The following is a 55,144-nucleotide window of genomic DNA, read 5'->3' as shown; positions in this document are numbered from 1 at the left end:
CTCGACCCGCCACGCGTGATCAAGGACCAGCTGGGATCAGGCCCGATCGCGGGCGCCTGGATGGGGGAGTCGCTGACCGTGATCGTGCACGAGGACGGCACAGGGCTGTGGTTCGACGCCGAGCTCGCCGTCAGGGCGGCGTTCAGGACTCCGGCGGGCACGCGGCCCGCCGGAGCCGACCGGTGGGGAAGGACGGTCGTGCTGGACTACCCGGGCGGCACGCGGGCGCTGGCCCGCGACGGGCGTGTCGTCTACACCACGGCCGCGGGAGCGCTGGCGATCTCCCCTGACGGCGAGCACCTGGCGATGACGGGGCCGCGCGGGATCACCGTCGTGCCCGTCATCGACGTGCTGCCCCAGGTTGACGTGCCGCCCGGGGAAGGGGCGTCATGAGGCGGGGCCGGGCCGAGCTCAGACAGGCGGCCGACGAGCTGGCCTGGAAGTACGACAGGGGGCTTCGGCTCAGCGACGAGGAGCTGGACGCCCTGGTGGAGGCGAGCTTCCGGCTCGGCGTGCACCCCGACACGCCTCCCGCCGAGGCGATCGCCCTGCTGCGGCGCGCCCACCACCTCGACGTGGACAACCCCAAGCACGCCTACCACCTGGGCCGGCTCTACCTGGCGCACGAGCGGTTCGAGCAGGCAGCCCTCTGGCTGGAGCTCGCCGCCAGGCTCGCGCCAGGAAGCCATCGGGTCTGGGCGCACCTGAGCGTGCTGGAAAGGTGGCTGGACCTGCGGGAGAAGGGACAGCAGGGCTACACGGGCGCGCGCAGGGAGCGGGCCGCCCACATCGCCGCCGACCTCACCTCCGAGGAGTCTAGGTGGTCGGGGATCCACGATCTGGAGGCCGAGGCGAGGCTCAGGGGCGACACGAGCGGCCGCACCAGGGACGCCCTCACCGCCGAGCTCGAACTGCTCGCCGGGATGGCCGCCCACAGGACGGGCGGCGCGGCGGCGTTCGTGGTGCTGGCCGTCCAGTGGATCGTCTACGGGTATCCGGCCGCCACCGTCAGGCGGCTGGCCGCCCATCTGGACGAGGGGGCCGCCCGCGACCTGCTGGAGCTGGTCTGCGACCTGGCCGAGTCGGACGAGGCGGAGCTGCCGGGGGCCCTGGCGGCGGCGCTGGCGGGAGGCGAGCTGCCCGGCGTGCTGGTGGCGCTCCTGCATCAGCGGCGGCTGCTGCGCCGTCCGCTGCGCTTTCCCGACCTGGGGGCGCACGCCGCGGCCAGAGGGTTCGAGGGCGGCGACCCCGACGCCGTGGTCAAGGCGCTCGACAGGGCCACCGCGAGGCTCACCGCCGACCCGCCCGCGCATCTGGGCGAGGCGGCGACGAAGCAGGCCGTCCAGCAGGAGGCGGGCGACCCCCGGCAGCGGCTCGACGACGTGCTGACGGTGGCCGAGCGGCTCGAACAGGCGCGCAACGGCGTCAAGGCGCTGATCGGCAAGCGGGCCAGGCAGAAGCCTTCGGACGCGGAGACCTACAGCCTGCTCACCGGTGACGTCGAGACGCTCACCGAGGTCCTCGGCAGGATCGAGAGCAGGGCGGAGGCCGCGCTGGCCGTTCTGCGAGGGCTCAAGCAGGCGCTGCCCGCCGCCGAGTTCGGCCAGCGCCTGCAGAACGGGGAGAACCAGCTGACGGACGTGATCGGCCCGCTGGGCGGGGTGCGCGGCACGCTGACCAAGAAGGTCGGCAAGAAGTGCGCGGCGGTGGCCGAGCAGTTCCCCGGAGCGGCGCCGATCCCCTCGGCCGAGGCCCTGGACCTGCTGGCCGTCCTTCTCTCCTGGCAGCAGCCTACGAACGTGCTCCTGCCCGAGGCCGTGGCCGCCCCCGAGCCCACCGAGACCCGCGAGACCCCTCAGCCGCCCGAGAGCCCCGTGATCTTCGCGGATGACCCGGTGCATGCGGCACTGGCCAGGGCGGACGACGCGTTGCGGGCCACCTTCGATCGGGCCGCCGCCACCCTCGACGCCTACACGGGCCCTGCCCTGCGCGCCGGACCGGTGGCGATGCTGCGCGACTACGTGGAGGGAACCAGAGCCGAGGCCCTCTACCGCACAGGACGCGGCGGGCAGGCCAGGGCCGTCTGGAACCAGATGCTGGCCAGGGACCCTCTCGACCTGGCCCTGCTGCGCAACCTCGCCGTCGCCCACACCTGCGCGGGAGACGTCGCGCACGCGACCGCGGCCTGGCGGGCCTACCTGGTGGCGCACTACCTGCTCGACCTGGCCGAGGGCGCCCCGTACGGGCACGCCGTACGGCGGGCGGAGCTGCACGAGCTGCTGACCCGCGGCTTCGGGACCGCCTGCCTGCGCAGGAAGCCCCCAGGCCCGGAGGAGGACCTCGACTCCGTGCCGCTCGTCCTGGCCAGCAGGGCCAAGGCCGTCGCCGTGGCCACCCACCTGCGACTGGAGGCGCTCAACCGGATCATCTGCCACCCCGACCCCGCGATCGTCCTCGGCCTGGACAGGTCGGCGGGGGCCGAGCAGGTGCGCGCCGCCCGCGAGCGCAGGCTGGCCTTCGTCGAGCGCGCCTGCGCCGAGCTGCCGGGTTCGGCGGGGCCGGCCTTCGCCTCGCTGTGCGCGAAAGCCGTCGAGGCGGCCGCCGACAGGGGACCGGCCCGCTCCCTCGCCGGCAACGAGGAGCTCGCCGCCCACCTGGAGTGGGTGAAGGGGCTGCTGCTGCTCAAGGTCCGCATCAGGGAGGGCGTCTACCGCGACGACGCGGACTGGCCCTGCACCGAGTACTCAGGCGACGTGATCGGCAACCTGCGCCTGCTCGACGAGGTCGGCCCCGACCCCGACGACGACTTCGTCCTGCGCGCCGCCCAGCAGGTCGCCCCCGGCATGGAGCCCCGCCTGTTCCTGCGGGCCTACGGCGCGATCGCCGACCAGGCCCGCGACCTGGCCGCGGCCAAGGTGCTCGAGCACCTGCGCACGGCCGGCGACGAGGTGCTGACCAGGCAGTTCCCGCTCATCGCCAGGTCGTGGGTGCGCAACGAGCTGCCCGCCGACTACCTGCTGCTGCTCGACTCGCCCGACGAGGTCTACAAGGAGGTGGTCTCGTCGGCGCTGCGGGTGCTGGCCAAGGCGGCGGAGGAGCTGGACGAGGCCGACAGGCTGGTGGTCGAGGCGGCCGTCGCCGCGATGGCCAGATGGGTCACCAGGCTCCCGGGCGCCACGGGCCCTGCCCGCATGCTGGCCAGGCTCCACACGGCTCTCGGGCGCTACCCCGAGGCGGGCGCGGTGCTGAGAAGGGCTCGCCAGGAGGCCTTCAGCGAGGCGGGCCGCCTCGAGGTCGACTTCGCCTTCGTCAGGCTCGCTCTCGACAGCGAGCGCTTCGCCGAGGCCGTCGAGCGGCTGAGGGCCCTGGCGGGCGGCGGGGTCGACGATCCCCGCGTCAGGGTGTGGCTGCTCGAAGGCTATGCCCGATGGATCCCGTCCGAGCCGGGCAGGGCCGGCGTGGCCGACATCACCCGCGACCTGTCGCCGTGGACGGACGAGGAGACCGTCGAGGAACGCCGCAGGCTCGTCGTCTACGCCGTCGTGCAGCCGCACAACGCGCGAGGGGGCGCGCTGACGGCGTTGGTCGAGGAGCTGCGCTCGATCAGAGCGGCCGACCCCGGCAACCTCCACGCGCTGGAGCAGGAGGCCCAGGCGCTGTTCGCCAGGGCGCAGGAGATCAGGCTGCAGATGTCGCAGGCGTCAGGCCAGCGGCGCAGGGCGCTCGGCGCCGAGCTCAAGGAGGCGGTGCGCCAGTGCCGGGAGGCGGGCACGGACTTCGTCGGCCGTTCGGCCGACGAAGCGGCCCGCGCCAGGATCGGAGAGATCCTGGCCAGGCTGAGGTGAGCGAGAGCCCGCTCAGAACAGCGTCGGGTTCTCCGGCTCGATGCCGCGCAGGGCGCCGTAGTCGAGCGTGACGCAGTCGATGCCGCGGTCGGCCGCCAGCACCCGGGCCTGCGGCTTGATCTCCTGAGCGGCGAAGACACCGCGCACGGGGGCCAGCAGCGGGTCGCGGTTGAGCAGCTCGAGGTAGCGGGTGAGCTGCTCGACGCCGTCGATCTCGCCGCGCCGCTTGATCTCCACGGCGACCGTCGCGCCCGAGGAGTCGCGGCACAGGATGTCGACGGGGCCGATGGCCGTCATGAACTCCCTGCGGATCAGCGTGTAGCCCTCGCCCAGCGTGCTGATGTGCTCGGCCAGCAGCTCCTGCAGGTGCGCCTCGACGCCGTCCTTGATCAGGCCGGGGTCGACGCCCAGCTCGTGGGAGGAGTCGTGGAGGATCTCCTCCATCGTCAGCACGAGCTTCTCGCCGGTCTTGCCGTGGGTGACGGTCCAGGTCGGGCCGTCCTCCTTGAGCTTGCACGGCGGGTTCATCCAGTTGAGCGGCTTGAACGCGCGGTCGTCAGCGTGGATGCTCACGCTGCCGTCCGCCTTGATGAGGACGAGCCTCGGCGCCATCGGCAGGTGTGCCGTGAGCCTTCCCATGTAATCCACGCTGCATCGCGCGATGACCAGCCGCATGACGGCCAACCCTACCGGCTCTGGAAAACTGGGCGCATGGTGTTCGAAACGGTGGGAGTGGTCGGTCTCGGCACGATGGGGGCCGGCATCGCGGAGGTCTTCGCCAGAGCGGGGATCAGGGTGGTCGGCGTCGAGGCCGATCAGGAGGCCCTGGACAGAGGGCTCGGGCACCTGGAGGCGTCCACGGGAAGGGCGCTGGAGAAGGGCAGGCTCTCCGCCGGCGAGCGGGAGGAGATCCTTTCCAGGGTGACGCTCACCACGTCGCGCGACGACCTGCGCGACGCCGACCTGGTGGTCGAGGCGATCCCCGAGGTCATGGAGTACAAGGTCGCGCTCTTCACCGACCTCGACAGGATCTGCAAGCCGTCCGCGGTCCTGGCGACGAACACCTCCTCGCTGCAGGTCACCGCGCTGGCCGCCGCCACGGGGCGCCCCGGCAGGGTGGTCGGCATGCACTTCTTCAACCCCGCTCCCGTCATGGGCCTGGTCGAGGTCGTCGGCACCGTGGTCACGGAGCCCGGCGTCGTCACCTCCGTCTCCGACCTTGCCGTACGGCTCGGCAAGACGCCGGTCGCGGTGGGCGACAGGGCGGGGTTCGTCGTCAACAGGCTGCTGCTGCCGTACCTGAACCACGCGGTCACCCTGCTCGACCACGGCGTGGCCGCCCGCGACGACATCGACAACGCCATGCGGCTCGGGGTCGGCCTGCCGATGGGGCCCTTCAGCCTGCTCGACCTGATCGGGCTCGACACCTCCTACGAGATCATGGGCGTGCTGTTCGAGGAGTCGCGCTCGGAACGGCACGCCCCCTCGCCGCTGCTGCGCTCCTACGTGGCCGCGGGGTGGCTCGGCCGCAAGTCGGGCAGAGGCTTCTACGGAGAGCCCGCCTCGGAGTCCACGCCCGAGAAGGCGGCGGCCAGCACCGTCCGCGTCGAGGGGTCGCAGGAGCTGGCGGCGACGCTGGCCGCGGCGGGGTTCAAGGACTCCGCGGAGCCCGACGTGGTCCTGCGGGTGGGCGAGGCCGCGCTCGAGGAGCGGGCGGTCCAGGTGCGCGTCACGGGGAAGGTCGCCGAGCTGTCGGGCTCCGTGCTGACCTCCCGCCAAGCCGTGCTCTGCGCCCGCGACCTGCTGAGGGTGGCCGGGTACACGCCGGTGCCGTGCAGGAGGTTCGTGATCGACGCGCTCCTCTACGCCCACCTGAACGACGCCGTCCACATGTACTCCTCCGGATACGCCTCCATCGCCGACATCGACGCGGCGATGCGGCTCGGCTGCGGGTATCCACAGGGGCCCTTCGAGTTGATGGAGTCCATCGGGCTGGCGAAGGTGCGCGACGGGCTGCGCGCCCTCTACGCCGAGCACCTGGCTCCCTCCTTCGCCCCCGCGCCGCTGCTCGACCAGCTCGTCACAGCCGGGCTGGACGCCTTCCCCCGCGCATGAGCCCTCGCCGAGCCCGCCGCAAGGAGTCCACCCGCCCGATCGGTTTCCCCAGTTCGACCGACAGGGTGGAGCACTGGCCCGACGGCGACTGGAAGGTCCGCATGCTCAGCGGATCCTCCTCGGCGAAGAACTACCGCTGCCCCGGCTGCGACCAGGAGATCCGCCCCGGAGCCCCGCACATCGTGAGCTGGCCCGACTGGAGCGGCGGCGACGAGGAGCGCCGCCACTGGCACACCACCTGTTGGCGCAAGCGCCTGGACCGCGGTCCAGGTCGCACCAGGTACTGAGGAGACACGTCTTGGAGATCCGCGCGGCCACCGTCCTGCCCGCCAGGCGCGAGCCGATCGAGCTGCACACCGCCGACGGGCTGACCCTGGTGGGCGAGCTGGCGCTGCCGGCCGACCGTCCTGCCGTGGCGACGTTGGTCACCCTGCACCCGCTGCCGACGCACGGCGGGTTCATGGACAGCCACGTCTACAAGAAGGCGGCCAACCGCCTGCCCGCCCTGGCCGACCTGGCCGTGCTGCGCTTCAACACCAGGGGCACCTCCTCCGAGAGGGGCACCTCCGGGGGCGCCTTCGACGGCGGCGAGGGCGAGCGGTACGACGTCGCCGCGGCCCTGGAGTACGCCGAGTTCCACGACCTGCCGAAGGTCTGGGTGGTCGGCTGGTCCTTCGGCACCGAGCTCACGCTCAAGTGGGCGCACGACCCGCTGGTGGAGGGGGCCATCCTGCTGTCACCGCCGCTGCACAGGGCCACCGACGCCGACCTGGACGCCTGGGCGGCCTTCGGGCGGCCGCTGGTGGCGCTGGTGCCCGAGTTCGACGACTACCTGCGGCCGGAGGAGGCCAGGGCCAGGTTCGCCAGGGTGCCCCAGGCGGAGGTGATCGGCGTGGAAGGCGCCAAGCACCTGTGGGTCGGCGAGCCGTACGTCAGGATCGCGCTGAACGAGATCGTCAAGCGGGTCAACCCCGACGCCTTCCCCCTGCCCACGGACGTTCCATAGAATCTTGTTCGGTCACGGGCAAGGAGGCGGCATGGGCGCGTTCGATCTTTCCGGCAGGAAGGCCTTCGTCAGCGGGGCGTCGAGGGGCATCGGGAGGGCCATCGCGCTCGCCTACGCCGACGCGGGCGCCGACCTCGCCCTGGTCTCCCGCTCGCCCGAGTCGCTGGCCGAGGTGGCCAAGGAGGTCGAGGCGCGCGGACGGCAGGCCGCGGTCATCCCCGCCGACCTCACCGACAGGGACGCCGCCGCGGCGGCCGTCCACGGTGCGATCAAGGCGCTCGGCCACCTCGACATCGTGGTGAACAACGCGGGCGGCTCCAACTTCCTCGTCGAGTTCAAGGATCTGCGGCTGTCGGGCTGGGACAAGCTCATGCGGCTCAACCTCGACTCGGCGATGACCGTCTGCCACGCCGCGGCCACGCACCTGCTGGAGCGCGGCTCGGGCTCGGTCATCAACGTCGCCTCGGTGGCCGCGCTCGGCGCGCCCTTCCTGGCCCCCTATGCCGCGGCCAAGGCGGGCCTGGTCGCCCTGACCAAGACGCTGGCCGTGGAGTGGGCGACCTCGGGGGTGCGGGTCAACGCGCTGTGCCCCGGATGGACCGCCACGGACCTGAACCGCAACCTGTGGGAGGACGAGGCGGTCAGCGCCTCCACGATCGGCGGCGTGCCGATGCGGCGCTGGGGGACGGCCGAGGAGATGGCCCACCCCGCGGTCTTCCTCGCCAGCCAGGCCTCGGCCTACATGACGGGCCAGGTGCTGTTCATCGACGGCGGCGCCACGGCCATCTGAGGGATAGCGGTCGCGCCCTAGGCCGGATATCGGTATGGGCCGCACGGTGATTGTCGGCGAGAACCGGGTTACCGTGTGGTCCGTGCAGCTCTACACGAGATCAGCCGGGACCGGCGTCCCTGTCGTCCTGCTCCACGCCTTTCCGCTCTCGTCAGCCATGTGGCTGGCCCAGCGGGAGGGCCTGTCGGCCTCCTGCCAGGTCATCACCCCCGACCTGCGCGGCTTCGGCGGCTCCAGGCTGGGCGACGACGAGCCCTCCATCGACCTCATGGCCGACGACGTGGCCGCCCTGCTCGACCACGAGGGCATCGAGCGGGCCGTGGTCGGCGGGCAGTCCATGGGCGGCTACGTGACCATGGCCTTCTGCCGCCGCCATCCCGACCGCGTGGCAGGGGTGATCCTGGCCGACACCAAGGCGAGCCAGGACACCGAGCAGGCAAGGGAGAACAGGGAGCGGATCGCGCGGCAGGTCCTGGCCGACGGCACGGGGGTGCTGGTCGAGGAGGTCCTGCCAGGACTGCTCGGGCAGACGACCAAGGAACGCAGGGCGATGGTGTTCGGCAGGGTCAGAGGGCTGGTCCAGTCGGCTCCGCCCGGCGCGGTGGCGTGGGCGCAGCGGGCCATGGCGGGAAGGCCCGACTCCTTCGACACCCTCGCCGCGCTCAAGGCGCCCGTCCTGGTGATCGTGGGCGAGGAGGACCAGCTCACCACGCGCGACGACGCCGAGGCGATGCTGCGGGCCGTACCCGACGGGCGGCTGACGGTCGTGGAGCGGGCAGGTCACCTGAGCGCGGTCGAGCAGCCCGAGGCGTTCAACGCGGCCGTGGCCTCGTTCATCAGCTCCGAGCTTGGCGAGGCAGCACGACCTCACGGATGATCAGCGCGATCGCGGCGGCGACCGGGATGGCCAGCAGGGCGCCCACGATGCCGAGCAGGGCGCCGCCGAACAGCGCCGCGATCACGGTCACGGCGGGCGCCACGTCCACCGAGCGCTTCATCACGCGCGGGTAGATGAGGTAGTTCTCCACCTGCTGGTAGATGACGAAGAAGATGGCGCAGGCGATGCCGAGCGGCACCGACTGCAGGAACGCCACGCCGCTCACCAGCACGGCCCCGATCGTCGCCCCGACCAGCGGGATCAGATCGGTGAGCGCGATCACCAGCGCCAGGGCCAGCGCGTAGCGGGCGCCCGCGATGGTCAGGAAGGCCCAGCTCAGCGCGCCCGCGATGACGGAGATGAGCACGTTGCCCGCGACGTAGCCGCCGATCCCGCTGAGGATCTCGTCGGTGATGGCCTCGGTCCTGGAACGGCGGGAGGCGGGAACGAGCTTGAGGAAGTACTCCTTGATCGTGTGCAGTGAGCCGAGGAAGTACAGCATCAGCACCAGCAGGGTCAGCCCGGTGAACACCCCGTCCAGCACCACGAGCCCCGCGCCGACGACCCCGCTGGCCAGCGAAGGGGCCAGCGTGTCGGTCACGAACGCCGCCAGCTTGGGCAGCAGCTGGTAGTCGGAGTCGAGCTGCCTGAGAGTCGGGTTGGCCGTGAGCTGGTCGAAGTAGCCGGGGACCGCGGCGATGAAGTCGGCCGACTCCTGACTCACCGGCGGCACGATGGCCAGCCCGAACAGGCCGAACATCACGATCACGCCGGCGAACACGATCGAGATCGACGTCCGGCGCTTCATGCCGCGCCGCTGCAGCGTCTCGACGGCGGGGTTGAGCCCCGCGGCCAGGAACATCGCCACCACGATCAGGATGATCACGCTGAGCGAGCTCGTGATCAGCTGGCCGATGGCGATCGCGGTCAACACCCCGAGGCCGCCCACGAGGCCGAACAGGAACGGCCCTCTGGCCAGCGGCTTGCCCGGCATGCCGTACGGCAGGGCGGCCCTCTCGCCAGGCGGCTGGTCGGGCCCCCGCGCCGGCCCTGAGCCCTCGCCGCCGGAGAGCGCGTCGCTGCCGGCCGCCGCCTCCGCCTTCGCAGGCGCCGCGGGCTCGGACTCGTCGGCCTCGCTGGAGGGAGTCTGCGCGTCGGGGCTGGCGGTCACGATGGCTCCATCGGTTGGGGGGCAATCCGGGCAAGCCGTACAAAGACAACAAGAGAGCCTAGCGACCTCCAGGTCGCCAGGCTCTCCCAGCCGTCGATCAACCCCGGATCAAGGGGGGGCTACTCCTGCCACCACTCCGAGTCGTCGTCGCCCCTGGCCTCGGCCTTGGCGGACGCGGGCGTGGGGGCGGGGGCCGGCGCGGGGACCGGCTTGTCGTTGCCGTTGGAGGCCGAAGGAGCCAGGGCCGGCTTCGGCGGGGCGGCGGTGACGGCGGGCTCCGGCTCCATGCCAGGAAGGGGCGCGCCGCCGAGCAGCTGGCGCAGCTGCGCGAGGTGGCTGGTGATGCTGTCGCGCTGCCTGGTCAGCTCGTCGACCTGGCGCTGCATGTTGGAGCGGGTGCGCTCGGCCTCGGACTTGGCCTCGCTCACGATGTGCTCGGCGCTGGCCTTGGCCTCGGCCGCGATCTGGTCGGCGTTCTTGCGGGCGTTGGCGACCAGCTGCTTGGCGTGGGTGTCGGCCTCGCGGCGGGTCTGGTCGGCCTGCTGGGTGGCCTTGGTGGCGCGGGACTCGGCGGTCGCGGCGCGCTGCTCGGCCTCGGCGACCAGCTTCTGCGTGGCGGCCTGCGCGGTGGAGTGGCGCTCGGCCTCCTGACGCTCGGCCTCTTCGCGACGGGCGGCCAGCTGGATCTCGAACTCTGCTTCGTCCTGGGCCCGCTTGGCCTCGGACTCCTCGAGCACCCGCTGGGCCTGGGCGCGCATCTCGTCGGCCTGGCGCTTGGCGGTGGTGAGGACCTCGTCACGCTCGCGCTTGGTCGAGGCGCGCAGCTGGGCGACCTCGCGCTCGGTGGTGGTGCGCAGCTTGGCGATCTCGCGCTCGGCGTCGGCGCGCTTCTCCGCCACCTCGTGGTCGGCGGTGGCGCGCAGCTTGGCGGCCTCGCGCTCGGTGGTGTTGGTGAGCTCCTCGGCCTCGCGGCGGGCGGTCGAGCGGATCTCCTCGGCCTCGCGCTCGGCGGTGGTGCGCATGTCGTCGGCCTCGCGGGTGGCCTGGGCACGCTTCTCGGCCGCTTCGCTCTCGGCGGCGGCGCGCATGTCGGCGGCTTCGACCTTGGCGTGGGCCTTGATCTCGTTGGCCTCGGACCTGGCGGCCTGGACGAGCTCGGTGGCCTGCTCCTCGGCGAGGCGCAGCAGCTGCTCGATGCGGGCGCCGAGGCCTGAGTAGGTCGGGCGCTCCTGCTCCTGGAGCTGGCGCTGGGAGTCGGTAAGGTCGCGCTGAAGACCGGTGACCTGCTCGCGAGCCTGGCGCAGCTCGTTGTCGAGCTGCTTCAGGTGGTCGTGGACCTGGTGCCGGTCGTAACCACGGAGCACCACGTCGAACTCGCGGGCTGGGGCGTCCTCGAAGAAGTTGTTGAGTTGGGCGTCGATGTCGGACTGCATGGAGGCTCGATCCTGGGTTGTCGAGACGGCTACACGGGCCGGACGGGGGGTTCGGGACATCCGAGCCAGGAGCCTGCTCCTGGCAGCAGGCTCCTTGTCCGGTGGAAGGCCAGCGTACTCCGCTGTTGCCGCCTTGGAGGCCCCGTCCAACTATCTGCGCGACTAGTTACATATGAACGTTTTTTACGTTCAGCGGCCCTCTGCGGCCTGGACCAGCTCTGTGAGCATTCCGCCCACATCCTTCGGATGCAGAAACGCTATGGACGAGCCCATGGAGCCGTGCCGGGGCCGCTCGTCGAGCAATCTGACACCCTTCGCGCCGATCTTCTCCATGGCCTGCGAGACGTCGGGGACGCCGAAGGCCACGTGGTGCACCCCCTCGCCCCGCCTGGCCAGGAACTTGCCGACGGGGGAGTCGGCCGAGAGCGGTTCGAGGAGCTGGATGTAGGAGCCGCCGCCCTCGCCGTCGGCGATGTGCAGCATCGCCTCCTTGACGCCCTGCTCCTCGTTGACCTCGCGGGCCACGACGGTCAGCTCGAAGGTCCGCTCGAACAACGCGATCTTCTCCTCCAGGTCGTGGCAGGCGATCCCGATGTGGTCGATCCGCATAAACACGTGTGTTCCGCCTCCATGGTGGTCGGCCCTGTGGTCCTGGGTATCGTGTCAAACGACCCCTCGTGTGCACAGGAGGCCCTGCCATGTCTGGTTCCGTCATCGTCGCCGGAGCTCGTACACCCATCGGACGCCTGCTCGGCGCCTTCTCCGGCCTCCAGGCCGTCGATCTCGGCGGTCTTGCCATCAAGGCCGCCCTCGACCGCGCCGGAGTCGCGCCCTCCGCCGTGGAATACGTGATCATGGGGCAGGTGCTCCAGGCCGGCGCGGGACAGATCCCCTCCCGCCAGGCCGCCGTCAAGGCGGGCATCCCGATGACCGTGCCCTCGGTGACCATCAACAAGGTCTGCCTGTCGGGCCTCGACGCCATCGCGATGGCCGACCAGCTGATCCGCGCCGGCGAGTTCGACATCGTGGTGGCGGGCGGCATGGAGTCCATGACCAACGCCCCTCACCTGCTGCCAGGCCTGCGCAAGGGCGTGAAGTACGGCGGCTCGCAGGTCGTCGACTCGATGGCGCACGACGGGCTGTTCTGCGCCTTCGACCAGTGCGCGATGGGCGAGTCGACCGAGCGCCACAACGCCCGCCTGGGCATCGGAAGGGCCGAGCAGGACGAGTTCTCCGCCCGCTCCCACCAGCTCGCCGCCGCCGCGATCAAGAACGGCGTGTTCGAGGAGGAGATCGTGCCCGTGGAGGTCGCCAAGCGCGGCCTGGTCACCGACGACGAGGGTGTCAGGCCCGACACCACCGCAGAGGCGCTGAGTAAACTGCGGCCCGCCTTCGCCGCCGACGGCACGATCACCGCGGGGTCGGCCTCGCAGATCTCCGACGGCGCGTGCGCGGTCGTCGTCATGTCCAAGGCCAAGGCGGAGGAGCTCGGGCTGACCTGGCTGGCCGAGATCGGGCGGCACGGCAACGTGGCGGGCCCCGACGCCTCGCTGCAGTCGCAGCCGGCTAACGCCATCAAGCACGCGCTCGGTAAGCAGGGGCTGTCGGTGGACGACCTCGACCTGGTGGAGATCAACGAGGCGTTCGCCAGCGTGGTGATCCAGTCGGCCAAGGAGCTCGGCCTGCCGTACGACAAGGTGAACGTCAACGGCGGCGGCATCGCGCTCGGTCACCCCATCGGGGTGTCGGGGGCGCGCATCGTGCTGACCCTCGCTTACGAGCTCAGGCGGCGCGGCGGCGGTCTGGGCGCGGCGGGCCTGTGCGGTGGCGGCGGCCAGGGCGACGCCCTGATCATCCGCGTCCCCTAGCCCTCCCTAGGGAAAGCAGAAAGCCCGGCCGCGAAGGTGTTGGCGGCCGGGCTTGCTGTGCGAGGTCATGCCGTGCGAAGGCGGGCGAAGAAGGCCCTGGTGCGGCCGGCGCGCTCGGAGACCCGCGCCCTGCGGGCCTCGGCGACCTGGCGCTGGTGCGCCGCGGCCGCGTGGAGCTCGTCGACCCTGCTCTGCATCATCTGATAGTTGAGCTCGGGGCTCATGGGGTTCTCCCGTGGTGTTCGTCGTCTTCCTGACACTCTCTAGATTCGGGCTAAGGCCCACCCCCGCACATCGGGTGGATGCCCTATCTCCGGACGTGGTCGCAGGTCCCCTGCGCCTAAGTCGGCAGGGGACATGCCTAGAGCGTCAGGTCGCGATGCCTACGGGCCCGCGGCCGCGACGATCGTCACCTTGGTGAAGCCCAGCGACTTCATGAGGCCCTCCAACATCGCCTTGGTGTTGGCGTCGGCACGGGCCCGCAGGTCGCTGGCGACGGCCGCTTCGGCGATCTTCTTCTCCGCCAGGACGTAGAGCTCCTGCTGGTTCTGCGGGGAGGAGGACAGGAAGTCGGTCACCCTGTCGAACAGGCCTCGCTGCTGGGCGAAGACGTAGGAGCGCTTGTTGTCCAGGTTCGGCTTCTCCAGCTGGGCGGCCGGCAGCCGTACGGTGACCTGGGTGCGGTCGGCCGAGACGGTGATCGCGTCCTTCGCCAGCGCGCCGAAGTCCACGTACGCGTCGACGTTGCCCGCGCCGACGAACAGGGTGCGGGTGCCCTTGATCCCGTCGGGCAGGAAGGGCGCGTCCTTCTCCAGGTCGACCACGACCTGGAAGCTGCCCGTCGCCGCCTCGAACCTGGCCAGGTCATGGATGGACTGCAGCAGCACGGGCTGGCTGCGGTCCACGCTGCGTTCCTCGAAGGGGTTGAGCCACGACCACGCCAGTCGCCCGCCCACCACTGCCAGGACGGCGAGAACTAACGCCGTCGCCACATATCGCCATCGGCGGCGCCTGGCCGCCGTCTGAACGGTCATGTAGAACTCACTGCCCCTGTCTACATGATCAACGCCAGCTCTGCGGTGACATCTCCGGTCCCCAGCTCTCACCGCTGGATGTGGGGTAGACCGGATAGGTGTTCGTGGCGGTCGGGGCGGGCGAGGCCACGGCGGGTCCGCCGCCGAAGTGCCTGGCCGACAACTGGCAGGCTTTGAAGTCGGTGTAGAACATGCGCAGCCAGTCGCGGCGCTGGTGCTCGGTCAGCCCGGAGAACCAGGCCGCGGCGTACTGGTGCTCGGGCAGTGGCCCTCCCGGCAGCGGCTCCCCGCGCAGCCAGGCCATCACGATCTCCCTGTAGCCGCCGGCAGGATCGTCCCCGCAGGGGGCGGCCAGGCTCTCGACGTAGTCGTAGGCGGCCTCGTCGGCGAAGCCCGCCGACAGGTCGGGCAGGTGGATCGGCACGATGCCGGTCGAGGCGCGCAGGCTCTCGCCGAGCGGCCGCTGCTCCACCCTGGTGAACGCCGCGGGCGTGCCCGACAGCTTGGAAGCGATCTTGGTGAACGCGTCGCCGAGCTCGGTGAGCCCGCCGCGCATCCCCGGATGCAGGCAGACCGTGATCGGCCACTCCTGGCAGCTGTAGGCCAGCGGCTGCGCGCTGGCGGGCTTGGGCTCGGTCAGCAGCCTGGCCACCCCCGTGCCCGCCGCCAGCACCGCGAGCAGCGCGAAGGCCAGCACCAGCGCCTGGCGCGTCACCACCGCCGCCCAGCCGAGCAGCAGGGTGAGCGCGATGCCGAGCAGCCACAGCGTCTGGTCGAGGAAGGCCGCCCCCGCCAGCCCCTGGAACAGGTCGTAGGGCTCACCCGTGCCGGGCGCGAGCCTGTCGGCCCACGTCTTGCCCTCGGCCAGCCACGTGAACAGCCCGTAGCACCCGAGACCCGCCACCAGCGGTGTCATCGCGTTCGGCACGAGCCAGCCCGTCACCCATCCGATGACGGCGTAGAGGGCAAGGCCCGCCATGCCCATGCCGAGTCCTGCCAGGTTGAGCCGCCCCGCCTGCTCGGTCAGCACGGTCTTGACCGCCAGCACCAGCACCGTCGCGGTGAACGACCCCACGACCACGACCACGATGGCCAGTGGCGCCTTGAGCGCGGTCCAGGTCGTGACCGACCTCCCGCGCAGGGCGCGGCGCTTGCGCGCGGCCACCCAGGCCGCGAACGCGGCCGCGACGGGACCGGTCAGCTTGAGCGACCCGATCACCGCCACCACGATGTTCTCCCAGGCGTCGACGCCCGGTATCAGGACGCTCCATGCGGCCACCAGCCCCACGGCCAGCAGAACGGCGGTCGTGACAGCCGCGCTCTGCTTCAGCTCCTCGCGTGTGACGCCGGCGTGCTCACGCACGGCGAAACCTCCCGCTGAAATACATCAAGCACCCCCCGTGCCCGGTCAGCGATCGCGGAACACCGGCTCATGGCCGTCCCCTGGCTCCGCGTCACCTTTTCGTGCGAGAACCATAACTGAGCGTGATGATTAGCGCCCAGGTTCTTGGTCAAGCGGTGAATATGGTTGCGCTCGGTAACTATACGAACCAGGACGAGCGGCACGCTAACGTAGCGCTGTGTCGCTCAACCTGCCGTTCGATCCCATCGAGCGCGCTGCTGAGACCTGGCGTGTTCACTTCGGGCCGTCCTCCGCCATGGCCGCGGTCACTTCGATCATGAGAGCGCACCAGATCCTGCTGTCGCAACTGGACTCGCTCCTCAAGCCGTATGACTTGACCTTCGCCAGATACGAAGCGCTCGTGTTGTTGACCTTCAGCAGAACAGGCGCCCTCCCGCTGTCGAAGATCGGCGAGCGCCTCATGGTGCATCCCACGAGCATCACCAACACCGTCGACCGCCTGGAGAAGGCCGGTCTGGTGGTCCGTCTGCGCAACCCGCGCGACGGCAGGGGCGTGCTCGCCGAGATCACCGACAGGGGCAGGGAGATCGTGGACGCCGCTACCACTGACCTGATGAACGCTGACTTCGGCATGACCATGTACGGCGAGAGCGAACTCAGCGAGATGTTCGGCCTGCTGCGCACGTTGCGAGTGGCGGCGGGTGACTTCAGCGCCTGACGGTCGCGCCCGCCCCGGCTCCTTCGTCGCTCTCCGGCCGGGTTCTGCGCTCGGGGTCTGACGGTCGCGCCCGGCTCGACCTTCGTCGGCTCCTTCGTCGGCTCCTTCGTCGGCTCCTTCGTCGCTCTCTCCGGCCGGGCTCCTGCGCTCGGTGCGGCGGCGATGCGGCAAGATGAGGAGCATGGCCGACATCTCTAGGCCCGGATCGCTCTACGGAGCAGTGGATCTGGGCGCGCGCAAGCAGGCAATCGAGGCGCAGGCCCGGCGAGAGGCCGCGGGGCCCCAGGCTGCGGCGTCGGTGGTCGACGTGACGGACGAGACGTTCACGACCGACGTCATCGACCGGTCGATGACGGTCCCCGTCATCCTCGACCTCTGGTCGCCGCGTGCCCAGGGCAGCGCACAGCTCAGCCCGATCCTCGAGAAGGTCATCACCGACCTGGGCGGCAGGGCGGTGCTCGCCAAGGTCAACGTCGACGCCAGCCCGCAGGTCGCCCAGGCGCTGCGTGTGCAGGCCGTGCCGACCGTGCTGGCCATCTTCCAGGGGCAGGCGGTGACCGGCTTCCAGCAGGTGCTGCCCGAGCAGGAGGTGCGCCGCTGGCTCGACGAGCTCATGGGCGCCGTCGAGCAGTTCTACGAGGCCAACCCCGACGCCAGGCCGCAGGGCGAGCAGGGCGAGGCCGCGGGCGCGCCCGAGCAGGACGGCCCGCCCGCCGACCCCGACCTGGTGGCCGCCGAGCAGGCCATCGACCAGGGCGACCTCGACGCGGCCGCCGCCGCCTACGAGCGGCTGCTGGCCCGCGCCCCCGGCAACGAGGACGCCAAGATGGGCCTCGCGGGCGTCGGCCTGATCAAGAGGACCGCCTCGGTCGACCCCGCCGACGTCGACCGCCGCCTGGGCGACCCCGCCGACATCGAGGCCCAGTTGCTGGCCGCCGACCTGGAGATGCTCTCGGGAAACGTCGAGCAGGCCTTCGACAGGCTGGTCTCCGTCGTCAAGCGCACCTCGGGCGACGAGCGCGACACCGTCAGGAAGCACCTGCTCGGCCTGTTCGACGCGCTGCCCGGTGACGATCCCGCTCTGGTGAAAGCGAGAAGAGCGCTTTCGAGCGCACTGTTCTAATCTGAGAGGTATGCGGGTCGTCACGATCTCGGCGACGTACGGCACGGCCGGCAGCGTCATCGGCCCGGCGGTGGCCGAACGCCTCGGCGTGCCCTTCGTCGACAGGGCGATCCCGAGCGCGGTGGCCGAGGAGCTTGGCTGCTCGATCGAGGAGGCGCTCGTCCACGACGACAGGGCCGAGCACGGGCTCGGCCGCCTGCTGTCGGGGGCGATGCGGCTGCCGACGGTCACCTTCGGCGGCGTCGACATGTACCTGCCCGGCGCGATGCCGCTCCCGCCGGAGGAGTTCGTCACCAGGACCGAACGCATGATCAAGGAGACCGCGCGGGCGAGCGGCGGGGTGTTCCTCGGCCGCGCGGGGGCGCTCGTGCTGGCCGAGTACCCGGGGGCCCTGCACGTGCGCCTCGACGCGCCGGCGCGCAGGCGGATCCTGCAGACCGCCGCCCTGTCGGAGGTCTCCGAGCGGGCGGCCCGCAAGCTGGTCGAGGACAACGACAGGGCGAGGTCGGCCTATGTCAGGCACTTCTACCGGGCCGACCCCGCCGATCCGCGGCTCTACCAGCTCGTGGTCGACAGCACGACCATCCCCGTGCAGGCCTGCGTCGAGCTGATCGTCATCGCTGCTGAGGCTGTGAACTGAGGCGCGGCTCCAGGCGGTGGTCCTGGCAGCCGCGCGGCGCGACGAGCGGGTTGCACCGCGCGATCGCTCCGCCGGGCAGTTCGGCGACGTAGTCGCTTCCGTTGCGGGCCGACAGGCCGATGACGGGGAAGTCCGTGCTGATCATCTGGGCGCCGCTGTCGAGCGCCGCCTTCAGCCTCGTGGTGTCGCCCGAGCGGGCCTCGGTGAACGGGACGTCGGAGCGGGTGCGGACGTAGTAGCCGCGTCGCACGAAGTCCTGGATCTGGGCGGTGTTGGCGCCGAGCGGGTCGTTCCACCCGATGAAGGCGGCGTCGGGACGGCCCGGCCTGGAGTTGGTGAACAGCACCCTGCCCTCCAGGTTCGGGTGGCCGGCCAGGTAGGGCGTCTGGACGGCGGCCGACTGGTTGTCCATGAAGAACATCACCTTGCCGCGGGAGTCGCTGAGCCGCGGCCAGCCGTGCCGCAGCACGCTCTCCTCCAGGGACAGGCCAGGCCTGCGCACGTCGTCGGCGGTGATGAGCCGGTCATCGGGGAAGACCGTGCGGATCTCCGCGTCCAGGGCGTCGAGCAGGGCGGCGGTCCACGGGCCGCTCTTGGCTCCGCCCATGGCCTCCTTGGCGGGGTCGGTCGTCTTCAGCTCGGTGAGGATCGTGATCGGGACGTGCCCCGGGTTGGCGTCCGACCATTCGCGCACCTGGCGCAGGCACGTGACCAGGGCCGAGCAGGTGGTGGCGTAGTCGTGGTCGCCCCAGTGCAGCACCTTGAACCCGGGCTTGGCCAGGTCAGGGTCGTCGAGGGGAGGCAGGCCCGCGTCGCGCCTGACCAGCGGCTTGGAGTACAGGCCGCCCCGGGGGTCGGGGAAGACGTCGAGCTCGATGCCGCGCACCCGCTGCGAGGCGAACTGGTGGGGGAGCGCCGCGTGCGAGTACTGCAGGTTCCACCAGTTGGCGTCTGTCTTCCGCTGGACGTCCTTCTCCGCGTCGGTCACCTCGCGGTGATAGCTGTTGTGGGTGGCGATCGTCTGGATCTGGTTGATCCTGACGTCTGACCTGCCTGTCGTCCCCACGGCGGGGGCCGCCGAGCTGAGGACGGCGAGCGCGGTCGCGGCGAGCAGGGCGGTCACACGGGACATGTGGCTCCTCGAGGGGTTCGTGGGGGCGCCCCCGACAGTCGCCGGGGGTGATGAACACCCGATCAAGAAAGAGTTCTCCCATTTCGGAAATGTCCGTAAACAATCCGGTCAAGAGCGTTGTCGAGAGGACTCGCCGGAGGTGGCACCATGGATGCATCCTTGGTCAGGCGCAAAGGAGCGATTGACGTGGCCACCGTCCCGAGCGTGTCTTACTCCATCACCGTGCGACTCGAGGTCCCCGCCGGCGGCAAGGCCGTCAGCCAGCTGACCCACGCGGTCGAGTCGGCAGGTGGCGTGGTCACCGCACTCGACGTCACCAACGCGGGGCACGAGAAGCTCCGCATCGACGTCACCTGCGCCGCCAGGGACACCGACCACGCCCAGCAGATCGTCGACCAGCTCGAGGCGGTCGAGGGCGTCGTCATCCACAAGGTCTCCGACCGCACCTTCCTCATGCACCTCGGCGGCAAGATCGAGATGCAGTCGAAGGTGCCGCTGCGCAACCGCGACGAGCTGTCGATGGCCTACACCCCCGGCGTCGCCCGCGTCTCCATGGCCATCGCCCGCAACCCCGAGGACGCCCGCCGCCTCACCATCAAGCGCAACAGCGTCGCCGTCGTCACCGACGGCTCGGCCGTCCTCGGCCTCGGCAACATCGGCCCCGCCGCCGCGCTGCCGGTCATGGAGGGCAAGGCCGCGCTGTTCAAGCGCTTCGCCGGCATCGACGCGTGGCCCATCTGCCTCGACACCCAGGACGTCGACGAGATCGTCTCCATCGTCCGCGCCATCGCGCCGGGCTTCGGCGGCATCAACCTGGAGGACATCTCCGCGCCGCGCTGCTTCGAGGTGGAGGCCAGGCTCAGAGACCTGCTCGACATCCCCGTCTTCCACGACGACCAGCACGGCACCGCGATCTGCGTGCTCGCCGCCCTGACCAACGCCCTGCGCGTGGTCGACAAGCGCATCGAGGACGTCCGTATCGCGATGGCGGGCGCCGGCGCGGCCGGCACCGCCGTCCTGCGCCTGCTGCTGGCCGCCGGCGCCCGCAACGTGGTCGTCTGCGACTACCTCGGCGCCGTCCACCTGGGCCGCGACGACCTCGACGACTCCCTGCGCTGGATCGCCGAGCACACCAACGCCGAGGGTTACTCCGGCGACCTGCGCGGCGCGGTCAAGGGCGCGGACGTCTTCGTCGGCGTCTCCGCTCCCGGCATCCTGACCGGCGACGACATCGCCACCATGGCCTCGAACGCCGTGGTGTTCGCCCTGGCCAACCCCGAGCCCGAGGTCTCGCCCGACGACGCCCGCGAGCACGCCGCCGTCGTGGCCACCGGCCGCTCCGACTACCCCAACCAGATCAACAACGTGCTGGCCTTCCCCGGCGTCTTCCGCGGACTGCTCGACGCCCAGGCCACGGAGGTCACCGAGCAGATGCTCCTGGCGGCCGCGGGCGCGCTGGCCGCCGTGGTCACCCCCGAGGAGCTCGGCCCCAACTACATCGTCCCCAGCGTCTTCCACCCCGACGTGTCCACCGCCGTCGCGGCGGCCGTCAGGGAGTCGGCGGGCGGCAGGGCGCGCGGCTTCACCGAGGCCTGACCGGCGTCCGCCCCTGCGTTTCAGTCCTTGACGCCGGGGTGGTGCCCGCGGGCCGTCCGCGTGGTGGAGAAGGCGCCGTCGGGCGTCTGACGCGGCCAGATGGAGCCGTACCACCACACGATGCCGCCCATGAGAACGAGCGCCGTCCCTGTCGCCAGCTTGCCCATCAGGTCGGCGGGAGGGCCGGTGTTCGGCAGGCCGTGGTCGCGGTCGCCCCAGTTCTGCCACCTGCCGTGCCCCCAGTCGCCTGAGCGGCTCGTGCAGTCGTTGTAGATCCGCTGGCGGTCGACCAGCTTGTCGTCGTGCGCGTTGCCGACGTAGTTGACCTCGATGCTGGCCGAGCTCCCCCTGGGGACGGGGACGTAGACGGTGGTGCTCCTGCGCGCCTTCACCGTGCCCCGCTCGACCAGGTGGTCGTCCCTCTCCACGGTGAAGCCCGCGGCGTAGTCGCTGTTGCTCTGGAGCAGCACGGGCACCATGTTCGTGTCGCAGTTCCGCTCGCGGACGGTCATGGTGAACGGGTCGCTGTCTCTTCGGTCATCCGCGGAGGCGGCCATCGGAAAGAGGAGCATCGCCCCTGTCGGCATCAGCAGCAGGGAGAGGGCGAGGCGTCTCCGGGTGGTCATTGCTCCTCCCGAGCTCTTCCAAAATTGTGATCTTTGCTACCTACAGTGCCCATATGTGCGCGCTCGGTAACATCCGTCACTCGGGGGCGCGGGATCCGCTCAGGACCGGTCATGATGGAGGCATGGCGGAGGCGATCTACGTCGGCGGGTTGTTGGTGGCGACGCCACTGCTCGACGATCCCAACTTCCGGCGGAGTGTGGTGCTGATCCTCGAACACGACGCCGACGGCGGCACTCTCGGTGTCGTGCTGAACCGGCCCAGCGAGATCGCCGTCACGCAGGTGCTGCCGGTGTGGGACACCCTGGTGAGCGGTCCGGCCGTGTTGTTCGAGGGTGGTCCTGTGCAGACCGACAGCGCGCTGGCGCTGGCCGCGGTGCCGAGCGGGGAGGAGCCGCTGGGCTGGCGTCGCCTGCACGCGGGCACGCCCGCGGTCTCCAGGCTCGGCACGGTCGATCTCGACGCGCCGCCGGAGATCCTGGCGGGCGAGATCGCCCAGATGCGGATCTTCGCCGGCTACGCGGGCTGGACGTCGGGCCAGCTGGAGAGCGAGATCGCCGAGGGGGCGTGGTACGTCGTCGACTCGGAGGTCGGCGACACCTTCGACGCCGATCCCGGACGGCTGTGGCGCTCGGTGCTGCGCCGCCAGCGCGGGGAGCTGGCCTTCGTGGCCACGCACCCCGACGACCCGACGATGAACTAGCCCGCCAGGTCCCAGCCGGGGCGGAAGCTGCGCTCGGCGAGCCCGAGCGCGGCGTCCACGCGCTCGAACATCTCGCCCATGCCGGTCACCTTCGGCCTCGGGCACTCGAAGCCGACCCTGACCGTGGCCATGGCGTAGGCGACGACCAGGTGGGGCAGCTGGTGGACGGCGGGGTCGAGGCCCTGCCGTCTGGCGACCTCGACGGCCATGCGCCGTTCGGTCTCGACGCCGCGCGCCACGCTCTTGCCCGCCAGTGCGGGGTTGTTCTCGATGAGACGTTGCATCTTGAGGAATCTTTCGGTCTCATCAGGTGTCGCGTCGTTGAACTCGCTCAGCATCACGCGCAGCGCGTGCAGGAGCGACTGGAAGGGCGGCTCGTCCTCCGGCCTGTGCTGGAGCGCCTCGGTGACGACCTCCTCGCTGTGGTCGTGGAACCACAGGACCACGTGCTCCTTGCTGGTGAAGTAGCGGAAGAACGTGCGGGCTGAGATCTCGACGGACCCCGCGATCTGCTCCACGGTGGTCGTCTCGTATCCTTGTTCGAGGAACAGGTCGAGCGCCGCGTCGAGGATCGCCAGCCGCGTCTTCTCTTTTTTACGCTCCCGTAGACCCATGGAAACCTCCCCGTCACAGTGTGCCACATGTCAGGCAGTGTCAAATAAAACTCATTTGTCATCTGTCATGCTGTGCCATAAATTTGCCTCGACTACCGATTCGTATGCATTAGGGGGACTTCCATGGCTGAAGCCGGGACCATGACGGCGAAGATGCCGTCAGATCCAGAAGGGGGCGCGAAGGGCAGCCCATGGCTGACGCTGCTGGCGGTCTCGCTGGGCGTCATCATGGTGATGCTCGACGGCACGGTGGTGGGCATCGCCAACCCCGTCATCGGCGCGGAGCTCAAGGCGACCCTGTCCGACCTGCAGTGGGTGACGAGCGGTTACCTGCTGGCCCTCGCGGTCTTCCTGATCACCGCGGGCAAGCTCGGCGACCTGTTCGGGCACAAGCGGATCTTCCTGATCGGCGTCGCGGGCTTCACGCTGACCTCGTTGGCGATCGGCTTCACCACCTCGATCACCCAGTTGATCATCCTGCGTGTGCTCCAGGGCCTGTTCGGCGCGCTGCTTCAGCCCGCCGCCCTGGCGCTGCTGCGCAACGCCTTCCCCGGCCCGAAGCTGAACCAGGCGATGGGCGCGTGGGGCGGCATCATCGGTCTGTCCAGCGCGGCTGGCCCGATCGTCGGCGGCCTCCTGGTGGAGAACGTCAGCTGGCAGTCGGTGTTCTTCATCAACGTCCCTGTGGGCATCATCGCCCTGATCATGGGCGTGCTGATCATCAACGAGAGCAAGACCCAGCTGCTGTCCAAGGTCGACTGGCTGGGCGTGGTGCTGCTGTCGGGCGCGATGTTCTCGCTGGTCTGGTCGATCATCAAGGCTCCCGAGTGGGGCTGGGGCGACACCAAGACGGTGGGCTTCCTCGCCGCCTTCGCCGTGCTGACCGCCCTGTTCATCTTCTGGCAGACCAAGGCCAGGCAGCCCCTGGTGCCGCTGTCGATCTTCAAGAACCCGTCGGTCGCCATCGGCACGGTGCTGATGATGATGGTGGCGTTCGCGATGTTCGGCGCGATGTTCTTCCTCGGCTTCTTCTTCCAGGGCGTGCACGGCCTGACCCCGCTCGAGGCGGGCGTGCGCATGCTGCCGATGAGCGCCGGCATGATCATCGCCTCCCCGCTCGCCGGCATCGCGATCGGCAAGCTGGGCCCGAAGATCACGATGGCCGTGGGCCTGGTGATCACGGCGCTGGCCATGTTCCTCATGTCCAGGCTGGGCATCGAGGCCTCGTTCGTCGACAGCGGGATCCCGTTCCTGGTCCTCGCCTTCGGTCTGTCGCCGGTCTTCGTCGGCGCCACCGAGATCATCGTCGGCAACGTCGAACCCCAGTACGCGGGTGTCGCCGGTGGTGTGCAGCAGTCGGCCATGCAGATCGGCGGCGCGCTGGGCACGGCCATCCTGGGCGCGGTCATGGCCGGTGAGATCGCCAGCAGGCTGCCCGGCTACCTCGGCCCCGCGGCGCAGGCCATCCCGCCCGCCCAGATGAGCCAGCTCGAACAGGCCGCGGCCTTCGGCGTCGCGCCCACCCAGGGCCTGCCCGCGCAGGCGGCCGAGGTGATCACCAACGCCGTGCACAACTCCTTCATGGACGGCATGCACCTGGCCTTCCTGGTGAGCACCGGCGTGGCCATCCTCACCGCGCTGCTGGCGCTGTTCGTCAAGCGTGGCGCCACGCCGACCGAGGGTGCTCCCATCCACGTCGGCTGATCTCGGCATCACCTCCCACGGCTCCCGTCCGACCCGGGCGGGAGCCGTCCCTCTGTGTGGAGCGGAGGCGTCGGCCGCATACACTCGATGGCGTGAGCACGAAGATCCTTCCAGAGCAGGAAACAACCCCGCGGCTCTCGCACGGCGACGGCGACCACGAACGGTTCGCCCACTATGCCGACAAGCACAAGATCACCGAGAGTATGGTGACCGGCACGCCGATCCGCGCCCTGTGCGGCAAGATCTGGGTGCCCAGCCGCGACCCGAAGAAATACCCCGTCTGCCCGGAGTGCAAGGAGATCTACGAAGGGCTGCCCCAGGGCGGCGACGGTGACGACGGGAAGCAGTGAGTGTTGATCACGTGAAATCCCCCGAGGCGCAGCTAAGGTCGCGATATTGACCAGCTCATGCCGCATCGGGGGATCGCATGGCCCGGCGTACGACCGCCGCTGCACTGGTGTGCCTGCTCGCCGCCTGGCCCTTGGCCGTGGCGAGCGCGCCCGCCACGGCCGCGGGAGACTGCTCGCCGGCCTCGAGAAACGGCAGGGGCGACGCGCGCCCTGAGCCCGTCCCTGTGGCGGCCATGCTCGCCGATCTCGCCTCGCGCGACAGCACCTCCACCGCTCTCGCCGCGCCCATCGCCGTCCCTCTGTGGGTCCACGTCCTGACCGACGGCGCTCGCAGGGCTCCTGACGAGGCCGTCACGGCCCAGGTGGAGACCCTCAACGCCGCCTACTCGGGCACCTACGGAGGGGTCGACACCAACGTGCGCTTCCGTCTCGAAGGCGTCACGGTGACCGCCAAGGCCGAGTGGTTCGCCAACCCGCTGGCCCACGAGACGGAGATGAAGACCGAGCTGCGGCGTGGCGGCCCCGGCACTCTCAACCTGTACATCGGCCAGTTGGCCGAGCTCGTGCTGGGGTACTCGACCTACCCCTTCTGGTACACGACCGCCCCGCACCTCGACGGTGTCGTCATCGACTGGCGCAGCCTGCCCGGCGGCTCGCTGGCCGACTTCGACCGCGGCTTCACCAGCGTGCACGAGATCGGTCACTGGCTGGGCCTGTTCCACACCTTCGAGAACGGCTGCGAGGCTCCAGGCGACGGCGTCGAAGACACCCCGCCCCAGGCCACACCCACCGTGGGATGCCCCGAGAGCAAGGACACGTGCAGCGCGCCAGGGGCCGACCCGATCCACAACTACATGGACTACACGCATGATCGCTGTATGTCGGAGTTCACGCAGGGGCAGGTCGACCGCATGCACGAGATGTGGTCGGCCTACCGCGCACAGGTCTAGCCGATCCCGTCCAACTAGGATGTTCGAGTGACAGCACCGAAGGCACTCGACACTCCGTACGCAACCCCTCGCATCTTCGGTCCTGAGTACCGCGCCGCGAGCCTCGGCATCCTCCTCTGCGTCACCCTGGTCGCCTTCGAGGGCATGTCCGTGGGCGTCGTCATGCCCGCCATCTCCGAAGAACTCGACGCGCTCAACCTGTACGGCATGAGCTTCTCCGCCTTCCTCATCGGCGGACTGTTCGCCAACGTCGTGGCGGGGTTGTGGTCGGACAGGAAGGGCTACGGGCTGCCGTTCATCGCCGGCATCACGCTGTTCGTCATCGGCATGGCGCTGGCGGGCGCGGCGCTCAACAAGGAGCTGTTCGTCCTGGCCAGGGTCGTGCAGGGCCTGGGCGGCGGCTCCACCATCGTGGCCATCTACGTCATGATCGCCAGGGTCTACGCCCCCGAGGCCAGAAGCAGGATCTTCGCTGCCATCTCCGCCGCCTGGGTGGTCCCCGCCATGGTCGGCCCCGCCGTCGCGGGCCTCGTGGCCGACACCGTCGGCTGGCGGTGGGTCTTCTACGGCATCTGCCCGCTCATCGTGCCCGCCCTGCTCATGCTGCTGCCCGCGCTCAGGCAGAGCTCGCGGGGCACCCCCGAGGCGGGCGCGAGGGCCCTGCCCCGCGTCATGGCCGCGGCCGCCACGGCGGGCGGAGCGGCCCTGCTGCTGTTCGGCGTGGACCGCTTGCACACCTCGCCCGTCGAGGGCTCCCTCGCCACCGTGGGCGGCCTGGCGCTGCTCGTCCTCGGCCTGCCCAGGCTGCTGCCCAAGGGCGCGCTCAGGTTCGCCAGGGGCCTGCCCACCACGATCATGATGCGCGGCATGTACTCCGCCGCGTTCTTCGGCGTCAACTCCTTCATCCCGCTGATGCTCACGCAGGTCAAGGACTTCGGCACCGCCGAGGCGGGCATCGCACTCACCACCGGTGCGCTGGGCTGGTCCGCGGGCGCCTACCTGCAGAGCAGGAGCGACTATCCCGCCGAGAAGCTGCTGAGGATCGGCGCCGCGGCCGTACTGGTCGGCGTGCTCGGCACGATGCTCACCGCGCTGCCCCTCTTCAGCGGCTGGATCGCGGTGCCCGCGTGGATCGTCGGCGGGCTCGGCATGGGCATCTCCGTCACCACGGTCGGCGTGACCATGTTGAGGCAGTCGCCCGCGGCCGAGCAGGGCAAGAACTCCGCCGCGATGCAGGTCATGGACACCCTCGGCTCCGCCCTCGCCATCGGCGTCGGCGGCGCGCTGATCAACCTGATCGGCCACGCCCCCGCCCAGATCTCCACCGGCTTCGTCGTGATCGCGCTGCTGATGGGCGTCGTCTCGCTCGCCGCCGTGGTGATCGCCTCCAGGGTCAGAACCTGAACTCATTTCCCCCTCTCGCCCCAGCGATCACGAATCCCCTGATGGCCGTCCGCATGAGTGATAAGACGGCCAGATGGAGGACGATCGACGGGTCTGGCCGCCGGGTTCGCACGACTCGGACCCTCCGTGGAACCCGGAGCTCAGGCGGACGGCGGAGCGCTCCCTGCCCGCCTCACCGCCCGACTCGCTGCCTCCCTCGGCCAGGCTGTACGGCGCGCCGGCCGCGCCCAGAAGGCCGCGCCGGTGGCCGCGCAGGGCGGGGGCGCTGCTCGCCATGATCGTGGCAGGCGGGCTGGTCGCAGGGCTCGCCACGGTCGTGCTGCGGCTGGCCGTACCCCAGCAGGCCAGGACTGCGATGCTGATCGACGCCACGGCCGCCGTGGAGATCCCGCTGCCCGAAGGGTGGCGGCAGGACCCCGTGCCTCCTGTCACGGGCTTCACCTCGGCCGCCCGCCACGGCCTCGACACCCTGGTCATGGCCAGGCCAAGCGGCGCGCCCTCCGACGCGGCCAAGGCCACGGCGCAGGCGGCCGAGCTCTACTCCAGGCTGCTGCTCCACGGCGACAGGGTGAGCGTCGTCGAGGACAGGCCCATCACGATCGGCCCGTACGGCGGGCACACGCGTTCGCTGCGCGCTGAGTACAAGGATGTGGTGAACCGCCCGGCGTATCTTCGAGTGATGCTTCTCACGAAACCCGGCAGGACGGTCGTCGTCGTCGGGCTGCTCCAACCCGACGAAACCACCAGCAGACAGGCGCTCGACGCGGTCATGACGAGCGTGCGATAAGCCCAATAGCACGCAGAGGTGAGCTTGGCCAGGATCCGCTTAGCACGGCACGTCTTGTCGGTGTCCCCGATTACCCTTGGGTCACTGTGAGAGAGCGAAGCACACGAGTCCCAGAGGTGATGGCGTGAGTACGTTCGCGGCATCCCACCTGTCGCCCTCCTATCCCGACCGCGCTGCCTGGGGCACCGCGCCCAAACTGCGCGCCTGGCAGCAGGAGGCCTTCGACCTCTACTTCAGGAGCGACCCTCGCGACTTCATGACCGTCGCGACGCCCGGTGCGGGAAAGACCACCTACGCGCTGCGCATCGCCAGCGAGCTGCTCACCCAGGGCGTGATCAGGGCGATCACCATCGTCACGCCCACCGAGCACCTCAAGCGCCAGTGGGCCGACGCGGCGGGCAAGGTCGGCATGGCGATCGACCCCGAGTTCAAGAACAGCCAGGGCAGCACCTCGCGCGACTACCTCGGCGTGGCGGTCACCTACGCCCAGGTCGCCATGCACCCCGCGCTGCATCGGGCGCGCACCGAGGCGCGCAAGACGCTGGTCATCTTCGACGAGGTCCACCACGCGGGCGACGCCAAGTCGTGGGGCGACGGCATCCGCGAGGCCTTCGAGCCCGCCACCCGCCGCCTGCACCTCACCGGCACGCCCTTTCGATCCGACGACAGCCCCATCCCCTTCGTCGAGTACGCCGAGGACGCCGAGGGCTTCAAGCGCAGCGTCTCCGACTACTCCTACGGCTACGGCCCCGCCCTGGCCGACGGCGTCGTGCGCCCCGTCATCTTCCTGGCCTACTCCGGCGAGATGAAGTGGCGCACGAGAGCGGGCGACGAGATCGCCGCCACGCTCGGCACCCCGCTCACCAAGGACCAGCTCTCCCAGGCCTGGCGCGCCGCGCTTGACCCCAAGGGCGACTGGATCCGCCAGGTCATGCAGGCCGCCGACCGCCGCCTCACCGAGGTGCGGCGCGGCGTGCCCGACGCGGGCGGCCTGGTCATCGCCACCGACCACGAGGCGGCCCGCGCCTACGCCCGCCATCTGCGCAACATCACCGGCGAGGGCGCCACGGTCGTGCTCTCCGACGATCCCGGCGCGTCCAAGAAGATCAAGCAGTTCTCCGCCTCGCAGGACCGGTGGCTGGTCGCCGTCCGCATGGTGTCGGAGGGCGTCGACATCCCGCGCCTGTGCGTGGGCGTCTACGCCACCTCCACCTCCACCCCGCTCTTCTTCGCCCAGGCGGTCGGGCGCTTCGTGCGCGCCCGCAAGCGGGGCGAGATGGCCTCGGTCTTCCTTCCGTCGGTGCCGACCCTCATGGGGCTGGCCAACGAGATGGAGCTCGAGCGCGACCACGTCCTCAACAAGCGCCCGCCCGAGGACGGCCTCGACGACAGCCTGCTCGAGAACGCCAACAGGCGTCAGGACAACCCCGACGTCCTCGGCGACGAGCTGCCGTTCGAGACGATGGAGACGAACGCCACCTTCGACAGGGTGCTGTTCGACGGCGGCGAGTTCGGCACAGGGGCTGAGGTCGGCTCCGCCGAGGAGGAGGACTTCCTCGGCCTGCCAGGGCTGCTCGAGCCCGACCAGGTGGCCTCCCTGCTGCGCAAGCGCCAGGCCGACCAGCAGGCGGCCAAGCGACGCGCGCCGAAGCCCGTGGAGCCGGTCATGTCGCCCCACGAGCAGCTGGCCGAGCTGCGCAAGGAGCTCAACGGGCTGGTGGGCGCGTGGAACCACCGCACGGGGCAGCCGCACGGGGTGATCCACTCGGAGCTGCGCCGCGCGTGTGGCGGGCCGCCGATCGCCCAGGCGACGGGGGAGCAGGTCCAGGAGCGCATCGCCAAGATCCGCCAGTGGGCCACCCAGCGGTCCCGCTGAGCTGCTCCCAGTACCAGGCCGCGCCTTCAGGCACCTTTCCTGTACGGCGCGGCCTTTCTGTGCGGCGCGCCCTTCCTGTGCGGCGCGGTTCTCCGTGGGGTGCGGCTTCTCTGTGCGGCGGGCCTCTCCGGGCCCCTCTGTACGGCACAGCGTGGTGGCGGCCATCGGGGTCACCGGTGGCCGTCCGTCTTTCACGCGTGCTCCAGCGGGACTCCGGCGCTCGCCGTCACGTCAGGCTCGCTGAACCGTCCAGCGGTCTCGGTGCTCGCTGGGCCGCTCAACGGCTCAACGGCTCGGAGGCTCGGAGGCTCGGCGGTTCGGTGGCTCGGTGGCTCGGTGGTTCAACGATTCAACGGTTCGGCCGTTCCGGTTCGACGGGGTGGTCAGTGGATCAGTGGGTCAGCGTTGCAGGGGGATGCGGCGGCCTGAGCGGCCGTCCACGGTCACGTAGCGGGTGTGCCTGGGCAGGTGGTGGAGGGGGAGCGCCAGCGAGGCCGTGCCGTACTCGACGTGTACGGGAACCGTCCTGAAGCCTTCGCGTCGGATCGACGACGCGTTCTCAGCCTGGGCACGGGATGTGTTCTCAGCCTGGGCACGGGACGTGTTCTCAGGCTGGGCACGGGACGTGTTCTCAGGCTGGGTATGGGACGCGTCCTCAGGCTGAGCCCGGGGCGCGTTCTCAGGCTGGGCACGGGACGCGTCCTGAAGCTGGACTTGGGGCGGGTTCTCGTGGCCTGTCTGCGGGGCGTCCACGGGGCGAGGGCGGGTCTGCGGGGTGCCCTCGGTTATCCAGACTCTCAGCTCGCGTCCACTGCGGCGGAGGAGGACCTCGGCGGTGCCGCACTCGTCAGGCGCGGCCGTCCAGTAGAGCCTCAGCTGTTCATGGCGCCTGCCCAGACGGGCCGCCTGCGGCACGGGAGCGCGCTCGGCGCAGTCCGGGGCGGATGGCCGAAGGGCGGCGGAGGGGACGTCGTGGGCGACCACCACGAGCGACTCCCGCTCCTGGCTGATCATCACCGTGGCCGCCTCCATCGCCACCAGAGTGAGCACGGCGCTGAGACGGGCCGGGTTACGGCCGCGCACCAGGATCCACAGGCACAAAGGCGACAGCACGAGCCAGGCGAGGCCGAGAGCGAAGGCGAGCATGGGCGTCCTCTACACGTCGGATGAGCTTCCAGGCTCTCCGTAGTAGTTCAGGAGCGGGCAGTTCTCATCGCCTTGACCATCACATCACCCGGGCGTGGCGAGGTGTCTAACCTCGCGGGAGCGTGCTCTCAGCGGACGGTCGGGTCGCCCTCGAGGGCGGCTCCGGCGTCGCGGAGCTGCGCCAGCGCCGCGTCCGTCGTCTGCCTGGCCACTCCGGCCGTGAGGCCGAGCAGCACGCGCACCGCGAGGCCCTGCTCCACCGCGTCCATGGCCGTGGCCCTGACACAGTGGTCGGTGGCGATGCCGACGACGTCGACCGTCTGGACGCCGCGCCCCGCCAGCCAGTCCGCCAGCGGGATGCCCTCGGAAGAGGAGCCCTCGAAGCCGCTGTAGGCCGCCGCGTGGGCGCCCTTGCTGAAGACCTCCTCCACCTTCGAGGTGTCGAAGGCGGGGTGGAAGTCGGCGCCGCGCGTGCCCGCGACGCAGTGTGCCGGCCAGGTGGTGACGAAGTCGGGCTCGGGGGCGAAGTGCGCGCCGGGGTCGACGTGGTAGTCGCGGGTGGCCACCACGTGGTCGTAGGGGTGCGTGGCCACGTACGCGCTGATCGCGGCCGCGACCTCGGCGCCGCCCGACACGGGAAGGCTGCCGCCCTCGCAGAAGTCGTTCTGCACGTCCACGATGATCAATGCGGTGCTCACACCGTCGAGCCTACTCATGGCGGGCGCGAGGGGAGAGGGGGCGGGGCGAGCGGGTCAGGCGAACTCGGTGGGGATGGCCGCGTAGCCCCTGCCGAGGTGGAGCGCGTCCTGGGGGAGCAGGGCGACCGTCTCGCGGTGCCTGTCGCGGGCGGAGGTCAGCGGCTCGGCTCCGACGATCTCGCCGTCCACGACCAGCTCGTGCAGGAGAGGGAGCCCGCCCTCTGGCGCGACGCCCGAGGTCGTGACCACCTCGGTCTCGAACCTGCCCTGCTCGTCCAGCAGGCGGAAGGCCTCCTTGCGGCCGCCGCGCGACGGCTTGCCCACCGAGCGCTTCGCCACCGGCTCGAGCGTGCCCGAGGCCGTCTCCCTGGCCACCAGCTTGTAGACGAGCGCGGCGGTCGGCACGCCGGAGCCCGTGACGAGGGAGGTGCCGACGCCGTACCCGTCGACGGGGGCGGCGGCCAACGCCGCGATGGCGTACTCGTCCAGGTCGGAGGTGACCAGGATGCGGGTGTTGAACGCGCCGAGCGCGTCGAGCTGCTCGCGCACCTCCTGGGCGGCGGCTGCCAGGTCGCCCGAGTCGATCCTGACCGCGCCGAGCTTCGGCCCCGCCAGCTCCACCGCCGTGCGCACGGCGTCGGGTACGTCGTAGGTGTCGACCAGCAGCGTGGTGCTCTCGCCGAGCGAGGCGATCTGCGCCTGGAAGGCTTCGCGCTCGCTGTCGTGCAGCAGCGTGAAGGCGTGCGCCGCCGTACCTGCCGTGGGGACGCCGAACTCGCGCCCTGCCATCAGGTTGGAGGTGAAGGAGAAGCCGGCGATGTAGGCGGCGCGGGCGGCGGCCACCGCGGCCCTCTCGTGCGTACGGCGTGAGCCCATCTCGATGAGCGGCCTGCCTGCGGCGGCGTTGGTCATGCGGGAGGCGGCCGAGGCGATCGCGCAGTCGTGGTTGAGGATAGAAAGGATCATGGTCTCGAGGAGGACGGCCTCGGCGAACGTGCCCTCCACGACCATGATCGGCGAGGCGGGGAAGTAGAGATCGCCTTCGCGGTAGCCGTACAAGCTCCCGGAAAATCGGTAATCGGCCAGAAACGCCAGAGTCGGCTCGTCGACGACACTGTGCTCGCGGAGGAAGGCGAGCTCTTCCTCACCGAAGCGGAAGTGCCGCAGTTCGTCCAGCACTCTGCCGGTGCCGGCGACCACCCCATACCGCCGCCCTCCGGGCAAATGGCGCGCGAACACCTCGAAGACCGCCCGCCGGTGGGCCGCGCCACTGCGGAGGGCGGCCTGCAACATCGTCAGCTCATAGTGATCTGTGAGCAACGCAGTGCTCATGGTCATTCTCACGAGTTCGAGACTACGGCCCAGATAGGGCAGACTCGAGGATGTGGGTAGCACCGCTCCAATCGCCGTCGAGCGTCCTTCATCGGACGTCCGGCCCGATCTGCCATGGGTCACGATCGTCTGGAATGACCCGGTCAACCTGATGTCGTACGTGACTTATGTGTTCCAGACCGTGTTCGGCTACTCCAAGGAGAAGGCCGAGAAGCTCATGATGGACGTCCACCACAAGGGCAAGGCCGTCGTGTCGAGCGGCACGCGTGAAGAGATGGAACGCGATGTGCAGATTCTTCACTCCTACGGCCTCTGGGCGACGCTCCAGTCGGACTCGCTCTCGTGAGGTGGTGCAGGTGAGTTCGGGCTTCAAGTCCCGTCACGGCGGTGGGGTCATCGCGCAGTTCGAGGCCGCGGAGGTCTCGATCCTGCGCTCGCTGGTGACCCAGGTGCTCGGCCTGGTGGCGCCCGGCGAGACCGGTGACGACCCGCTGGAGCGGGCGCTCGGCATCGGCTCCGCGCAGCAGCCGACCGATCCCGTGCTGGCCAGGCTCTTCCCCTCCGCCTACGCCGACGAGACCGAGGCGGGCGAGTTCCGCCGCTACACCGAGGCGACGCTGCGCGACGGCAAGCGGGCCGACGCCCAGACGATGCTCGACACCGCCCATCCCGGGCGCACGGAGCTCACGGCCGAGCAGGCCCAGGCGTGGCTGCGCTCGCTCAACGACGTACGGCTGGCGCTCGGCACGCGGCTGGAGGTGACCGAGGAGGTGCATGAGGAGATCGCGACGATGTCCGAGGACGATCCCCGGTACCCGGCGTTCGTGACCTACGACTGGCTGACCTACCTCCAGGACACCTTGGTCCGCGCCCTCTGGTGAGGCACCGGCTCGGCTCGTGTCCCCTGGAAGGGAGGCGGTCCTGCCCGGCCGTCGTGCGGCACGGCACCGGGCGTCGAGGCGGTTCTGGCCGCCCAGGTAATCTCTGCTCCATGCTGACGATCTCGCAGGATCTTGTCGACAAGATCATTGCGCATGCCCGCGCCGACCACCCCGACGAGGCTTGCGGGGTGATCGCCGGGCGTGGTGGCGTTCCCGAGCGGTTCGTCCCGATGGAGAACGCCGAGCGCTCGCCCACCTTCTACCGCTTCGACTCCATGGAGCAGCTGCGGGTGTGGCGCGAGATGGACGACCGCGACGAGGAGCCCGTCGTGATCTACCACTCGCACACCGCCACCGAGGCCTACCCCTCGCGCACCGACGTGAGCTACGCCTCCGAGCCGGACGCCCACTACGTGCTCGTCTCCACCAGGGAGGATCTGGGCGAGAAGGTCGAGCTCCGGTCCTACCGCATCGTCGACGGGGTGATCACCGAGGAGGAGGTGACCATCACGTGAGACGGCGAGTCCATGCCGCTCGCGCCATGGGTAAACTGCTGTCCATGACGGTCCGGCCTGTGCAGAGCTTCCTCTTCGCGCACACTCCGTCTGTCGTCGTCTACGACTGTCGCTGACCGGCAGTTCCACGGAATCCCTTTTCCCTCACCGGTGTTTGCCCGGTGGACGACGACATGAATGAGGAGACTGACCCGCGATGGCCATCGAGGTTCGCATCCCGACCATCCTGCGCACCTACACCGACGGCGCGAAAGCCGTCGACGCCGAGGGCGCCACGCTCGACGAGCTGATCAGCAACCTGGAGGCCCAGCACCCGGGCATCAAGGACCGTCTGGTCGACCAGGGGGCGCTGCGGCGCTTCGTGAACGTCTATCTCAACGACGAGGACGTCCGCTTCCTGGGCGGGCTCGGCACGCCCGTCGCCGACGGCGACACCGTGACCGTGCTCCCCGCGGTCGCGGGCGGCTCCCGCTAGCACCCCCAGCACCCACGCCCGCCCGCCGGGTGACCGGCTGCCGGGCCCGGAGGTCTTCGGGGTCGCTGGTCTTCGGGACAGCGGCTCTTCGGGTCAGGGAGGGCTGGGAGCATGAGGTCTGGGGACCGGCAGAGTCTTCGGACCCGCATCGGGCCGCTGAGGCTTCGGATCCGCAAAGTCTTCGGGCCTGCGGATCTCCGAGCCGCGGATCTACGCGGCCGCAGGTCTCCAAGGGTCGTAGGTCTTCAAGGGTCCTCCCCGGAGCCGTGAGGTCTTCGGGTCGAGGGGCGGGGTTGGTCGTGGTCTCCGGGGCATAGGTCCTGGGGGTGGTCCTGGCCGCCGGAGACGAGCGGTTTCGAGGGGCGCCGAGGTTCGGCGGCCCGTTTCATCCAGATCCCTGTGAACGCCGAAGCGGAAGCCGTACATCATGCGTTTTGACTCTCTGATCGACTCCGTCGGTCGCACCCCGCTCGTGGGACTGCCCAGGCTCTCGCCCTCCGACGACGTGCGGATCTGGGCCAAGCTCGAGGACCGTAACCCCACAGGGTCGATCAAGGACCGCCCCGCGCTGTGGATGATCGAGCAGGCGGAGAAGGACGGCCTGCTCACCCCGGGCTGCACCATCCTCGAGCCCACCAGCGGCAACACCGGCATCTCGCTGGCCATGTCGGCCAGGCTGAAGGGTTACAAGCTGATCTGCGTCATGCCCGAGAACACCTCCGACGAGCGCCGCCAGCTGCTGCGGATGTGGGGCTCGGAGATCATCTCCTCGCCCGCCGCCGGGGGGTCGAACGAGGCGGTCAGGGTGGCCAAGCAGCTCGCGGCGGAGAACCCGTCATGGGTGATGCTCTACCAGTACGGCAACCCGGCCAACTGGCGCTCCCACTACGAGAGCACGGGCCCCGAGATCCTCGAGGACCTGCCGACCGTCACCCACTTCGTCGCGGGCCTCGGCACCACGGGCACGCTCATGGGCGTGGGCCGCTACCTGCGCGAGCACCGTCCCGACGTGCAGATCGTCGCCGCCGAGCCGCGCTACGGCGAGCTGGTGTACGGCCTGCGCAACGTGGACGAGGGCTTCATCCCCGAGCTGTACGACGAGTCGGTGCTGACGACGCGCTTCTCGGTCGGCTCGGGCGACGCGCTGCGCCGTACCAGGGAACTGCTGGCGGCCGAGGGCATCTTCGCGGGCGTCTCCACCGGCGCGGCCCTGCACGCGGCGCTGGGCATGGCGGCCAAGGCGGTGAAGGCGGGCGTGCGGGCCGACATCGCGTTCGTGGTGGCCGACGGCGGATGGAAGTACCTGTCGACCGGCGCCTACGAGGGCACACTCGACGAGGCGGAGGACCGCCTGGAGGGCCAACTCTGGGCCTGAGAGCCTGACGAATGGGAGAGCGCAGCGATCTGCGCGACGAACAAGTTCTCGGAATCCACGGGGCCTCCCACGCCTGGAAGCCGCCCCCCGTGCGGGTGGCGGCTGACGGGTTGGGGACCCAGATCGCGGATCGTGCGGGAGGAGCGCGGTTTGCGTCGCGTGCAAGGAGTGGTGCACGGGCCGGTGGGGGCCACACGACCTTTCTCGCCCTTCACGGTTGCACCCGGCACCAACGCTGGTGCACTTGCCACGTGTCCAGCAGGCCGGCGGGTGGTGGGCGGCGAAATTGGCGAGGTTGGTGGGGCCGTTCAGAACGACGACGCCGTCAACAGCCTTGTGAGGATCAGCGCCCCGCGAGACGAGACGGGCCTGCCGGAGAACACGACCGACGCGGATGTGGCGCGCAGCTGGACGGCAATCTATGAAACCGACACCGGTCCGCGCCCCTGGAGGGTGTTCGCCTTGTGCTCGGCGACATCGGACGCGATCGTCGAAGAAACCACGTTCAGGCGGGTGCCAGGTTTCGACGTGGGCACCGCTACGGCGAAATGTCCGGCGGGCCGGCGAGCGGTAGGCGGCGGAGTCAGTTCGACCGACGACCGCGACTCGGGGTCCACTGGCTGGGTGCAGGCCAGTGGACCGCGCGATGAGGCGGGCCGCCCACCCAAAGACGGCGATGTGGCGCGTGCCTGGTACGCGATAGTCAACGGTGTAGGAACTTTCACGGGCGTCACCTTCAAGGTCTTTGCCCTATGTGCCACCGACGGCGCTACGTGAACGCCAGTGGCCAGGCTTTTGAGCCTGCAGTCAGTACGCCACCCGCAGCCGCGGGTACGGCTCCTCGGAGTAGGCGCCGACCCGGTCGGGCCCGCCCAGCGCGGCCGTCACCGCAGGATGGGCGCGCAGCCACGCCAGGATGGCGGGGACCGGGTCGGCGCGCGAGAGATCCTCGGTGGCCACCACGAAGCGGTGTCGCTCGGGCGGGCTTCGCGGGTCTGCGAACATGACGAAGGGGTCGCCGCCAGCCGTGGCGGCGACCCCTTCGGGTCGGGCTAGTTGAACAGGACGCGGAGCGAGAAGCTGGCCTCGCCGCCGCTCTGCTTGCCGCTGAGTCCCACGGCGCTGAAGACCTTGGCGTTGGCCTGGTCGTCGCCGGAGAGGCTGTTCAGGTAGAGCGGCTCCAGCTTGTCCACGTCGACGAAGAGCGCGAAGGTGGAGCTTCCGGCGTCGGGGATGGCCGTCTTGAAGGCCTCGCTGTCGCCGAGCGTGCCGCCCTCCGACAGCTGCTTGGCGTACTCAGGCGTGGTCGCCAGTGTCAGCGTGCCGTCGCCGGGGACCTTCGCGATCTGCGGAGCGGGCTGGCCCGCGTCGGTGAAGGACTTCTCGATCTTGCCGATGACCTCCTGCGCCTTGGCGGGGTCGGTGACGATGCGGACGCCGACCTTGGGCAGCTGACCGCTCTGACCCATGTTCGCCAGGCCGTCGCCGTCGAGCGCGACGGTGAGGTTCTTGCCGAGCAGCGTCGCCAGGTCGGCGGGCAGGGCCAGGCCGTACTTCTGCTGGGCCATGTCCACGAACTGCTGGAAGGAGGCGCCGTCGGGGGTGGCCGCCATGCTCTTCTGCAGCTGGCTCCACTGCTTGGTGATCGCCTCGTCCATGCCGGAGATCGACAGCGCGCCCACCGTGGAGGTGGGGAGCGTCGAGATGTCGGCGGCCTGCGGGTCGCCGACGGCCATGGCCTCGGCGCCGCGGACGATGCCGGCGAACTCGGCGTAGGCGGAGTCGAAGCGGAGCGCCGCGGCGAACCTGGCGTTCTTCAGCATCGCCTTGTTCTCCGCGGGCAGGGCCTCGCCACCGAGCTCGGCGACCTTGCCGGCGTTCATCCACATCGACAGCACACCGGGCTCGCCCAGCGCGTCGAGGTCGCCGGTGAAGTCGGCGCTCTCGGACAGGGTCGGGCCGGTGGCGTGCTTGTCGGCGTTCGCCTGGTCGGCGGAGATGATCGCGTAGTCGTCGCGGAAGGCGAGGCCGTACTTGTCGTCGCCCATCAGCTTGGCGATGCCGGCCTTGGCCTGCGCCTCGTCCTTCACCTGGACGGCCACGGCGAAGCCGGGCTCCTTACCCGCGGCGGCGGGTGCGAGGACGGCCATGCCGATCCTGCTGCCCAGCCACGGGTCGACGTCCTTGGCGAAGTCGACCTTCGCCAGGTCCTCGCTGTCGGCCTTGACCGCGTCGAAGAGCGCCTTGCGCGGGTCGTCGCCGGTGAACCTGTCCTTGGTGACGGTGAACTTCTTGGCCAGGGCGAACAGCGCGAGCTTCTGGTTGGCCGCGGGGTCGAGGTCGAGCCGCACGTAGGCCATCGCGCCGGCGGGCAGCACCTCGTGGGGCTGCGTGCCGCCGCCGCCGAGGAACGCGCCCGCGGCCCAGACGCCGCCGCCGCCGACGAGCACCACCAGGAGCGCGGCGATGCCGGCGATCAGCCAGCCCCTGCCGCTCTTCTTGGCGGGCGGCTGCTGCGGCGGGCCCCAGCCCTCGGAGCCCTGCTGCCAGGGCGCGGGCTCCTGCACGGTCTGCTCACCGTAGGAGAACGACTGCTGCTGCTGGTTCTGCTGCTGCCCGTACTGCGGCTGCTGCTGCTGCCCGTACTGCGGCTGCTGCCCGTAGGCGGGCTGCTGCGGCTGTCCATAGGAGGGCTGCTGCTGGCCGTAGCCCTGCTGCTGGCCGTACTGCGGCTGCTGAGGCTGCTGTGGCTGCTGGTAAGGCTGCTGCTGGTTGTAGGGCTGCTGCTGGTTCTGCTGCTGCCCGTACTGAGGCTGCTGGGGTGGGTACGGCTGCTGGTACGGCTGACCGCCCTGCGCCGGGGGCTGGTCCTGATTCCAACGGTAGGCCGTGGTCCGCTCAGGGTCCTGGCCGCCAGGGGGGAGATTCGCCGACATCACTCAACTCACAAAGTGGACTTATTGACCACTGAGAAGTTAGTGCATGTGACTAGAGCGCTGGTTGCAAAGCACTGAAACGCCCGTTTTGTGATCCAGCTAGACGCGTGTCAGCTCCTTGCGCATGGCCTTCAGATGCACCTCGCCCGTGTCGCTGGAGTCCACGCTCTCCCACGGGACGAACGTGCATCCCGCGTAGACCACCCGGGCCAGCAGCTCCGAGAGCCAGCCCCACCTGCCCTGCCTGTCGCGCGTCATCCCGAGCAGGAAGGGGGCGCGTCTCGCCGACACCACGAGGCCTATGACGGTGTGGCTCTGCATGGACTCGGACCTGGTCCTGACCACGCGGACGTCGACGACGTGGCCGACCCAGACGCCGTGCACGTCCCATACCGACTGCCCCATGAGGGCTGTCAAACTCATGATCCAACTGTTCCACCCAGGGGGTGTTTCCGCAGGTAGGCGCGCTGATGGCGAGATGTCGTAGAGTATGGAGCCACTAGAACTTAGTTCGGGAGCAGGTATGACGAAGTTCGACGAGGCGACGCAGGCGATCAGGATCGACGAGAGCACCTACGACGTGTGCCTCGATCCCGGCTACTCCATCGGCGGGCCGCTCAACGGCGGCTACCTGATGGCGGTGATCCTGCGGGCCGTGGTCGACGCCTCCCCGCACGAGCATCCGGTGAGCACGACCACGCAGTTCCTGCGCTCGCCCAGGCCGGGCCCCGCCAAGGTCGTGGTGGAGCAGGTGAAGACGGGCAGGACGGCGGCGTTCACCAGGGCGAGACTGGTGCAGGACGACGTGGCGCAGCTCGAGGCGTTGGTCACGACCGCCACGCTGACCGCGGTGGAGCCGCTCTACGCGGAGGAGCCCGGTGTGGCGATGCCGGCCGTGGACGATTGCGTCAGGCTGCCCGACCCCAGGCCCGAGTCGGGCATGACGCTGAACGCGCAGATGGAGATGCGTTTCGACCCGCCCACGATCGGCTGGCTCAACGGCGCCCCGACAGGCCGCCCCGAGGCGCGCGCCTACTTCAGGATGGCCGAGCCCCAGGACCCCGACCCCTACGTGCTGGCGCTGGCGGTCGACGCCCTGCCGCCCGTGGTGTTCTCGGCGGGGCTGCGCGGATGGGCTCCGACCGTCGACCTGACCTGGCATCTGAGGGCGCTGCCCGCGCCCGGCTGGCTCACGCTGCTGGGAGGCGGCAGGCTCATCGCCGACGGCTGGTTCGACGAGGAGGTCGAGGTCTGGGACTCGGCGGGACGGCTGGTGGCGCAGTCGCGGCAGCTCGCCCGCGTCGGACGGGGCTGAAAAACGCCGTGTGAGGATTCTTACGCTGTTGCGATCTCGCAGGTCGCCTACCCTCTGAAGCGTGCCGGACGCGAGCATTGGAATCTTCGACAGCGGGGTCGGCGGCCTGACGGTCGCCAGAGCGATCATTGATCAGCTGCCCCACGAGTCCATCACCTACGTGGCCGACACGGCCCGCCAGCCATACGGGCCGAAGCGGATCGCCGAGGTCCGCAAGTACGCGCTGGAGGTGATGGACCACCTCGTGGAGCATGACGTCAAGATGCTGGTCATCGCCTGCAACAGCGCGAGCGCGGCGGTCCTGCGCGACGCCCGGGAGCGCTACGACGTGCCGGTGGTCGAGGTGATCCAGCCGGCGACCAGACGCGCGGTCAAGGCGACGCGCAACGGCAGGGTCGGCGTCATCGCCACCCGCGCCACGATCGAGTCGATGGCCTACCACGACGCCTTCGCCGCCGCCCCCGACGTGAGCCTCACAGGCGTGGCCGCACCTCGCCTGGTGGAGTACGTGGAGCGCGGCGAGACGATGAGCGAGCAGCTCATCGAGGCCGTGCGTGAATATCTCGCCCCCATCCAGGAGGCGGGATGCGACACCCTCATCCTGGGCTGCACCCACTACCCGCTGCTCACCGGCGCGATCTCCTACGTCGCGGGCGACGGCGTCACGCTCGTCTCCAGCGCGGAGGAGACGGCCAAGGACGTCTACCGGATCCTGCACGACCGCGGTCTCGTCAACGGTGCCACCTCCCCCCTGCACCGTTTCCGCGCGACCGGCGACTCCGCGCTCTTCGCCCAGCTGGGCAGGCGTTTTCTCGGACCCGAGATCGACGCGGTCGAGCAGGCCGCTGTTGGGGGTAGCACCACCTCGAACGGGAGGTCCTCATGAAGGTCACGATCGTCGGATGCTCAGGCAGCTTCCCGGGGCCTGACAGCCCCGCCTCCTGCTACCTGGTCGAGGCCGAGGGGTTCAGGATGCTGCTCGACTTCGGCAGCGGCTCCCTCGGCGCCCTCCAACGCCACATCGGCCTGTACGACGTCGACGCCATCTGCCTGTCGCATCTGCACGCCGACCACTGTCTCGACATCTGCGGCTACCACGTGGCCCGCACGTACGGCCCCGCCGCGCCGTACCCGCGCATTCCCGTGCACGCGCCCGCGGACGCCCCGCGCAGGCTGGCCGCGGCCTACGGCATGCCGGAGGAGCCCGGCCTCGAGACCGCCTTCGCCTTCTCCGCCCTGTCGCCTGGCCGGTTCGCCGTCGGCCCCTTCGAGATCACCGCGGGGCTGGTGAACCATCCCGTCGAGGCCTACGGCTTCCGTGTCACGCACGGCGGCGTGACGCTCGCCTACTCGGGCGACACCGGCGAGTGCGACGAGCTGGTGAGACTGGCCGAGGGCGCCGACCTGCTGCTGTGCGAGGCATCCTTCCTCGAGGCCCCCGACCTGACCCCCGACCTGCACCTGACGGGACGGCAGGCCGCGGCTCACGCGGCGAAGGCGGAGGTCGGCAGGCTCGTGCTGACTCATCTGGTGCCGTGGAACGACAGCGCGAGGGTGCTGGAGGAGGCCGCGGGCGGCGGCTTCGACGGGCCGATCGAGCTGGCCGCCAGCGGCGCCGAGTACTCCCTGGCATGACTGTTCCTGCACGGGGATAGGGTGATCTGCATGTCTCGACAGGATGGACGCACACCTGACCAGCTTCGCCCCGTGAAGATCACCAGGGGGTGGCTCGGCCACGCCGAGGGCTCGGTGCTGGTCGAGTTCGGCGGCACCCGCGTGCTCTGCGCGGCCTCCGTCCAGGACAGCGTTCCGCGCTGGCGCAGGGGCAGCGGCCAGGGCTGGGTGACGGCCGAGTACGCCATGCTGCCGAGGGCGACCAACACCCGCAACGACCGCGAGTCGGTCAAGGGCAGGATCGGCGGCCGCACTCACGAGATCTCCAGGCTGATCGGCCGCTCGCTGCGCGCCTGCGTCGACTACAAGGCGCTCGGCGAGAACTCGATCGTCCTCGACTGCGACGTCCTGCAAGCCGACGGCGGCACCCGCACCGCGGCGATCACCGGCGCCTACGTCGCGCTGGCCGACGCCGTCGCGTGGATGCGCGAGCGCAAGATGTGCCCGGGCGACCCGCTCGTCGACTCGGTGGCCGCGGTGTCGGTCGGCGTGGTCAAGTCCACGCCGATGCTCGACCTCTGCTACGTCGAGGACGTCGCGGCCGAGACCGACATGAACGTCGTGATGACGGGGTCGGGCACCTTCGTCGAGGTGCAGGGCACCGCCGAGGGCGCCCCCTTCGACAGGCGGGCGCTCGACCAGCTGCTCGACCTGGCGGTGGCCGGGTGCGAGGAGCTCACCCTCCACCAGCAGGAGGCACTGGGCCGATGAGGATCGTGCTGGCGACCCGCAACGCGGGCAAGATCGTCGAGCTGCGCCGCATCCTCGGCGGGTTCGACGTGGTCGGTCTCGAGGAGTTCCCCGAGATCGGCGAGGTGGCCGAGACCGGGCTGACGTTCGCCGAGAACGCCCTGCTCAAGGCGCACGCCGTCGCCCAGGGTTCGGGCCTGCCCGCGGTGGCCGACGACTCGGGGCTGTGTGTCGACGCGCTCAACGGCATGCCGGGCGTCTTCTCCGCGCGGTGGTCGGGCAGGCACGGCGACGACGACGCCAACCTCGACCTGCTGCTCGCGCAGGTCTCCGACGTCCCCGACGAGCGCAGGACCGCCCACTTCACCTGCTCGGCGGCGCTGGCGCTGCCCTCGGGTGAGGAGCGGGTGGTCGAGGGTGTGCTCCAGGGCAGCCTGCTGAGGCAGCGCCGCGGCGTCAACGGCTTCGGCTACGACCCGATCTTCGTGCCCGACAGTGAGTCGCGCACGACGGCGGAGATGTCGGCCGAGGAGAAGGACGCCATCAGTCACAGGGGCCGCGCCTTCCGCGCTCTCGCCCCCATCGTCGTCTCGCTGCTGAGCTGACCGCGGGTCTTCGTAACAGGGCCGTAAGATCTCCCTCCGCTCCGTCGGCGTAGCGTCGGGGTTGTGGACAGCAACAAGGTGGTTCCCGCATGGGCGGGCGCGCTGGCCGGTGTGGTCGCGGGGGCGGTGGCGCTCGGCGTCGCCTACGTGGTCGCGGCGGTGCTGGCGCCTGACTCCTTCCCCATCGTGGCCGTGGCGGACGCGGCGGTGGACCTCTCGCCCGCTCCGCTGAAGGAATGGGCGATCAGGACCTTCGGTGAGAGCGACAAGACCGTTCTGGTGAGCGGGGTGTCGGTGGTCCTGACGTCGGTGGCGGCGGGGATCGGCGTGCTGTCCAGGCGGAGCGTCCGCCTCGGGCAGGCGGGCTTCGCCCTGTTCGCCGTCGTGGGGCTGCTGGCGGTGCTCACCAGGCCCGACGCGGGCGCCCTCGACGGCCTGTCCACGGTGGTGGGAGCGCTGGCCGGATCATGGGCGCTGACGCTGCTGCTCGGCCGCGCGGTCACTCAGGCCGGTGAGGCGCGGACCGAAGTCCTTCCTGGCGAAGGCTCACCGGCCCGTCCGGCCCCCGAGGAGTCGGCGGAGCCCGAACGGCCCGCCGTCATGCGGGCAGGGGCACAGCTGTACGTCTTCGACCGGCGCCGCCTCATGGTCGGCGTGGCGGGCGGGCTCGCGGTGGCGGGCGCGTCGGGGCTGGCGGGGCAGGTGCTGTCAGGGCGCAGGGTGGCCGACACCGCGCGCGCGGAGATAGCCCTGCCCAGACCGGGCACTCCGGCCGCGCCGCTGCCCCGGGGAGCGGACCTGCGCCTCGACGGGCTCTCGCCCTTCGTCACGCCCAACAAGGACTTCTACCGCGTCGACACCGCCATCGTCGTCCCGCAGGTCGACCCGAAGGACTGGACGCTGCGCATCCACGGGCTGGTGGACAGGCCCGTCGAGCTGACCTTCGACGACCTGCTCAGGAGGCCGCTCACCGAGGCCGACATCACGCTGACCTGCGTGTCGAACGAGGTCGGCGGGCCGTACGTGGGCAACGCGCGCTGGCTCGGGGTGCGGATGGCCGACGTCCTCAGGCAGGCGGGGCTGCGCGCCGACGCCGACATGCTGCTGTCGAGGTCGGCGGACGGCTTCACCTGCGGCACCCCGGTGGACGTGGTGATGGACGGTCGCGACGCGCTGTTCGCCTTCGCGATGAACGGCGAGGCGCTGCCGGTGGAGCACGGCTTCCCCGTCAGGCAGGTCGTGCCAGGGCTGTACGGATACGTGTCGGCCACCAAGTGGGTCGTGGACATCAAGGTGACGAGGTTCGACACCGACAAGGCCTACTGGACGCCGAGAGGCTGGGCGGAGAAGGGGCCGATCAAGACCCAGTCGCGGATCGACCTGCCCAGGCAGGGCCAGACCGTCCAGGCGGGCCGGACGACCGTGGCGGGGGTGGCGTGGGCGCAGCACACCGGGATCGAGGCCGTGGAGGTGCGCATCGACGGCGGCGCGTGGCAGCGGGCGAGGCTGGCGCAGGTGCCGGGGCCCGACACCTGGCGGCAGTGGGCGCTCGACTGGGACGCCCCCGCGGGCGAGCACACCATCGAGGTGAGGGCGACCGACGCGGCGGGCCGTACCCAGACGGGGCAGCAGACCCCGATCGCGCCCGACGGCGCGACCGGCTGGCACTCCGTCAGCGTACGGGTGGCCTGAAGGACCTGCTTTCACCTCGGAAATCTCCGAAGCTCCTGACTGAGTGCGATCGGCCGCCTACGATCGGTCGTCGAACACGAAGGAGGCGGCGAGATGTTTCGCGAGAGCCTTCCCGAGGGCAGGTACGACCCGCTGATCGCCGACGGGGTGCGATGGCGCGACTACGAACGGGCCGCCGATTCGGCGCAGGGGGCCGTTCCGAGTGATCACGACTGGTTCGACCTTCCGCACCGGCCGCCGAGGCTGACCGAGTGCCGGCCGTACGACGTGAAGGGCGGGCTGGCCCGCGCCGACCCGCAGTCGGAGGCGGACCTGATGCGCGCGGTGCCCGAGGGTGCGCGCTTCGCCGACCCGCGGGGCACGTGGGTGCGGCTGGTCAACGGGATGGGGCCCGCCGCGGACCCCTTCAGGGCGAGCAACGCGGCCGACTGCGCGCTCGCGGTGCTCTCCACCTGGCACGGGGAGCCGGTGGTGGCCGCGCCTCGGCGGCCCGAGTACGACGCGGTGGGCAGGCCGCTGCTCACGGGGGAGACCGGCGGCACTGTCAGGATGGAGCGGTGGATCGGCCGCCGGCTCGAGCACGTCGGCCAGGGCCGCCACGCCTACCCGCTGATCGCGCGACGCCTGTCGGAGGCGGGACACGGGGCGGCCGCGGTCATCGTGGTCCGCTGGCCCGGCGGCGGCTCGCACGCGTGGAACGCCGTCAACTCCGAGGGCGAGGTCATCTGGATCGACGGCCAGCGCGGGCACATGGCGGTGGAGCCGCCCTACGAGCGGGTGGCAGGGGTGTTCTGCGCGATCGTCGACAGGCGGGGGGAGCAGGGGTGAACCTGGACCAGGCGCGCGCGGTCGCGGAGGAGTACTTCAACGGCGCCGCAAGAGAGCCGGTGGAGCTGGGCCTGTACGCCTTCGGCGACGGCTACGTGGTGTGGGCCAGGACGCCCGAGCCCGAAGACCCCACGGTCCTTCCCGAGACGGTCGGCGGTGGCTGCGTGGTCATCGACGGCAGCACGGGCGAGGTGGTGATCAGACCGCTGCTCAACCCCGAGACCGTGGCCGAGCAGTGGCCTGGCCGCCGCCCCCGCTGACAGCCAGGGCCACCGCCCGTCGCTCAGCCCGCGGCCAGCGAGCCCACGATCGAGGCCCTGGCGGCCTTTCTCGCCGGCAGCACGGCCGCCACGACCCCTGCCAGGCCCGACAGCGCCACGAACAGGGCGATCTGCGCGAACGGCACCATCAGGGTCGCGCCATCCATCATCGTTCTGACGGCCGCCCAGCCGAAGGCGATGCCGAGTGTGACCCCGACCAGCGCGCCGATCAGGCCGAGCACCAGCGCCTCCACCGAGAGCATCCTGCGCAGCTGCGCCCTGGTCAGGCCGAGCGCCCGCAGCAGGGCCGACTCGCGGGTGCGTTCGTGGACCGACAGCGAGAGCGTGTTGGCGATGCCCAGCAGCGAGATGAGGATCGCCAGCCCCAGCAGGCCGGTGACGATCATGAGGGTCATGTCCAGCGTGTCGTCGTACTGTCCTCGGACGTCGGTGGAGCTGATCACCTGCACGGTCGGGTGGGCCGCGGTGGCCGCCTCCACCATCTTCCTGGTCCGGTCGGGATCGACGCCGTCCTTGATCTTGACGTAGACCGTCGAGTCCGGCGTCCTGCCGAAGTACTCGTCGTAGGAGCGGGCGGTCACGGTCACCGCGGGCAGGAGGCTCTCGCTGTCGAGCAGCTGGCTGACCTTCAGCGTGACCGTGCCCGCTCTCTTGGTCTTGAGCTCGACGGGGGAGCCCTTGCGCAGGCCCCACTCCTTGGCCAGGGACGCGGAGACCGCCACTTCGCCGGGGCCGAGGCTCTTGATGGCGGCGGGCCCCGCGAAGGTACCGACCATGGTCTCGTTCCTGCCGAGCATGGCGCTCGTCTCACGCAGCTGGATGACCGAGTCGAGCTCGGGCCTGCCCCTCAGCCCCTCGCCGATCGAGCGGGGGATCGAGGCGTCCCTCGCCTGGGCGGTGATCAGGTAGTCGGCGGGGAACTGGGAGTCGAGCTTGGCGGCCATCGACACCCGCGTCGAGGCGGTGATCACCGAGATGAGCGTCATCAGCGTCACGCCGATGGTCAACGCGATCGTGGTGGTCGCCGCCCGCCTCGGATTGCGGCCCGAGTTGTCCACGGCCAGCCTGCCAGGCACCCCGAACAGCCTGCCGGGGATCCAGCCCACCAGCGCGCTGAGCGGCTTGACCAGCACAGGGCCGAGGACCAGCACGGCGAGGAAGACGAGCGAGCAGCCGGCCATCGCGATGAACAGCGGCGCCTGGCTGCCGGGCTCCATCATCACGGCCATGGTGGTGGCGCCGATCCCGGCCAGGAGCAGCAGCCCGGCGAGCAGCACGCGGACCAGTCCCGCGCGGAAGGTCTGCTCCTCCGCCTGGGCGCGCAGCGCCGCGATCGGCGCGACGGCGGTGGCCGAGCGGGCCGGCAGCAGCGCCGCGCCCACGGTGACCACGAGACCGACCACCAGGCCGATGGCGATCGTCCTGGGCGCGAGCGTGGCGGCCAGGCCGGTGGGCAGCGGCGCGTCGAACGCCCTGAGCAGGGCCATGGCCCCGGCGCCCAGCCCGTAGCCCGTGGCCAGGCCGAGCACGGAGGAGAGCAGGCCGACGACCACCGACTCCAGCAGGATCGAGCCGAACACCTGGCCCCGCGTCGCGCCGATGCAGCGCAGCAGCGCCATCTCCTTGGTCCGCTGGGCCACCAGGATGTTGAAGGTGTTGTAGATGACCAGCGCGGCGACCATCATCGCGATCAGGCCGAAGATCAGCAGGCCCAGCGTGATGAACTCCAGCTCGACGCCGTTGCTCTTCGACAGGGCCGCGGCCAGCTCCTTGCCGGTCTTGAGCTCGTAGCCTCCGCCGACGGCGGCGGCGATGGCCCGCTTGAGCGCGTCAGGGTCGGCGCCCGTCACGTCGATCTCGCGGTAGCCCTTCTCGCCCGTCATGAGCTGCGCCGTCGCGGTGGTGAAGCCGACCGCCCCGGTGTAGCCGAGCTCCTGGTCGAGGCCGACGTCGAACAGGCCGACGAGCCTGAAGTCGTGCTTGGCACCCTTCTGGTCGAGCACCGCGACGGTGTCGCCGACCTTGAAGTTCTGCGCCCTCGCGGTGTTGGTGTCCACGATCGCCTCGGCGTCGCCCGAGGGGGCCGCGCCTTCGGTGATGGTCGTGCGGTCGCTGACGGAGACCGCGGAGGTCGGAAGGTCGCCGACCGCCTTGCCGTCGGCGCCGAGCAGCGGCGCGCTGCCACGCACCAGGCCCTGCGCGCCGGTCACGCCCTCGATCCCGCGTACCTTCTCCAGCACCTGCTCAGGCAGCTGCCCGTCTTGAGACGGCAGGACGGCGACCGCCACCCTGCCGGCGTCCGCCGTGACCTTCTGCAGGAAACCGGCCTGGATGGTGTCGGTGAGCACGAACGTGCCCGCGATGAAGCCCACGCCCAGCGTGATCGCCACGGAGGTGAGCAGGAGGCGCAGCTTGTGCGCCTTCAGTCCGGCGAGAGTCGTCCTGATCAACGGACTCAGGCCTCCAGCTTCATCAGGGTGTCGAGGACCGTCTGCGGGGTGGGCTCGGAGATCTCGGTGACCAGCTCGCCGTCGCGCAGGAAGACGACTCTGTCGGCGTAGGAGGCGGCGAGGGGGTCGTGGGTGACCATCACGATGGTCTGGCCCAGCTCCCGCACGCTCGTGCGCAGGAAGGACAGCACCTCGGCGCCGCTGCGCGAGTCGAGGTTGCCCGTGGGCTCGTCAGCGAAGATCACCTGAGGCTTGCTGATCAGCGCCCTGGCGACGGCCACGCGCTGCTGCTGGCCGCCCGACAGCTCGGTCGGCTTGTGGCCGAGGCGGTCGCGCAGCCCCACGGTCTGGATCACGCGGTCGAACAGGAGCTGGTCGGCCTGCCGTCCAGCGATCTCCAGCGGCAGCCTGATGTTCTGCTCGGCGGTCAGCGTGGGCAGCAGGTTGAAGGCCTGGAAGATGAAGCCGATCCGGTCCCTGCGCAGGTGCGTGAGCTGCTTGTCGCCCAGCCCCGTCAGCTCGACGTCGCCGATGGAGACGGTGCCGGAGGTCACCGTGTCGAGCCCCGCGAGGCAGTGCATCAGCGTCGACTTGCCCGAGCCGGAAGGGCCCATGATCGCGGTGAAGGCGCCGGTGGCGAACGCGACGTCCACCCCCCTCAGCGCGTGCACCTGCGCGTCACCGAGGCCGTAGGTCTTCGTCACGTCTCTGGCCACGACGGCGGGCGGGGCCTGGGTGAATGTCATGTTCGTCGTCACGCAGATCACGCTAGGGGCGCGAAACGGGCCTTCCCTGGGCCTTGAGGACGGACTTCCTGTCACCCCTCAGATGACCCCGGTCAACCTTTCGGCCGATCCGACGACGGCACGATCAGCCCCGCCTCGTACACGTAGACCACCACCTGCGCCCTGTCGCGCAGCTCCAGCTTGGCCAGCACCCTGCCCAGGTGGGTCTTCACCGTCGCCTCCGCCAGGGTGAGCCGCTCGGCGATCTCGGTGTTGGACAGCCCCCTGCCCACCAGCAGCATGACCTCGCGCTCGCGGGCGGTCAGCAGGCTCCCGTCGGGCAGCCTGTCGGTGGTGAGGTGCGAGCCGAACCTGTCGAGGAGCCTGCGCGTGGCGCTCGGCGCCATCACCGCGTCGCCGTTGTGCACCGAACGGATCGCGCTCACCAGGTCGGAGGGCGGCACGTCCTTCAGCAGGAAGCCCGAGGCGCCCGCCTTGATCGCGGAGTAGGCGTACTCGTCGAGGTCGAAGGTGGTCAGGATGAGCACCTTCGGCCCCTCGATCCTGCGGGTGGCCTCGACGCCGTCCATGGTGGGCATGCGCACGTCCATGAGGACCACGTCCACCTCGGTCGTCTCCAGCCGCTCCAGCGCCTGGGCCCCGTCGGCCGCCTCGGCCACCACCTCGATGTCGGGCTGGGCGGCGAGCACCATCTTGAACCCGGCCCTCAGCAGCTCCTGGTCGTCGACCAGCATCACCCTGATCATGCCGCGACCGGCAGCCTGGCCAGCACCTCGAAGCCGCCCCCCGGCCTGGGCGCGGCCTGGACGGCGCCGCCGTACATGGAGACGCGCTCCCGCATGCCGAGCAGGCCGTGCCCGTCGGGGCTGCGCGGCGCGGCGGCGCCTCTGCCGTCGTCGGTCACGCGCACCACGAGCTCGTGCATGCCGTACTCCATCTCCACCAGGGCGCGCGCCCCCGGACCGCCGTGCTTGAGCGTGTTGGTCAGAGCCTCCTGCACGAGCCGGTAGACCGCCAGCTGCTCGCCCTCGGGCAGCTCCTGCGGGGCGCCGGTGACCCGCAGGTCCACCGGCAGGCCCGAGCCGCGCACCAGCTCCTCGAGCTGCGCGAGCCCCGGCTGCGGAGTGTAGTCGGCGGCGCCTGGGCCGTCCTCCCTCAGGACCCCGACCATGCGCCGCATCTCCGCCAGCGCCTCCCTGCCGGTCCTCGAGATCGCCTGTACGGCCTTGCGTGCCTGCTCGGGGTCGCTGTCGATGGCGAAGCCCGCCCCGTCGGCCTGGACGATGATCACGCTGACGTTGTGCGCGACCACGTCGTGCAGCTCCCTGGCGATCCTGGCCCGCTCGGCGGCGGCGGCCATCCTGGCCTGGTGGTCACGCTCGCGTTCGGCCCTTTCGGCCCGCTCCTCCAGGCCCTCGAGGTAGCGATGGCGGGTGTTGGCGTACAGGCCGGTGAGCCAGATCGTGACCACGAAGACCGTGCAGCCGAAGAACGTGCTGAGGGAGACGGTGTCCCACTGCACGAGCGCGAGGAAGATCCCGAACTCTGACACCAGGCCGGCGGCCAGCGCCCACCTGAACGCGCACCTGGTGGCCACGGTGTAGAGGGCCACCAGCACCGCGGCGTTGGCGGGGAAGGCGTCGACGGCGGCCAGCCACTGGAAGAAGCTGGTCAGGGAGACGATCGCGAAGACGACGCGCGGATGGCTGCCCCGCCAGAACAGCGGCACCAGCAGCGCCGCCGACAGGGCCAGGTAGCCGGCCAGACCGATGGGAGCGCGCCCGAGCGAGGTGTAACTGATGGCGGTCATGACGCACAGCCCGACCAGTGGCGCCAGCCACAGGGAGTCCACGAGCTTGGGGTGGCGCTGGGACCAGGCGCGAATCTTGCCGAACACGTCATCACTCTACGGAGGCCCGCGCGTGCCTCCTTCCCCCTGGAGGTGGAGGTCGGTGTACGACCCTGGTCGCACGCCGCATTTACACGGTATTTATGGGGGGTCCGGCATTCTTGTGCATTGGGAGCGCCCTCTGGGGCGAGTAAAGGGAGATCGTGATGGCGGATCATGATCACGCCGACGGGCCGCGCGGTGAAGAGGAAGCACCGCGCGGCCCAGACCCCGAGAGCGCCCCACCACCCGCTTCCGCCCCCTTACCGCCTCGGCCTGCGCCTCCTGCTCACAGTGACGGCTTCGCGGCCTTCGTCCGGCAGAAGTACACGCAGATCATCGGCGCGGGGCTCATCGGACTGCTGATCGGCGCGATCCTCGGCGGCGGCGCGGTCGCCGTGCTCCATCGCATCACCGACCGCCATCCCGCCCAGTGGCAGAGCCCCATGAGGTACGGCTGGCAGCAGCCCGGCGAGTGCTGGCACACCCCAGGCGGCAGAACCTGCGCCTACCCGTACCCGTATCCCGTCTATCCCGCTCATCCGCCGACGGTGCCGTTCCCCGGGCCGGGCAAGACCCGCGTCCCGACGCCCGTCCCCACCCCGACCGGCTGAGCGCCTACCGGCACGCGTCCACGGGCCGGCCCGTCGCGGGGTCGAGGTCGACCCCGATCGGCTCCTCGTCCGGCAGGTGCACCTCCACCCTGTCCGCGCCGACCCACCGGACCAGGTGAAGCACCTCCTCGTCCATGTCGAAGCCAGGGCAGTCGAGCGGCCACTCGCGGCTGAACAGCCCCTCGTCGGTGCGGACACTGAGCGTGGTCGTGGGCTCGAACATGCCCGACTGCTCCACCACCCGGACGCTGAGCGGGCCCGGCCCGTCGACGAATCCGATCTCGGTCGAGGGGAAGATCGACCACACGAGCCCGATCCGCAGCCAGACGAGGATGGCGACCACCATCGCGGTCACGGTCGCCGCCCTCGCCCACGCGACGGGCCTCACCAGCTCCCTGACGCCCAGGCCGCCGGTAAGGATCGCGACGATCCCGAAGAGGGTCGGATGGAAGAGCGTGTCGTTGAGCAGGACGAGCTCGGTGTCCACCAGGAGGGTGACGGCCACCGTGGCGCCGAGGACGAACGCCACGGACAGGTAGGCGAGGGCCGGCACGGGCCTGCGCGGCAGGATCATGGGGACATGCTGCCAGGGCGGCCGTCCTGCCCGGTATGGGCGGCGGGGGAGACGCTCAGCGGCGGACGTGGAGGCGGACCAGCGCGCCCATGCCGTCATCTCCGACGTCGCGCCTGATCCTGCCGACGATCTCGCGGTCCAGCTTGCCGACCACCGCGCCGACGTCCGCGCTGGAGGGGCAGGTCACCGAGATCCGCATCCGGTCGGCGCCGACGAGCCTCACCTTGGTACGGCTGATGCCCTCCACGTCCTTCAGCCCGACGCACAGCAGCGCCGTCCCCGTGCCGGAACGGTGGCCGAAGCGGCCCCAGCCGAGCGCCATGAGCAGCCATCTGGTGGCGACCATGGCGGCCATGACCAGCGCCAGCGCGCCCGCCCACGAGATCCACGGGTGGGCGGCGAGGTAGGCGGAAACGTCGACGGACAGCACCTTGCCGTCCTTGGCCTGCGGCAGCCGTCCCGAGCCACGCAGGAAGGCGTAGGCGCCGCCGGACAGCAGGACGAAACCCACCACGGCCAGGCCGATCCTGTTGCCCGCGTACTGCCGCATCAGAGCCCCTTCCTGCGCAGCCGCACGGCGACCTCGCCCGCGTAGATCGCGCCCAGCCCGTTCAACCTGTCGCCGACGGCGACGCCCGCCCTGCGCAGCATCGCGCCCGTGCGCTCGGCGTCGGAGACGACCGTGACCTCGATCATGCGGCGGCGCAGCCGTACCCTGACGCTCTCCACGCCGTCGACGTCCTCGGCCGCGGTCTTGAGCGTGCGCCGCAGCCCCGTCCTGGTGATGCCGATGACCAGCCTCGAATCGGAGGTCCCCAGCGCCAGCAGCCTGGCCCTGCCCGGCAGCACCGCGAGCCCGAGCAGCACCAGCCCCACGACCGCGGCGACCAGGGCGCCCGACTGCAGGTTCGGATGCGACCACGGGGTGGCTGCGGCCAGGTCCGCCACCCTGTCGATCGGCACCAGGCCGAGCCTGCCGCCCAGCAGTGCGGCGACGACCTCGGCGGCGGTCAGCGAGAAGAGCACCGCCAGGGTGGCGGAGACCACGACGCCCGCGGGGGTACGCGCGGGCTTGAGCACTCTCGCCGCCCTGCGGCGAGGCGTGTCCCCTTCGGTCAGGGCGGCTCCGCCAGGCAGGAGCTCCTGGAGTGTTGTCATCACACCGACCAGAGGTACAGGGGCCCGCCCGGCCATAAAGCCCTCCCCGCCGCCGATTTGCGGGATCTTTGCCCGCGAGCATCGGTATTACCCTGCTTGTATGGACGACCGCCAGCGCTACGACAGGGCCACAGCGGAGCTCGATCCGCCCTTCGCGATCCTCGACATGGAGGCGCTGCGGGCCAACGCGGAGAGCCTGGTGCGCAGGGCGGGCGGCAAGCCGATCAGGGTCGCGAGCAAGTCCGTCAGATCGCGCCCGATCCTGGAGCGCATCCTCGCCATGGACGGCTTCCGCGGCGTCATGGCCTTCACCCTGCCCGAAGCGCTGTGGCTGGTCTCCCACGGCCTCTCCGACGTGCTCGTGGCCTACCCGACCGCCGACAGGGCGGCGCTGGCCAGGCTCGCGGCGTCGGAGCGGGCGGCGAGAGAGATCACCCTCATGGTCGACTCCGCCGAGCACCTCGACTACATCGAGGCCGCCGTGCCGGCGAACAGCCCGCCGCTGCGCCTCTGCCTCGACCTCGACGCCGGTTACGTCGCCTTCGGCGGGCGCTTCCGCGCGGGCGCCCTGCGCTCGCCGGTGCGCGAGCCCGTGCACGCCGCCGACCTGGCGGCCGACGTCGCCAAGCGTCCTGGCTTCAGGCTGGTCGGCCTCATGGCCTACGAGGCGCAGATCGCGGGCGTCGGCGACGACCCTCAGGGCAGCGCCGCCTTCGCCCGTGTCATCAGGCTGATGCAGGCGCGCTCGGCCAGGGAGCTGATCCTGCGGCGCGGCCGCGTCGTCAACGCCGTCAGGCAGGTGGCCGACCTGGAGTTCGTCAACGGCGGCGGCACCGGCAGCATCGAGCGTACGGTCAGGGAGAAGGCGGTCACCGAGTGCGCGGCGGGGTCGGGCTTCTTCCACCCCAGGCTCTTCGACTTCTACCGCGGCTTCAGCGGGCGTCCCGCCGCGCTGTTCGCGCTGCCGGTGGTCCGCCGTCCCGCGCCTGACGTGGTCACCGTGCTCGGCGGCGGCTACCTGGCCTCGGGGGCGCCCGGCCCCTCGCGGCTGCCCCAGCCGTACCTGCCCCCCGGGTTGCGCTACTCGGCCGACGAGGGCGCGGGCGAGGTGCAGACACCGCTGCTCGGCCAGCCCGCCGAGGACCTGCGCGTGGGAGACAGGGTGTGGTTCCGCCACGCGAAGGCGGGCGAGCTGTGCGAGCGGTTCGCCGGCCTGCTGCTCGTGGAGGGCGACAAGGTCGTCGAGGAGGTCCCGACCTACAGGGGAGAGGGCAAGACCTTCCTCTGACTCAGCCCCGCCTGCGCCTTCTCCACATCACCAGCGTGGCGCCGATCACCAGCACGGCGCCCACGGCGATCAGCGCGGGACCGAGGTTGGGCTGCTCGTCCTCCCACAGGTCATCGGGGTCGTCGCCGAAGCGCACAGGCCGCGGCGTGATGCCCACGAGGTCGCCGACCGACGACACCAGGTGCTCGGCCCTCGACTTGACCTCCTCCACGCCGCGCTGGGCGACGCGCTTCGGGCTCACCCGGTCGGCGATGGCGTCG

At 70.6% G+C, this 55,144-nt stretch carries 59 protein-coding genes (2 of these 59 running past the window's edge); 35 read left to right on the top strand and 24 right to left on the bottom strand.

Translation table 11 applies throughout. The annotated features are described in order from the left end of the window. Positions 1-393 carry the end of a TIR domain-containing protein gene (locus ABFX55_RS27810; protein ID WP_346125726.1) on the top strand. It extends 1,275 nt beyond the left edge of the window, so 393 of the gene's 1,668 nt are visible here — the last part of the coding sequence; the start codon falls outside the window, past its left edge; its stop codon occupies positions 391-393. After that, positions 390-3,845, top strand: a complete 3,456-nt coding sequence (locus ABFX55_RS27805; RefSeq protein WP_346125725.1) for a tetratricopeptide repeat protein — start codon at positions 390-392, stop codon at positions 3,843-3,845. Before ABFX55_RS27810 ends, ABFX55_RS27805 begins: the two co-directional genes overlap by 4 nt. A gap of 12 nt (positions 3,846-3,857) precedes the next feature. Here ABFX55_RS27805 and nucS read toward each other — a convergent pair whose 3' ends face one another. Next, a complete protein-coding gene (gene nucS, locus ABFX55_RS27800; RefSeq protein WP_346125724.1) occupies positions 3,858-4,520 on the bottom strand; it encodes an endonuclease NucS in 663 nt (220 codons plus the stop codon). Positions 4,521-4,556: 36 nt separating this feature from the next. On the opposite strand from nucS, the gene ABFX55_RS27795 reads away from it, so the two are divergent. The 5 genes from ABFX55_RS27795 to ABFX55_RS27775 all read left to right on the top strand — a co-directional run bounded on the left by ABFX55_RS27795 (position 4,557) and on the right by ABFX55_RS27775 (position 8,633). Then, positions 4,557-5,960: a 3-hydroxyacyl-CoA dehydrogenase gene (locus ABFX55_RS27795; protein WP_346125723.1), complete on the top strand. Its 1,404-nt coding sequence runs from the start codon at positions 4,557-4,559 to the stop codon at positions 5,958-5,960. Then, on the top strand, positions 5,957-6,247 hold the full coding sequence (locus ABFX55_RS27790) for an ATP/GTP-binding protein (protein WP_183649035.1): 291 nt from the start codon (positions 5,957-5,959) through the stop codon (positions 6,245-6,247). The genes ABFX55_RS27795 and ABFX55_RS27790 overlap by 4 nt, the downstream gene beginning before the upstream one ends. Positions 6,248-6,258: 11 nt before the next feature. Next, the gene (locus ABFX55_RS27785) at positions 6,259-6,966 is read left to right on the top strand and encodes an alpha/beta hydrolase (RefSeq protein ID WP_346125722.1); all 708 of its coding nucleotides are present in this window, start codon (positions 6,259-6,261) and stop codon (positions 6,964-6,966) included. Positions 6,967-6,997: 31 nt separating this feature from the next. After that, on the top strand, positions 6,998-7,756 hold the full coding sequence (locus tag ABFX55_RS27780) for an SDR family NAD(P)-dependent oxidoreductase (protein ID WP_346125721.1): 759 nt from the start codon (positions 6,998-7,000) through the stop codon (positions 7,754-7,756). 82 nt (positions 7,757-7,838) lie between these two features. Then, the gene (locus ABFX55_RS27775) at positions 7,839-8,633 is read left to right on the top strand and encodes an alpha/beta fold hydrolase (RefSeq protein ID WP_346125720.1); all 795 of its coding nucleotides are present in this window, start codon (positions 7,839-7,841) and stop codon (positions 8,631-8,633) included. Here ABFX55_RS27775 and ABFX55_RS27770 read toward each other — a convergent pair. From ABFX55_RS27770 to mce, 3 genes are all read right to left on the bottom strand, one after another. Further along, on the bottom strand, positions 8,593-9,804 hold the full coding sequence (locus tag ABFX55_RS27770; RefSeq protein WP_346125719.1) for an AI-2E family transporter: 1,212 nt from the start codon (positions 9,802-9,804) through the stop codon (positions 8,593-8,595). The two genes, ABFX55_RS27775 and ABFX55_RS27770, sit on opposite strands and share 41 nt — an antisense overlap. 119 nt (positions 9,805-9,923) lie before the next feature. Beyond that, positions 9,924-11,237 (bottom strand): DivIVA domain-containing protein, encoded by a 1,314-nt coding sequence (locus ABFX55_RS27765; protein WP_183649027.1) that lies wholly within the window; start codon positions 11,235-11,237, stop codon positions 9,924-9,926. A 189-nt stretch (positions 11,238-11,426) separates the two neighbouring features. Then, positions 11,427-11,852, bottom strand: a complete 426-nt coding sequence (gene mce / locus ABFX55_RS27760) for a methylmalonyl-CoA epimerase (RefSeq protein WP_346125718.1) — start codon at positions 11,850-11,852, stop codon at positions 11,427-11,429. Between the two features lie 83 nt (positions 11,853-11,935). On the opposite strand from mce, the gene ABFX55_RS27755 reads away from it, so the two are divergent. Then, the gene (locus tag ABFX55_RS27755; protein ID WP_346125717.1) at positions 11,936-13,105 is read left to right on the top strand and encodes an acetyl-CoA C-acetyltransferase; all 1,170 of its coding nucleotides are present in this window, start codon (positions 11,936-11,938) and stop codon (positions 13,103-13,105) included. Between the two features lie 65 nt (positions 13,106-13,170). Here the strand turns inward: ABFX55_RS27755 and ABFX55_RS27750 are convergent, their stop codons facing one another. From ABFX55_RS27750 to ABFX55_RS27740, 3 genes are all read right to left on the bottom strand, one after another. Next, a complete protein-coding gene (locus tag ABFX55_RS27750) occupies positions 13,171-13,329 on the bottom strand; it encodes a hypothetical protein (protein WP_346125716.1) in 159 nt (52 codons plus the stop codon). 159 nt (positions 13,330-13,488) lie between these two features. Continuing rightward, entirely contained in the window at positions 13,489-14,139 is a 651-nt protein-coding gene (locus ABFX55_RS27745) for a DUF4230 domain-containing protein (protein WP_346125715.1), read from the bottom strand. Between the two features lie 28 nt (positions 14,140-14,167). After that, positions 14,168-15,502, bottom strand: a complete 1,335-nt coding sequence (locus tag ABFX55_RS27740; protein ID WP_183649009.1) for a hypothetical protein — start codon at positions 15,500-15,502, stop codon at positions 14,168-14,170. 217 nt (positions 15,503-15,719) lie between these two features. Here ABFX55_RS27740 and ABFX55_RS27735 point away from each other — a divergent pair, with 217 nt between their 5' ends. The 3 genes from ABFX55_RS27735 (at position 15,720) to ABFX55_RS27725 (ending at position 17,983) form a co-directional block, all read left to right on the top strand. After that, a complete protein-coding gene (locus ABFX55_RS27735) occupies positions 15,720-16,220 on the top strand; it encodes a MarR family winged helix-turn-helix transcriptional regulator (protein ID WP_346125713.1) in 501 nt (166 codons plus the stop codon). A gap of 181 nt (positions 16,221-16,401) precedes the next feature. Beyond that, complete coding sequence (locus ABFX55_RS27730) at positions 16,402-17,343, top strand: tetratricopeptide repeat protein (RefSeq protein WP_346125711.1); 942 nt, start codon at positions 16,402-16,404, stop codon at positions 17,341-17,343. A 10-nt stretch (positions 17,344-17,353) separates the two neighbouring features. Then, positions 17,354-17,983 carry a cytidylate kinase-like family protein gene (locus ABFX55_RS27725; RefSeq protein WP_346125709.1) on the top strand — a complete coding sequence of 210 codons (630 nt, stop codon included), beginning with the start codon at positions 17,354-17,356 and terminating at the stop codon, positions 17,981-17,983. Here ABFX55_RS27725 and ABFX55_RS27720 read toward each other — a convergent pair. After that, positions 17,958-19,115, bottom strand: a complete 1,158-nt coding sequence (locus tag ABFX55_RS27720) for a phosphatidylinositol-specific phospholipase C1-like protein (protein WP_346125707.1) — start codon at positions 19,113-19,115, stop codon at positions 17,958-17,960. The genes ABFX55_RS27725 and ABFX55_RS27720 overlap by 26 nt on opposite strands. A gap of 186 nt (positions 19,116-19,301) precedes the next feature. Between ABFX55_RS27720 and ABFX55_RS27715 the strand changes: the two genes are divergently transcribed. Next, entirely contained in the window at positions 19,302-20,711 is a 1,410-nt protein-coding gene (locus tag ABFX55_RS27715; protein ID WP_183648994.1) for an NAD-dependent malic enzyme, read from the top strand. 20 nt (positions 20,712-20,731) lie between these two features. Here ABFX55_RS27715 and ABFX55_RS27710 read toward each other — a convergent pair whose 3' ends face one another. Further along, positions 20,732-21,337, bottom strand: a complete 606-nt coding sequence (locus ABFX55_RS27710; protein WP_346125705.1) for a hypothetical protein — start codon at positions 21,335-21,337, stop codon at positions 20,732-20,734. 122 nt (positions 21,338-21,459) lie between these two features. On the opposite strand from ABFX55_RS27710, the gene ABFX55_RS27705 reads away from it, so the two are divergent. After that, on the top strand, positions 21,460-22,038 hold the full coding sequence (locus tag ABFX55_RS27705) for a YqgE/AlgH family protein (protein ID WP_346125703.1): 579 nt from the start codon (positions 21,460-21,462) through the stop codon (positions 22,036-22,038). Here ABFX55_RS27705 and ABFX55_RS27700 read toward each other — a convergent pair. Beyond that, on the bottom strand, positions 22,035-22,652 hold the full coding sequence (locus tag ABFX55_RS27700; protein ID WP_346125701.1) for a TetR family transcriptional regulator: 618 nt from the start codon (positions 22,650-22,652) through the stop codon (positions 22,035-22,037). The genes ABFX55_RS27705 and ABFX55_RS27700 overlap by 4 nt on opposite strands. A gap of 123 nt (positions 22,653-22,775) precedes the next feature. Here ABFX55_RS27700 and ABFX55_RS27695 point away from each other — a divergent pair, with 123 nt between their 5' ends. The 6 genes from ABFX55_RS27695 to ABFX55_RS27670 all read left to right on the top strand — a co-directional run bounded on the left by ABFX55_RS27695 (position 22,776) and on the right by ABFX55_RS27670 (position 29,723). Continuing rightward, positions 22,776-24,356, top strand: a complete 1,581-nt coding sequence (locus ABFX55_RS27695; protein WP_346125699.1) for a DHA2 family efflux MFS transporter permease subunit — start codon at positions 22,776-22,778, stop codon at positions 24,354-24,356. A gap of 92 nt (positions 24,357-24,448) precedes the next feature. Further along, on the top strand, positions 24,449-24,706 hold the full coding sequence (locus ABFX55_RS27690; RefSeq protein ID WP_183648981.1) for a DUF3039 domain-containing protein: 258 nt from the start codon (positions 24,449-24,451) through the stop codon (positions 24,704-24,706). Positions 24,707-24,783: 77 nt separating this feature from the next. Beyond that, positions 24,784-25,656, top strand: coding sequence for a zinc metalloprotease (locus tag ABFX55_RS27685; protein ID WP_346125697.1), 873 nt, complete (start codon positions 24,784-24,786; stop codon positions 25,654-25,656). A 27-nt stretch (positions 25,657-25,683) separates the two neighbouring features. After that, the gene (locus ABFX55_RS27680; RefSeq protein ID WP_346125695.1) at positions 25,684-27,060 is read left to right on the top strand and encodes an MFS transporter; all 1,377 of its coding nucleotides are present in this window, start codon (positions 25,684-25,686) and stop codon (positions 27,058-27,060) included. A gap of 73 nt (positions 27,061-27,133) precedes the next feature. Beyond that, a complete protein-coding gene (locus ABFX55_RS27675; RefSeq protein ID WP_346125693.1) occupies positions 27,134-27,847 on the top strand; it encodes a hypothetical protein in 714 nt (237 codons plus the stop codon). A 124-nt stretch (positions 27,848-27,971) separates the two neighbouring features. After that, on the top strand, positions 27,972-29,723 hold the full coding sequence (locus ABFX55_RS27670) for a DEAD/DEAH box helicase (RefSeq protein ID WP_346125691.1): 1,752 nt from the start codon (positions 27,972-27,974) through the stop codon (positions 29,721-29,723). Between the two features lie 399 nt (positions 29,724-30,122). Here the strand turns inward: ABFX55_RS27670 and ABFX55_RS27665 are convergent, their stop codons facing one another. From ABFX55_RS27665 to ABFX55_RS27655, 3 genes are all read right to left on the bottom strand, one after another. Next, on the bottom strand, positions 30,123-30,869 hold the full coding sequence (locus ABFX55_RS27665) for a hypothetical protein (RefSeq protein WP_346125689.1): 747 nt from the start codon (positions 30,867-30,869) through the stop codon (positions 30,123-30,125). 128 nt (positions 30,870-30,997) lie between these two features. Further along, positions 30,998-31,567: a nicotinamidase gene (locus ABFX55_RS27660; protein ID WP_346125687.1), complete on the bottom strand. Its 570-nt coding sequence runs from the start codon at positions 31,565-31,567 to the stop codon at positions 30,998-31,000. Positions 31,568-31,621: 54 nt separating this feature from the next. After that, complete coding sequence (locus tag ABFX55_RS27655) at positions 31,622-32,905, bottom strand: nicotinate phosphoribosyltransferase (RefSeq protein WP_346131266.1); 1,284 nt, start codon at positions 32,903-32,905, stop codon at positions 31,622-31,624. 46 nt (positions 32,906-32,951) lie between these two features. On the opposite strand from ABFX55_RS27655, the gene clpS reads away from it, so the two are divergent. The 6 genes from clpS to ABFX55_RS27625 all read left to right on the top strand — a co-directional run bounded on the left by clpS (position 32,952) and on the right by ABFX55_RS27625 (position 36,922). Further along, positions 32,952-33,245, top strand: coding sequence for an ATP-dependent Clp protease adapter ClpS (gene clpS, locus ABFX55_RS27650; RefSeq protein WP_183648967.1), 294 nt, complete (start codon positions 32,952-32,954; stop codon positions 33,243-33,245). 10 nt (positions 33,246-33,255) lie between these two features. Next, the gene (locus tag ABFX55_RS27645) at positions 33,256-33,780 is read left to right on the top strand and encodes a DUF2017 domain-containing protein (protein ID WP_183648965.1); all 525 of its coding nucleotides are present in this window, start codon (positions 33,256-33,258) and stop codon (positions 33,778-33,780) included. A 110-nt stretch (positions 33,781-33,890) separates the two neighbouring features. Beyond that, positions 33,891-34,295 carry a M67 family metallopeptidase gene (locus ABFX55_RS27640; RefSeq protein WP_346125685.1) on the top strand — a complete coding sequence of 135 codons (405 nt, stop codon included), beginning with the start codon at positions 33,891-33,893 and terminating at the stop codon, positions 34,293-34,295. Positions 34,296-34,491: 196 nt separating this feature from the next. Next, the gene (locus tag ABFX55_RS27635) at positions 34,492-34,770 is read left to right on the top strand and encodes a MoaD/ThiS family protein (RefSeq protein ID WP_192780346.1); all 279 of its coding nucleotides are present in this window, start codon (positions 34,492-34,494) and stop codon (positions 34,768-34,770) included. A 427-nt stretch (positions 34,771-35,197) separates the two neighbouring features. After that, positions 35,198-36,145: a PLP-dependent cysteine synthase family protein gene (locus ABFX55_RS27630; protein WP_346125683.1), complete on the top strand. Its 948-nt coding sequence runs from the start codon at positions 35,198-35,200 to the stop codon at positions 36,143-36,145. Positions 36,146-36,415: 270 nt separating this feature from the next. Beyond that, complete coding sequence (locus tag ABFX55_RS27625; RefSeq protein WP_346125681.1) at positions 36,416-36,922, top strand: hypothetical protein; 507 nt, start codon at positions 36,416-36,418, stop codon at positions 36,920-36,922. 30 nt (positions 36,923-36,952) lie between these two features. On the opposite strand, the gene ABFX55_RS27620 is transcribed toward ABFX55_RS27625, so the two are convergent. From ABFX55_RS27620 to ABFX55_RS27610, 3 genes are all read right to left on the bottom strand, one after another. Beyond that, entirely contained in the window at positions 36,953-37,150 is a 198-nt protein-coding gene (locus ABFX55_RS27620; RefSeq protein WP_346125679.1) for a hypothetical protein, read from the bottom strand. Positions 37,151-37,197: 47 nt separating this feature from the next. Beyond that, the gene (locus tag ABFX55_RS27615; RefSeq protein WP_346125677.1) at positions 37,198-39,081 is read right to left on the bottom strand and encodes a DUF3352 domain-containing protein; all 1,884 of its coding nucleotides are present in this window, start codon (positions 39,079-39,081) and stop codon (positions 37,198-37,200) included. A gap of 99 nt (positions 39,082-39,180) precedes the next feature. Then, entirely contained in the window at positions 39,181-39,504 is a 324-nt protein-coding gene (locus tag ABFX55_RS27610) for a hypothetical protein (RefSeq protein WP_346125675.1), read from the bottom strand. Between the two features lie 100 nt (positions 39,505-39,604). Here ABFX55_RS27610 and ABFX55_RS27605 point away from each other — a divergent pair, with 100 nt between their 5' ends. From ABFX55_RS27605 to ABFX55_RS27570, 8 genes are all read left to right on the top strand, one after another. Next, positions 39,605-40,396: a thioesterase family protein gene (locus ABFX55_RS27605; RefSeq protein WP_346125673.1), complete on the top strand. Its 792-nt coding sequence runs from the start codon at positions 39,605-39,607 to the stop codon at positions 40,394-40,396. Between the two features lie 61 nt (positions 40,397-40,457). Continuing rightward, on the top strand, positions 40,458-41,282 hold the full coding sequence (murI, locus tag ABFX55_RS27600; RefSeq protein ID WP_346125671.1) for a glutamate racemase: 825 nt from the start codon (positions 40,458-40,460) through the stop codon (positions 41,280-41,282). Beyond that, on the top strand, positions 41,279-42,031 hold the full coding sequence (locus ABFX55_RS27595) for an MBL fold metallo-hydrolase (protein ID WP_346125669.1): 753 nt from the start codon (positions 41,279-41,281) through the stop codon (positions 42,029-42,031). The genes murI and ABFX55_RS27595 overlap by 4 nt, the downstream gene beginning before the upstream one ends. Before the next feature lie 30 nt (positions 42,032-42,061). Continuing rightward, a complete protein-coding gene (rph, locus tag ABFX55_RS27590; protein ID WP_183648944.1) occupies positions 42,062-42,781 on the top strand; it encodes a ribonuclease PH in 720 nt (239 codons plus the stop codon). Next, positions 42,778-43,365, top strand: coding sequence for an RdgB/HAM1 family non-canonical purine NTP pyrophosphatase (gene rdgB / locus ABFX55_RS27585; protein ID WP_346125667.1), 588 nt, complete (start codon positions 42,778-42,780; stop codon positions 43,363-43,365). Before rph ends, rdgB begins: the two co-directional genes overlap by 4 nt. Positions 43,366-43,428: 63 nt before the next feature. Continuing rightward, a complete protein-coding gene (locus tag ABFX55_RS27580; RefSeq protein WP_346125665.1) occupies positions 43,429-45,057 on the top strand; it encodes a molybdopterin-dependent oxidoreductase in 1,629 nt (542 codons plus the stop codon). Between the two features lie 93 nt (positions 45,058-45,150). Further along, positions 45,151-45,885, top strand: a complete 735-nt coding sequence (locus ABFX55_RS27575) for a toxin glutamine deamidase domain-containing protein (RefSeq protein WP_346125663.1) — start codon at positions 45,151-45,153, stop codon at positions 45,883-45,885. Then, a complete protein-coding gene (locus ABFX55_RS27570) occupies positions 45,882-46,145 on the top strand; it encodes a hypothetical protein (RefSeq protein WP_346125661.1) in 264 nt (87 codons plus the stop codon). The genes ABFX55_RS27575 and ABFX55_RS27570 overlap by 4 nt, the downstream gene beginning before the upstream one ends. A 23-nt stretch (positions 46,146-46,168) precedes the next feature. On the opposite strand, the gene ABFX55_RS27565 is transcribed toward ABFX55_RS27570, so the two are convergent. From ABFX55_RS27565 to ABFX55_RS27550, 4 genes are all read right to left on the bottom strand, one after another. Next, entirely contained in the window at positions 46,169-48,616 is a 2,448-nt protein-coding gene (locus ABFX55_RS27565; protein ID WP_346125659.1) for an ABC transporter permease, read from the bottom strand. A 5-nt stretch (positions 48,617-48,621) separates the two neighbouring features. Next, positions 48,622-49,362, bottom strand: coding sequence for an ABC transporter ATP-binding protein (locus tag ABFX55_RS27560; RefSeq protein WP_346131264.1), 741 nt, complete (start codon positions 49,360-49,362; stop codon positions 48,622-48,624). 92 nt (positions 49,363-49,454) lie between these two features. Next, the gene (locus tag ABFX55_RS27555; protein ID WP_346125657.1) at positions 49,455-50,108 is read right to left on the bottom strand and encodes a response regulator transcription factor; all 654 of its coding nucleotides are present in this window, start codon (positions 50,106-50,108) and stop codon (positions 49,455-49,457) included. After that, the gene (locus ABFX55_RS27550) at positions 50,105-51,259 is read right to left on the bottom strand and encodes a sensor histidine kinase (protein ID WP_346125656.1); all 1,155 of its coding nucleotides are present in this window, start codon (positions 51,257-51,259) and stop codon (positions 50,105-50,107) included. Before ABFX55_RS27550 ends, ABFX55_RS27555 begins: the two co-directional genes overlap by 4 nt. Before the next feature lie 158 nt (positions 51,260-51,417). Here ABFX55_RS27550 and ABFX55_RS27545 point away from each other — a divergent pair, with 158 nt between their 5' ends. After that, entirely contained in the window at positions 51,418-51,864 is a 447-nt protein-coding gene (locus ABFX55_RS27545) for a hypothetical protein (RefSeq protein WP_346125654.1), read from the top strand. 4 nt (positions 51,865-51,868) lie between these two features. Here ABFX55_RS27545 and ABFX55_RS27540 read toward each other — a convergent pair whose 3' ends face one another. From ABFX55_RS27540 to ABFX55_RS27530, 3 genes are read right to left on the bottom strand one after another with little or no spacing between them, the layout of a single operon-like run. After that, positions 51,869-52,438, bottom strand: a complete 570-nt coding sequence (locus tag ABFX55_RS27540; protein ID WP_346125652.1) for a hypothetical protein — start codon at positions 52,436-52,438, stop codon at positions 51,869-51,871. 55 nt (positions 52,439-52,493) lie between these two features. Further along, the gene (locus ABFX55_RS27535; RefSeq protein WP_346125650.1) at positions 52,494-52,988 is read right to left on the bottom strand and encodes a hypothetical protein; all 495 of its coding nucleotides are present in this window, start codon (positions 52,986-52,988) and stop codon (positions 52,494-52,496) included. Beyond that, the gene (locus tag ABFX55_RS27530; protein WP_346125648.1) at positions 52,988-53,596 is read right to left on the bottom strand and encodes a DUF6286 domain-containing protein; all 609 of its coding nucleotides are present in this window, start codon (positions 53,594-53,596) and stop codon (positions 52,988-52,990) included. The genes ABFX55_RS27535 and ABFX55_RS27530 overlap by 1 nt, the downstream gene beginning before the upstream one ends. Positions 53,597-53,696: 100 nt before the next feature. Here ABFX55_RS27530 and ABFX55_RS27525 point away from each other — a divergent pair, with 100 nt between their 5' ends. Continuing rightward, complete coding sequence (locus tag ABFX55_RS27525; protein ID WP_346125646.1) at positions 53,697-54,884, top strand: amino acid deaminase/aldolase; 1,188 nt, start codon at positions 53,697-53,699, stop codon at positions 54,882-54,884. A 1-nt stretch (position 54,885) separates the two neighbouring features. On the opposite strand, the gene ABFX55_RS27520 is transcribed toward ABFX55_RS27525, so the two are convergent. Next, positions 54,886-55,144 carry the 3' portion of a DUF3618 domain-containing protein gene (locus tag ABFX55_RS27520; RefSeq protein WP_346125644.1) on the bottom strand. 71 nt of this gene lie beyond the right edge of the window, so 259 of the gene's 330 nt are visible here — the last part of the coding sequence; its start codon lies beyond the right edge, outside the window; the stop codon is at positions 54,886-54,888.

This window comes from Nonomuraea roseola, assembly GCF_039535395.1.
In the GTDB taxonomy this organism is placed as follows: domain Bacteria; phylum Actinomycetota; class Actinomycetes; order Streptosporangiales; family Streptosporangiaceae; genus Nonomuraea; species Nonomuraea roseola.
Note: the sequence above shows the minus strand (reverse complement) of the source record. Positions and strands in the feature narration are given on the sequence as shown.

Bases quoted from the DNA above. Each gene is read 5' to 3' on its own strand.
- ABFX55_RS27605 (WP_346125673.1), top strand. From the start codon at position 39,605: ATGACGAAGTTCGACGAGGCGACGCAGGCGATCAGGATCGACGAGAGC.
- nucS (WP_346125724.1), bottom strand. From the start codon at position 4,520: ATGCGGCTGGTCATCGCGCGATGCAGCGTGGATTACATGGGAAGGCTC.
- ABFX55_RS27640 (WP_346125685.1), top strand. From the start codon at position 33,891: ATGCTGACGATCTCGCAGGATCTTGTCGACAAGATCATTGCGCATGCC.
- ABFX55_RS27665 (WP_346125689.1), bottom strand. From the start codon at position 30,869: ATGCTCGCCTTCGCTCTCGGCCTCGCCTGGCTCGTGCTGTCGCCTTTG.
- ABFX55_RS27730 (WP_346125711.1), top strand. From the start codon at position 16,402: ATGGCCGACATCTCTAGGCCCGGATCGCTCTACGGAGCAGTGGATCTG.
- ABFX55_RS27675 (WP_346125693.1), top strand. From the start codon at position 27,134: ATGGAGGACGATCGACGGGTCTGGCCGCCGGGTTCGCACGACTCGGAC.
- ABFX55_RS27710 (WP_346125705.1), bottom strand. From the start codon at position 21,337: ATGACCACCCGGAGACGCCTCGCCCTCTCCCTGCTGCTGATGCCGACA.
- ABFX55_RS27725 (WP_346125709.1), top strand. From the start codon at position 17,354: ATGCGGGTCGTCACGATCTCGGCGACGTACGGCACGGCCGGCAGCGTC.
- ABFX55_RS27560 (WP_346131264.1), bottom strand. From the start codon at position 49,362: ATGACATTCACCCAGGCCCCGCCCGCCGTCGTGGCCAGAGACGTGACG.
- ABFX55_RS27525 (WP_346125646.1), top strand. From the start codon at position 53,697: ATGGACGACCGCCAGCGCTACGACAGGGCCACAGCGGAGCTCGATCCG.
- ABFX55_RS27610 (WP_346125675.1), bottom strand. From the start codon at position 39,504: ATGAGTTTGACAGCCCTCATGGGGCAGTCGGTATGGGACGTGCACGGC.
- ABFX55_RS27620 (WP_346125679.1), bottom strand. From the start codon at position 37,150: ATGTTCGCAGACCCGCGAAGCCCGCCCGAGCGACACCGCTTCGTGGTG.
- ABFX55_RS27700 (WP_346125701.1), bottom strand. From the start codon at position 22,652: ATGGGTCTACGGGAGCGTAAAAAAGAGAAGACGCGGCTGGCGATCCTC.
- ABFX55_RS27765 (WP_183649027.1), bottom strand. From the start codon at position 11,237: ATGCAGTCCGACATCGACGCCCAACTCAACAACTTCTTCGAGGACGCC.
- ABFX55_RS27595 (WP_346125669.1), top strand. From the start codon at position 41,279: ATGAAGGTCACGATCGTCGGATGCTCAGGCAGCTTCCCGGGGCCTGAC.
- ABFX55_RS27635 (WP_192780346.1), top strand. From the start codon at position 34,492: ATGGCCATCGAGGTTCGCATCCCGACCATCCTGCGCACCTACACCGAC.
- ABFX55_RS27545 (WP_346125654.1), top strand. From the start codon at position 51,418: ATGGCGGATCATGATCACGCCGACGGGCCGCGCGGTGAAGAGGAAGCA.
- ABFX55_RS27750 (WP_346125716.1), bottom strand. From the start codon at position 13,329: ATGAGCCCCGAGCTCAACTATCAGATGATGCAGAGCAGGGTCGACGAG.
- ABFX55_RS27755 (WP_346125717.1), top strand. From the start codon at position 11,936: ATGTCTGGTTCCGTCATCGTCGCCGGAGCTCGTACACCCATCGGACGC.
- ABFX55_RS27615 (WP_346125677.1), bottom strand. From the start codon at position 39,081: ATGTCGGCGAATCTCCCCCCTGGCGGCCAGGACCCTGAGCGGACCACG.
- ABFX55_RS27805 (WP_346125725.1), top strand. From the start codon at position 390: ATGAGGCGGGGCCGGGCCGAGCTCAGACAGGCGGCCGACGAGCTGGCC.
- ABFX55_RS27655 (WP_346131266.1), bottom strand. From the start codon at position 32,905: ATGACCATGAGCACTGCGTTGCTCACAGATCACTATGAGCTGACGATG.
- ABFX55_RS27705 (WP_346125703.1), top strand. From the start codon at position 21,460: ATGGCGGAGGCGATCTACGTCGGCGGGTTGTTGGTGGCGACGCCACTG.
- rph (WP_183648944.1), top strand. From the start codon at position 42,062: ATGTCTCGACAGGATGGACGCACACCTGACCAGCTTCGCCCCGTGAAG.
- ABFX55_RS27795 (WP_346125723.1), top strand. From the start codon at position 4,557: ATGGTGTTCGAAACGGTGGGAGTGGTCGGTCTCGGCACGATGGGGGCC.
- ABFX55_RS27745 (WP_346125715.1), bottom strand. From the start codon at position 14,139: ATGACCGTTCAGACGGCGGCCAGGCGCCGCCGATGGCGATATGTGGCG.
- ABFX55_RS27780 (WP_346125721.1), top strand. From the start codon at position 6,998: ATGGGCGCGTTCGATCTTTCCGGCAGGAAGGCCTTCGTCAGCGGGGCG.
- ABFX55_RS27790 (WP_183649035.1), top strand. From the start codon at position 5,957: ATGAGCCCTCGCCGAGCCCGCCGCAAGGAGTCCACCCGCCCGATCGGT.
- ABFX55_RS27575 (WP_346125663.1), top strand. From the start codon at position 45,151: ATGTTTCGCGAGAGCCTTCCCGAGGGCAGGTACGACCCGCTGATCGCC.
- ABFX55_RS27630 (WP_346125683.1), top strand. From the start codon at position 35,198: ATGCGTTTTGACTCTCTGATCGACTCCGTCGGTCGCACCCCGCTCGTG.
- ABFX55_RS27685 (WP_346125697.1), top strand. From the start codon at position 24,784: ATGGCCCGGCGTACGACCGCCGCTGCACTGGTGTGCCTGCTCGCCGCC.
- rdgB (WP_346125667.1), top strand. From the start codon at position 42,778: ATGAGGATCGTGCTGGCGACCCGCAACGCGGGCAAGATCGTCGAGCTG.
- ABFX55_RS27695 (WP_346125699.1), top strand. From the start codon at position 22,776: ATGGCTGAAGCCGGGACCATGACGGCGAAGATGCCGTCAGATCCAGAA.
- ABFX55_RS27720 (WP_346125707.1), bottom strand. From the start codon at position 19,115: ATGTCCCGTGTGACCGCCCTGCTCGCCGCGACCGCGCTCGCCGTCCTC.
- ABFX55_RS27530 (WP_346125648.1), bottom strand. From the start codon at position 53,596: ATGACAACACTCCAGGAGCTCCTGCCTGGCGGAGCCGCCCTGACCGAA.
- ABFX55_RS27535 (WP_346125650.1), bottom strand. From the start codon at position 52,988: ATGCGGCAGTACGCGGGCAACAGGATCGGCCTGGCCGTGGTGGGTTTC.
- ABFX55_RS27555 (WP_346125657.1), bottom strand. From the start codon at position 50,108: ATGATCAGGGTGATGCTGGTCGACGACCAGGAGCTGCTGAGGGCCGGG.
- ABFX55_RS27540 (WP_346125652.1), bottom strand. From the start codon at position 52,438: ATGATCCTGCCGCGCAGGCCCGTGCCGGCCCTCGCCTACCTGTCCGTG.